The organism is Saccharopolyspora spinosa NRRL 18395 (genome assembly GCF_000194155.1).
GTDB lineage: Bacteria > Actinomycetota > Actinomycetes > Mycobacteriales > Pseudonocardiaceae > Saccharopolyspora > Saccharopolyspora spinosa.
The window spans coordinates 2,467,682-2,522,809 of the sequence record NZ_GL877878.1 but is presented as its reverse complement, the minus strand read 5'-3'; the positions used below and the strand labels follow the sequence as shown (position 1 = coordinate 2,522,809).

Annotated in this window: 58 protein-coding genes and 1 pseudogene (2 of these 59 only partly in view); 31 read left to right on the top strand and 28 right to left on the bottom strand. The window is 69.1% G+C overall.

Features of this window, described 5'->3' with window-relative positions; genetic code table 11:
* Positions 1-1,254 carry the final stretch of a vitamin B12-dependent ribonucleotide reductase gene (locus tag SSPN_RS0112665; protein WP_010695205.1) on the top strand. It extends 1,575 nt beyond the left edge of the window, so the window shows 1,254 of its 2,829 coding nt (coding positions 1,576-2,829); its start codon lies off the left edge, out of view; it ends in the stop codon at positions 1,252-1,254.
* 64 nt (positions 1,255-1,318) lie between these two features.
* On the opposite strand, the gene SSPN_RS59630 is transcribed toward SSPN_RS0112665, so the two are convergent.
* Positions 1,319-1,618: a hypothetical protein gene (locus SSPN_RS59630; RefSeq protein ID WP_143539513.1), complete on the bottom strand. Its 300-nt coding sequence runs from the start codon at positions 1,616-1,618 to the stop codon at positions 1,319-1,321.
* Positions 1,619-1,842: 224 nt separating this feature from the next.
* Positions 1,843-2,271 (bottom strand): hypothetical protein, encoded by a 429-nt coding sequence (locus SSPN_RS43610; protein WP_010695203.1) that lies wholly within the window; start codon positions 2,269-2,271, stop codon positions 1,843-1,845.
* A 465-nt stretch (positions 2,272-2,736) separates the two neighbouring features.
* Here SSPN_RS43610 and SSPN_RS0112650 point away from each other — a divergent pair, with 465 nt between their 5' ends.
* The 4 genes from SSPN_RS0112650 to SSPN_RS50895 all read left to right on the top strand — a co-directional run bounded on the left by SSPN_RS0112650 (position 2,737) and on the right by SSPN_RS50895 (position 5,195).
* A complete protein-coding gene (locus SSPN_RS0112650) occupies positions 2,737-3,873 on the top strand; it encodes a methyltransferase (RefSeq protein ID WP_010695202.1) in 1,137 nt (378 codons plus the stop codon).
* A 34-nt stretch (positions 3,874-3,907) separates the two neighbouring features.
* Entirely contained in the window at positions 3,908-4,186 is a 279-nt protein-coding gene (locus SSPN_RS0112645) for a hypothetical protein (RefSeq protein WP_083821882.1), read from the top strand.
* A gap of 62 nt (positions 4,187-4,248) precedes the next feature.
* Positions 4,249-5,010, top strand: a complete 762-nt coding sequence (locus SSPN_RS0112640) for an SDR family oxidoreductase (protein ID WP_010695197.1) — start codon at positions 4,249-4,251, stop codon at positions 5,008-5,010.
* Positions 5,010-5,195 carry a hypothetical protein gene (locus SSPN_RS50895; protein ID WP_049887592.1) on the top strand — a complete coding sequence of 62 codons (186 nt, stop codon included), beginning with the start codon at positions 5,010-5,012 and terminating at the stop codon, positions 5,193-5,195. The genes SSPN_RS0112640 and SSPN_RS50895 overlap by 1 nt, the downstream gene beginning before the upstream one ends.
* 174 nt (positions 5,196-5,369) lie before the next feature.
* Here the strand turns inward: SSPN_RS50895 and SSPN_RS0112630 are convergent, their stop codons facing one another.
* Positions 5,370-5,669, bottom strand: a complete 300-nt coding sequence (locus tag SSPN_RS0112630; RefSeq protein WP_010695191.1) for a hypothetical protein — start codon at positions 5,667-5,669, stop codon at positions 5,370-5,372.
* Positions 5,670-5,827: 158 nt separating this feature from the next.
* On the opposite strand from SSPN_RS0112630, the gene SSPN_RS0112625 reads away from it, so the two are divergent.
* Positions 5,828-7,609 carry a Xaa-Pro dipeptidyl-peptidase gene (locus SSPN_RS0112625; protein ID WP_010695188.1) on the top strand — a complete coding sequence of 594 codons (1,782 nt, stop codon included), beginning with the start codon at positions 5,828-5,830 and terminating at the stop codon, positions 7,607-7,609.
* Positions 7,610-7,932: 323 nt separating this feature from the next.
* Positions 7,933-9,036: a DUF4192 domain-containing protein gene (locus SSPN_RS0112620; protein ID WP_010695186.1), complete on the top strand. Its 1,104-nt coding sequence runs from the start codon at positions 7,933-7,935 to the stop codon at positions 9,034-9,036.
* Between the two features lie 44 nt (positions 9,037-9,080).
* On the opposite strand, the gene galE is transcribed toward SSPN_RS0112620, so the two are convergent.
* The 3 genes from galE to SSPN_RS0112605 form a co-directional block, all read right to left on the bottom strand.
* Positions 9,081-10,043 (bottom strand): UDP-glucose 4-epimerase GalE, encoded by a 963-nt coding sequence (gene galE, locus SSPN_RS0112615; protein ID WP_010695184.1) that lies wholly within the window; start codon positions 10,041-10,043, stop codon positions 9,081-9,083.
* A gap of 87 nt (positions 10,044-10,130) precedes the next feature.
* Positions 10,131-11,309, bottom strand: coding sequence for a galactokinase (galK, locus tag SSPN_RS0112610; RefSeq protein WP_010695182.1), 1,179 nt, complete (start codon positions 11,307-11,309; stop codon positions 10,131-10,133).
* Positions 11,306-12,001 carry an iron-dependent transcriptional repressor DtxR gene (locus tag SSPN_RS0112605; RefSeq protein ID WP_010695180.1) on the bottom strand — a complete coding sequence of 232 codons (696 nt, stop codon included), beginning with the start codon at positions 11,999-12,001 and terminating at the stop codon, positions 11,306-11,308. The genes galK and SSPN_RS0112605 overlap by 4 nt, the downstream gene beginning before the upstream one ends.
* Before the next feature lie 122 nt (positions 12,002-12,123).
* On the opposite strand from SSPN_RS0112605, the gene SSPN_RS0112600 reads away from it, so the two are divergent.
* From SSPN_RS0112600 to SSPN_RS57645, 5 genes are all read left to right on the top strand, one after another.
* Positions 12,124-12,975 (top strand): sulfurtransferase, encoded by an 852-nt coding sequence (locus SSPN_RS0112600; RefSeq protein WP_029535260.1) that lies wholly within the window; start codon positions 12,124-12,126, stop codon positions 12,973-12,975.
* Positions 12,976-13,050: 75 nt separating this feature from the next.
* A complete protein-coding gene (locus tag SSPN_RS0112595; RefSeq protein WP_010695177.1) occupies positions 13,051-14,226 on the top strand; it encodes an acetoin utilization protein AcuC in 1,176 nt (391 codons plus the stop codon).
* Entirely contained in the window at positions 14,195-16,921 is a 2,727-nt protein-coding gene (locus tag SSPN_RS0112590) for a bifunctional acetate--CoA ligase family protein/GNAT family N-acetyltransferase (RefSeq protein WP_010695175.1), read from the top strand. Before SSPN_RS0112595 ends, SSPN_RS0112590 begins: the two co-directional genes overlap by 32 nt.
* A 56-nt stretch (positions 16,922-16,977) precedes the next feature.
* Positions 16,978-17,895 carry an alpha/beta hydrolase family protein gene (locus SSPN_RS0112585; RefSeq protein ID WP_010695173.1) on the top strand — a complete coding sequence of 306 codons (918 nt, stop codon included), beginning with the start codon at positions 16,978-16,980 and terminating at the stop codon, positions 17,893-17,895.
* Between the two features lie 235 nt (positions 17,896-18,130).
* The gene (locus SSPN_RS57645) at positions 18,131-18,310 is read left to right on the top strand and encodes a cupin domain-containing protein (protein WP_063713920.1); all 180 of its coding nucleotides are present in this window, start codon (positions 18,131-18,133) and stop codon (positions 18,308-18,310) included.
* Positions 18,311-18,396: 86 nt separating this feature from the next.
* Here SSPN_RS57645 and SSPN_RS0112575 read toward each other — a convergent pair whose 3' ends face one another.
* The gene (locus SSPN_RS0112575) at positions 18,397-19,644 is read right to left on the bottom strand and encodes a YeeE/YedE family protein (RefSeq protein WP_010695169.1); all 1,248 of its coding nucleotides are present in this window, start codon (positions 19,642-19,644) and stop codon (positions 18,397-18,399) included.
* Positions 19,645-19,913: 269 nt separating this feature from the next.
* On the opposite strand from SSPN_RS0112575, the gene SSPN_RS0112570 reads away from it, so the two are divergent.
* Positions 19,914-20,249, top strand: a complete 336-nt coding sequence (locus SSPN_RS0112570) for a hypothetical protein (protein WP_010695167.1) — start codon at positions 19,914-19,916, stop codon at positions 20,247-20,249.
* Between the two features lie 96 nt (positions 20,250-20,345).
* On the opposite strand, the gene SSPN_RS0112565 is transcribed toward SSPN_RS0112570, so the two are convergent.
* A complete protein-coding gene (locus tag SSPN_RS0112565; RefSeq protein WP_010695165.1) occupies positions 20,346-21,998 on the bottom strand; it encodes a fumarate hydratase in 1,653 nt (550 codons plus the stop codon).
* 198 nt (positions 21,999-22,196) lie between these two features.
* Between SSPN_RS0112565 and SSPN_RS0112560 the strand changes: the two genes are divergently transcribed.
* Entirely contained in the window at positions 22,197-22,919 is a 723-nt protein-coding gene (locus SSPN_RS0112560) for a tyrosine-protein phosphatase (RefSeq protein WP_010695163.1), read from the top strand.
* 531 nt (positions 22,920-23,450) lie between these two features.
* On the opposite strand, the gene SSPN_RS0112555 is transcribed toward SSPN_RS0112560, so the two are convergent.
* The 3 genes from SSPN_RS0112555 to SSPN_RS0112545 form a co-directional block, all read right to left on the bottom strand.
* A complete protein-coding gene (locus SSPN_RS0112555; protein WP_010695161.1) occupies positions 23,451-24,413 on the bottom strand; it encodes a sigma-70 family RNA polymerase sigma factor in 963 nt (320 codons plus the stop codon).
* Positions 24,414-24,699: 286 nt separating this feature from the next.
* Positions 24,700-25,125: a D-aminoacyl-tRNA deacylase gene (gene dtd, locus SSPN_RS0112550; protein ID WP_010695155.1), complete on the bottom strand. Its 426-nt coding sequence runs from the start codon at positions 25,123-25,125 to the stop codon at positions 24,700-24,702.
* Positions 25,122-26,636 carry a DUF7782 domain-containing protein gene (locus SSPN_RS0112545; protein ID WP_010695153.1) on the bottom strand — a complete coding sequence of 505 codons (1,515 nt, stop codon included), beginning with the start codon at positions 26,634-26,636 and terminating at the stop codon, positions 25,122-25,124. The genes dtd and SSPN_RS0112545 overlap by 4 nt, the downstream gene beginning before the upstream one ends.
* Positions 26,637-26,743: 107 nt before the next feature.
* On the opposite strand from SSPN_RS0112545, the gene SSPN_RS0112540 reads away from it, so the two are divergent.
* The 3 genes from SSPN_RS0112540 to SSPN_RS0112525 all read left to right on the top strand — a co-directional run bounded on the left by SSPN_RS0112540 (position 26,744) and on the right by SSPN_RS0112525 (position 28,745).
* Positions 26,744-27,361 carry a hypothetical protein gene (locus SSPN_RS0112540; RefSeq protein ID WP_010695148.1) on the top strand — a complete coding sequence of 206 codons (618 nt, stop codon included), beginning with the start codon at positions 26,744-26,746 and terminating at the stop codon, positions 27,359-27,361.
* Positions 27,362-27,614: 253 nt separating this feature from the next.
* The gene (locus SSPN_RS0112530; RefSeq protein WP_010695049.1) at positions 27,615-28,196 is read left to right on the top strand and encodes an HhH-GPD-type base excision DNA repair protein; all 582 of its coding nucleotides are present in this window, start codon (positions 27,615-27,617) and stop codon (positions 28,194-28,196) included.
* Positions 28,197-28,202: 6 nt separating this feature from the next.
* Entirely contained in the window at positions 28,203-28,745 is a 543-nt protein-coding gene (locus tag SSPN_RS0112525; RefSeq protein WP_029535257.1) for an RNA 2'-phosphotransferase, read from the top strand.
* A 116-nt stretch (positions 28,746-28,861) separates the two neighbouring features.
* Here the strand turns inward: SSPN_RS0112525 and SSPN_RS43595 are convergent, their stop codons facing one another.
* The 3 genes from SSPN_RS43595 to SSPN_RS0112510 form a co-directional block, all read right to left on the bottom strand.
* Positions 28,862-29,044: a hypothetical protein gene (locus SSPN_RS43595; RefSeq protein WP_029535256.1), complete on the bottom strand. Its 183-nt coding sequence runs from the start codon at positions 29,042-29,044 to the stop codon at positions 28,862-28,864.
* A 183-nt stretch (positions 29,045-29,227) separates the two neighbouring features.
* The gene (locus SSPN_RS54625; protein ID WP_143539514.1) at positions 29,228-29,464 is read right to left on the bottom strand and encodes a hypothetical protein; all 237 of its coding nucleotides are present in this window, start codon (positions 29,462-29,464) and stop codon (positions 29,228-29,230) included.
* A gap of 44 nt (positions 29,465-29,508) precedes the next feature.
* Complete coding sequence (locus SSPN_RS0112510; RefSeq protein WP_010695043.1) at positions 29,509-30,183, bottom strand: lysophospholipid acyltransferase family protein; 675 nt, start codon at positions 30,181-30,183, stop codon at positions 29,509-29,511.
* A 148-nt stretch (positions 30,184-30,331) separates the two neighbouring features.
* On the opposite strand from SSPN_RS0112510, the gene SSPN_RS0112505 reads away from it, so the two are divergent.
* Both SSPN_RS0112505 and SSPN_RS0112500 read left to right on the top strand, forming a co-directional pair.
* Complete coding sequence (locus SSPN_RS0112505; protein WP_044572876.1) at positions 30,332-30,679, top strand: DUF3099 domain-containing protein; 348 nt, start codon at positions 30,332-30,334, stop codon at positions 30,677-30,679.
* A 57-nt stretch (positions 30,680-30,736) separates the two neighbouring features.
* Positions 30,737-30,985 carry a DUF3039 domain-containing protein gene (locus SSPN_RS0112500; protein WP_029535255.1) on the top strand — a complete coding sequence of 83 codons (249 nt, stop codon included), beginning with the start codon at positions 30,737-30,739 and terminating at the stop codon, positions 30,983-30,985.
* A gap of 25 nt (positions 30,986-31,010) precedes the next feature.
* On the opposite strand, the gene SSPN_RS43590 is transcribed toward SSPN_RS0112500, so the two are convergent.
* The gene (locus tag SSPN_RS43590; RefSeq protein WP_237710639.1) at positions 31,011-32,042 is read right to left on the bottom strand and encodes a YihY/virulence factor BrkB family protein; all 1,032 of its coding nucleotides are present in this window, start codon (positions 32,040-32,042) and stop codon (positions 31,011-31,013) included.
* Positions 32,043-32,383: 341 nt separating this feature from the next.
* Here SSPN_RS43590 and SSPN_RS0112490 point away from each other — a divergent pair, with 341 nt between their 5' ends.
* Together SSPN_RS0112490 and SSPN_RS0112485 are read left to right on the top strand one after the other, a co-directional pair.
* Positions 32,384-34,153, top strand: a complete 1,770-nt coding sequence (locus tag SSPN_RS0112490; RefSeq protein WP_010695039.1) for a DEAD/DEAH box helicase — start codon at positions 32,384-32,386, stop codon at positions 34,151-34,153.
* Positions 34,154-34,228: 75 nt separating this feature from the next.
* Complete coding sequence (locus tag SSPN_RS0112485; RefSeq protein WP_029535254.1) at positions 34,229-35,440, top strand: cysteine desulfurase-like protein; 1,212 nt, start codon at positions 34,229-34,231, stop codon at positions 35,438-35,440.
* A gap of 154 nt (positions 35,441-35,594) precedes the next feature.
* Here SSPN_RS0112485 and SSPN_RS0112480 read toward each other — a convergent pair whose 3' ends face one another.
* The 4 genes and pseudogenes from SSPN_RS0112480 to ppgK all read right to left on the bottom strand — a co-directional run bounded on the left by SSPN_RS0112480 (position 35,595) and on the right by ppgK (position 39,288).
* Positions 35,595-35,786 (bottom strand): DUF7455 domain-containing protein, encoded by a 192-nt coding sequence (locus SSPN_RS0112480; protein WP_010695037.1) that lies wholly within the window; start codon positions 35,784-35,786, stop codon positions 35,595-35,597.
* A 642-nt stretch (positions 35,787-36,428) separates the two neighbouring features.
* Positions 36,429-36,719: a hypothetical protein gene (locus SSPN_RS0112475; RefSeq protein WP_143539515.1), complete on the bottom strand. Its 291-nt coding sequence runs from the start codon at positions 36,717-36,719 to the stop codon at positions 36,429-36,431.
* A 167-nt stretch (positions 36,720-36,886) separates the two neighbouring features.
* Positions 36,887-38,301: pseudogene (locus SSPN_RS43585) on the bottom strand (RNA polymerase sigma factor).
* A 225-nt stretch (positions 38,302-38,526) separates the two neighbouring features.
* Positions 38,527-39,288, bottom strand: coding sequence for a polyphosphate--glucose phosphotransferase (ppgK, locus tag SSPN_RS0112465; RefSeq protein ID WP_010695035.1), 762 nt, complete (start codon positions 39,286-39,288; stop codon positions 38,527-38,529).
* A gap of 63 nt (positions 39,289-39,351) precedes the next feature.
* Between ppgK and SSPN_RS0112460 the strand changes: the two genes are divergently transcribed.
* On the top strand, positions 39,352-40,182 hold the full coding sequence (locus SSPN_RS0112460) for an inositol monophosphatase family protein (protein ID WP_029535253.1): 831 nt from the start codon (positions 39,352-39,354) through the stop codon (positions 40,180-40,182).
* Positions 40,183-40,269: 87 nt separating this feature from the next.
* Here the strand turns inward: SSPN_RS0112460 and cei are convergent, their stop codons facing one another.
* A complete protein-coding gene (gene cei, locus SSPN_RS0112455) occupies positions 40,270-40,962 on the bottom strand; it encodes an envelope integrity protein Cei (RefSeq protein ID WP_202798809.1) in 693 nt (230 codons plus the stop codon).
* Between the two features lie 479 nt (positions 40,963-41,441).
* On the opposite strand from cei, the gene SSPN_RS0112450 reads away from it, so the two are divergent.
* Complete coding sequence (locus tag SSPN_RS0112450; protein WP_010695032.1) at positions 41,442-41,741, top strand: DUF4193 domain-containing protein; 300 nt, start codon at positions 41,442-41,444, stop codon at positions 41,739-41,741.
* A 203-nt stretch (positions 41,742-41,944) separates the two neighbouring features.
* Here SSPN_RS0112450 and SSPN_RS0112445 read toward each other — a convergent pair whose 3' ends face one another.
* A complete protein-coding gene (locus SSPN_RS0112445; protein ID WP_010695031.1) occupies positions 41,945-42,451 on the bottom strand; it encodes a DUF3093 domain-containing protein in 507 nt (168 codons plus the stop codon).
* A 24-nt stretch (positions 42,452-42,475) separates the two neighbouring features.
* On the opposite strand from SSPN_RS0112445, the gene dut reads away from it, so the two are divergent.
* From dut to SSPN_RS0112425, 4 genes are all read left to right on the top strand, one after another.
* Entirely contained in the window at positions 42,476-42,967 is a 492-nt protein-coding gene (gene dut, locus SSPN_RS0112440) for a dUTP diphosphatase (protein WP_010695030.1), read from the top strand.
* A gap of 4 nt (positions 42,968-42,971) precedes the next feature.
* Entirely contained in the window at positions 42,972-43,610 is a 639-nt protein-coding gene (locus SSPN_RS0112435) for a DUF3710 domain-containing protein (RefSeq protein WP_010695029.1), read from the top strand.
* Between the two features lie 426 nt (positions 43,611-44,036).
* Positions 44,037-44,414 (top strand): OB-fold nucleic acid binding domain-containing protein, encoded by a 378-nt coding sequence (locus tag SSPN_RS0112430; RefSeq protein WP_010695028.1) that lies wholly within the window; start codon positions 44,037-44,039, stop codon positions 44,412-44,414.
* Positions 44,411-45,148: a DUF3159 domain-containing protein gene (locus SSPN_RS0112425; protein WP_010695027.1), complete on the top strand. Its 738-nt coding sequence runs from the start codon at positions 44,411-44,413 to the stop codon at positions 45,146-45,148. The genes SSPN_RS0112430 and SSPN_RS0112425 overlap by 4 nt, the downstream gene beginning before the upstream one ends.
* Positions 45,149-45,379: 231 nt before the next feature.
* On the opposite strand, the gene SSPN_RS61565 is transcribed toward SSPN_RS0112425, so the two are convergent.
* Complete coding sequence (locus SSPN_RS61565) at positions 45,380-45,505, bottom strand: hypothetical protein (RefSeq protein WP_010695026.1); 126 nt, start codon at positions 45,503-45,505, stop codon at positions 45,380-45,382.
* A gap of 264 nt (positions 45,506-45,769) precedes the next feature.
* Here SSPN_RS61565 and SSPN_RS0112415 point away from each other — a divergent pair, with 264 nt between their 5' ends.
* A complete protein-coding gene (locus tag SSPN_RS0112415; RefSeq protein ID WP_010695025.1) occupies positions 45,770-46,303 on the top strand; it encodes a hypothetical protein in 534 nt (177 codons plus the stop codon).
* Here the strand turns inward: SSPN_RS0112415 and cutA are convergent.
* The 3 genes from cutA to SSPN_RS0112400 form a co-directional block, all read right to left on the bottom strand.
* Complete coding sequence (cutA, locus tag SSPN_RS0112410) at positions 46,294-46,611, bottom strand: divalent-cation tolerance protein CutA (RefSeq protein ID WP_010695024.1); 318 nt, start codon at positions 46,609-46,611, stop codon at positions 46,294-46,296. The genes SSPN_RS0112415 and cutA overlap by 10 nt on opposite strands.
* A 293-nt stretch (positions 46,612-46,904) precedes the next feature.
* On the bottom strand, positions 46,905-47,576 hold the full coding sequence (locus tag SSPN_RS0112405) for a potassium channel family protein (protein WP_010695023.1): 672 nt from the start codon (positions 47,574-47,576) through the stop codon (positions 46,905-46,907).
* Positions 47,576-48,241, bottom strand: coding sequence for a potassium channel family protein (locus SSPN_RS0112400; protein ID WP_010695022.1), 666 nt, complete (start codon positions 48,239-48,241; stop codon positions 47,576-47,578). Before SSPN_RS0112400 ends, SSPN_RS0112405 begins: the two co-directional genes overlap by 1 nt.
* A 233-nt stretch (positions 48,242-48,474) precedes the next feature.
* Here SSPN_RS0112400 and SSPN_RS43580 point away from each other — a divergent pair, with 233 nt between their 5' ends.
* The 3 genes from SSPN_RS43580 to SSPN_RS0112385 all read left to right on the top strand — a co-directional run bounded on the left by SSPN_RS43580 (position 48,475) and on the right by SSPN_RS0112385 (position 53,062).
* Complete coding sequence (locus SSPN_RS43580; RefSeq protein ID WP_044572871.1) at positions 48,475-50,502, top strand: APC family permease; 2,028 nt, start codon at positions 48,475-48,477, stop codon at positions 50,500-50,502.
* Entirely contained in the window at positions 50,474-51,709 is a 1,236-nt protein-coding gene (locus tag SSPN_RS0112390) for a class I SAM-dependent RNA methyltransferase (protein WP_010695019.1), read from the top strand. The genes SSPN_RS43580 and SSPN_RS0112390 overlap by 29 nt, the downstream gene beginning before the upstream one ends.
* Before the next feature lie 210 nt (positions 51,710-51,919).
* Positions 51,920-53,062 carry a hypothetical protein gene (locus SSPN_RS0112385; RefSeq protein ID WP_010695018.1) on the top strand — a complete coding sequence of 381 codons (1,143 nt, stop codon included), beginning with the start codon at positions 51,920-51,922 and terminating at the stop codon, positions 53,060-53,062.
* Between the two features lie 147 nt (positions 53,063-53,209).
* On the opposite strand, the gene SSPN_RS48800 is transcribed toward SSPN_RS0112385, so the two are convergent.
* The 3 genes in view from SSPN_RS48800 to SSPN_RS43565 are tightly spaced (at most 15 nt apart) and all read right to left on the bottom strand, a layout consistent with a single transcriptional unit that may run on beyond the window.
* On the bottom strand, positions 53,210-54,376 hold the full coding sequence (locus tag SSPN_RS48800; protein WP_010695017.1) for a WXG100-like domain-containing protein: 1,167 nt from the start codon (positions 54,374-54,376) through the stop codon (positions 53,210-53,212).
* A 15-nt stretch (positions 54,377-54,391) separates the two neighbouring features.
* Complete coding sequence (locus SSPN_RS43570) at positions 54,392-54,694, bottom strand: WXG100 family type VII secretion target (protein WP_049887591.1); 303 nt, start codon at positions 54,692-54,694, stop codon at positions 54,392-54,394.
* Positions 54,691-55,128: the 3' portion of a YbaB/EbfC family nucleoid-associated protein gene (locus tag SSPN_RS43565; RefSeq protein ID WP_010695015.1), read on the bottom strand. Its footprint extends 66 nt past the window's final position; 438 of the gene's 504 nt are visible here — the last part of the coding sequence; its start codon lies off the right edge, out of view; its stop codon occupies positions 54,691-54,693. Before SSPN_RS43565 ends, SSPN_RS43570 begins: the two co-directional genes overlap by 4 nt.

Here is a 55,128-nt window from a genome sequence, read left to right as displayed (position 1 = left end):
AAGGTGTGGCAGGAAGGCCTGGAGATCGGTGCCCGCAACGGCTGGCGCAACGCGCAGGCTTCGGTGCTGGCCCCGACCGGGACCATCGGTCTGATGATGGACTGCGACACGACCGGCATCGAGCCGGACCTGGCGCTGGTCAAGTTCAAGAAGCTGGTCGGCGGCGGCTCCATGCAGATCGTCAACCAGACGGTGCCGCGCGCGCTGCATGCGCTGGGCTACCAGGAAGAGCAGATCGAGGCGATCGTCGAATACATCGCCGAGAACGGCCACGTGGTCGACGCACCTGGCCTGCGGCACGAGCACTACGAGGTCTTCGACTGCGCGATGGGCGATCGCTCGATCGCGCCGATGGGCCATGTGCGGATGATGGCTGCGGTGCAGTCGTTCATCTCAGGCGCGATCTCCAAGACGGTGAACATGCCGGAGTCGGCGACCGTCGAAGAGGTCGAGCAGCTCTACTTCGAGGGCTGGAAGCTGGGTCTGAAGGCGCTGGCGATCTACCGCGACAACTGCAAGGTCGGCCAGCCGCTGTCGGCGGGCAGGGGCGACAAGGGCGAGTCGGAGAAGGCGGTCGAGAAGCAGATCGAGTACCGCCCGGTCCGCAAGCGCCTGCCGAAGAAGCGGCCGAGCCAGACGGTGTCCTTCACCGTCGGTGGCGCGGAGGGCTACCTACACGCCGGTTCGTACCCGGACGACGGGCTGGGCGAGATCTTTGTCAAGCTGGGCAAGCAGGGTTCGACGCTGGCCGGTGTCATGGACGCCTTCTCGATGTCGATCTCGGTGGGTCTGCAGTACGGGATCCCGCTGGAGTTCTACGTCTCGAAGTTCCAGAACCTGCGCTTCGAACCGGCCGGGATGACCGATGACCCGGATATCCGGATGGCGAGCAGCGTGCTGGACTACCTGTTCCGCCGACTCGCACTGGACTACCTGCCCTACGAGAAGCGTGCCCAGCTGGGCGTCTTCACCGTCGACGAGCGGGAGGCGCAGGTCAACGGCACCGATGTGGTGCCGGCCGAGCAGAGCTCGGATGTCGACCTGGACACGATGCGTTCCACTGTGGACTACTCGAAGAAGTTCGAGCAGCCGAAGGCAGAGGAGCAGCGCGTGGGCAGCTCGACCGAGCTGCTGGAACTGCGCCTCGGCAAGGCCGCGGACGCGCCGCTGTGCATGACCTGCGGCACCAAGATGCGCCCGTCGGGTTCCTGCTACCTGTGCGAGGGCTGCGGCTCCACCTCTGGCTGCAGCTGATTCTCAGCGGAATTGCATCCGATGCAGCATTGAGCATGGTTCGCGCAAGCGGATGACCTGCACGTCAGAGTGGGGGTCGGCCTTCGGGTCGGCTCCCACTCTGCGTCTGCTGCCTTGGGAAGATTCCAGTGTCGATTGGACAGCGGGAGAAAGCCTCGTTCGCCAGCCATTCCACGCAGATCGCGCGGACGAACACCAGCCACGCGTGCAGCGCTGCCGACGCGACCTCGCTACGCAGACCGTCGAGTTCGGACGAATTGAGGATGCGCTGCCGGAGCTGTCCCATTTCGTCGGAGATGATCGCCTGGATCACCGGGTCGCACGACGACGTCCTGTTCGCGGCCAGCACGGTCTGCCGGTTCACGAACGAAGTAATCGATGTGCGCGTCCAGGCCCGCCGACACCGTTGCGACCATCGGCTCGGGGGATCGATCTTCGCCACCTCCGGCAGTTCGCCGGCCACGCGCGGGAGGATCGCGGCGAACACGTCGCGAGTTGTGCGCCGATTTCGAGCAGCTCGTTGCGATGGTGGTCCGGTGGCAGTCGTCGACGTGCTCCAGGAAGCGCGTTTCTAACGTACCCAGCGGTTCAGCGAAGATGTCCGTACTGCCGGTTCAGGTCTTCGGCCGCGTCCGGGCTTTCTTCGCTGTCGGTGAAGGCGGATGCCCACGGCATGGCGCAGGGAGAATTGTGGTCGGGGTCCGGGCAGATGACGCGGGTGAGCTCGTTGCGGAGGGTGTCCATCTGCGGCCGGGGGGTGAGCACGCCGACCCGGATCTGGTGGATGTCGCGGGATCCGGGGTCGGCTTCGGGATGCCCGTACCGCCACTGCTGGGGGAGGTCCGCGTAGAACTCGGCGAGCGGCATGGGTGCCGAGTTCTCCTGCCCCGCAACGGAGAGCTGGTACGGCACTGCGCGGCTGTCCAGCAGTTGGGTCCATTCCCCGGTGAGCCGCGTGACGTCTTCCTCGGTCGCGTAGAAGCCGATTTGGATTTCGAAGAGGCGTTCAGGCGGCACGGGTTCTCCAGTTCGGGTGGCGGATGGAGCAGCGGACCAGACGGTAGTCCCCGGCAAGGCGTGACCGCTGGTCTTTTTGCGGTTCGGGCTCTCCGGCGGCGCATCCGGGCACGCAGGCGGTGCTGCGACAATGGCTGGCTGTCGGCGACCCGGGCGGATCGCCGACGAGCTCCGGCGCAGCGCCGGAGCTGAGTCTCGCGGAAACGGCATAGCGCAGCGCCGTGAGCGGAAATGGCGACCGTTGCCGCTCACTGCGTCGATGGGCGGCGGAGCTAGACTTCGCGGCGTGATGACACCCGTTCATGCTGCTGTGGTCGGTTAGTCAAGGACTCCGGCCCCACCGGTTGATCAATGCTGCCCGCGACCATTTCTCCGGTTCGCCGGGCCGTTCGCCGTTTGCTGGGGCGCAGATCGTCCACTTCCCACCTTGCGCAGGTCGGCCCGGCTGCAGGAGCGGAGCGGTTCATGAACTTTTCCGACGACAATGCTGCCTGCCCGCAGCAAAAAGGTGTGCTTCGGTGGCTCTCAGCGAACGGTTCCCGGCCGCCGGCTCGTATCGTCGACGCGGATGACCGGATGTCCGCGAACGAGGCGTACGAGCTCGTATCGCGTGGAACCGGTTTGCTGTGGCGCGGAGATTTCCACAACGCGCGCCAACTGCTCAGCGCGGTTTCGCGCCGTATCCGGCGGACAAGGACACACGGCCTGTCCGTCTCCGAGGCGTTCCACGCGCATCGGCGGGAGCAATCGCGTCGAGCCCGCACGCTGGCACTGGTCCTGGTCCGCCTCGACCCCGGTCATGTGCTGCCGCTTCGGCGCGCACCTGACGTTCGGTTGGCGTGCCACGAGGTCTACGGGCAGGCCAACGTCCCGTACGTGGTTCCGTTGCGGGAACTGTTCGGCGTGATCGGCGCGCACGAATGGCGCAAGAAGGGCATCTCGATCCCGGCTCTCGGCGCGCGCATCCACGCCCACTACGGGGTTTTCGCCCCAACTCGAGGTGAGTACGTGGATCTGATCGCCGAAACCCCGCTGCCGTCGGTGGAACTCGCCTTCGACATCGGCACCGGGACCGGTGTGCTGGCGGCCGTTCTCACCCGGCGCGGCGTTGCGCGCGTCGTGGCCACCGACAGTTCGGCACGAGCGATCCGATGCGCCGAGGAAAACGTCCGGAACCTGGGGCTCGCCGGGCGGATCGACCTGGTGCAGGCTGATCTCTTCCCGTCTGGGCGCGCGCAACTGGTCGTGTGCAACCCGCCGTGGCTTCCGGCGCAGCCCCACTCGCTGCTGGACCACGCCGTCTACGACCCGGACAGCCGGATGCTCCGGGATTTCCTCGCCGGATTGCCCGAGCACCTCCGACCGGGTGGGGAGGCTTGGCTGATCCTGTCGGATCTCGCGGAGCGCCTCGGGCTGCGCAGCCGAACCGAACTGCTGGCCGCGATCAGCGGGGCCGGGCTCCGCGTCGTCGGGCGGTCGGACGTTCGGCCCAGCCATCCGAGAGCCTCGGACCCCACCGACCCGTTGCACACCGCCCGCTCCGCCGAGGTCACGTCCCTGTGGCGGCTCGCGTCGATCGGGGATCGCGCCACCCGGACGTAGCCTCGGGGAAGAAGTCGGAGGAGGCGGTGTGGTCATGCGCAGAACCACAGCTGCCGTCGGCAGCGCGGTGTTCTTCGTCCTGGGGCCGGGAACCGTCACGGTTCTCGTCCCCAGGCCGCTAACGGGATGGCAGTGGCGCCAGCTGCCGTACTGGCTGCCCGTCCGCGTGCTGGGCGCGCTGCTGATCATCCTCGTGCGGTGCCGGGAAGAACCGGTGCTCGTCTGCCGGTTCGGAGCGGAGTACGAACGGTACCGCCGCGCGGTGCCAGCGTGGGTGCCGCGACTGCGGCCGTGGCACCCGCCGGGTGAATGATCGTCACACCGGGCGGCTCCATCTCGTCCCGTCGACGACAAGACCGCAGGGAGGGCGAACGAATGCAGAAGCCGATCTTGGTGACAGGCGGGACAGGCACGTTGGGCAAGGCCGTGCTGCGCAGGTTGCTCGACGCCGGGCACGACGTGCGCGTGCTGAGCCGGCGCCCGCGGCCAGCGGACGTTCCGCACGGGTGGGCGACCGGGGATCTGCGCACGGGCGAGGGCATCGCTGCGGCGACGTCCGATGTGGACGCGATCGTGCATTGCGCCACCACGCTGGGGCGAAAGGACGTGGCGGCTACCCAATGCCTGATCGACGCCGCCCGACGCAACGGCGATCCGCACCTGGTCTACATCTCGATCGTGGGTGTGGACCAGGTGCCGCTGTTCTACTACCGCGCCAAATTCGCCGCAGAGCAGCGCGTGGCGGACTCCGGGTTGCCGTGGACGATCCTCCGGACGACGCAGTTTCACGACCTGGTCGCCCGCATGACCTCGGTGCAGCGGAGGTCCCCGGTGATCGGGGCCCTCGCCGGGGTGGATTTCCAGCCCATCGACGTCCGCGACGTCGCGGACCGCCTGGCCGGACTCGCGGTCGGAGAGCCGGCCGGTCGGATCCCGGACATGGGTGGGCCGGAGATCCGTAGCCATCGAGATCTGGCTCGCGCCTGTCTTGATTCGACCGGACACCGCAGAGTTCTGCTGCCGGTCCGGCTACCGGGTGCGGCGTTCGCCGGCTTCCGCCGCGGCGGCCACCTGGCTCCGGACCAGGCGGTCGGCCGGATCACGTTTGACGAGTTCCTGGCCGAGCGGAAGGCGTGATGATGCGCGCCGCCCTGCGCTCAGGGTTGTTCTTCCTGACGTTCGTGCACGTCGCGGTGGGTTCCTGGACGCTGTTCTTCCCACGTTCGTTCTACGGCGGAATTCCGACGGTGGACGACTATCCGCCGTTCAACGTAGAGCACCGCCAGCATGGCAAGGTTCATGGCACCGTAATCGTCGAATAGGTGCTCGCCGCGGTCTTCCTGGAACGAACCTTGGTCTACGTCGCGTTGACGTCGAACCCTGTTTGGGCGGTTCCGCACCTGTTTTCCACGCCGCGCACCCGCCGCGCACAGCGGCGTCGATGCTGGTGACGGCGCTGATCGTGACCGCGGCGATCCCGTTGGTGCTGCTGTTGCTCACCCGCGGCGCTTTGCCAACAGGTGAGCGGCGACAGCCGTCGCCCCGGTGACTGCGAACACCGACGGCCAGGCACCGATCTTCTTGGCCAGCGGGTGCGAGCCGGTCAGCGCCGCAGCATAGGTGGCACCCAGCGCGAGGGCCGGGGCAACACCCGTCCGGCGGCGGCATGCCTCCATCGCGCCGAGCCCGGCACCCGCGGCCACCACTCCGCCCCAGTGCCGGTGCTTGGTCGCGCGGGCGACCGCGAAGCCGCCGATCAATCCGGCCGAGGCCAGCAGGCTGGACGGAATGGACATGCTCGCTCCTCGCGGGTTCGATGCCGAATACCTGCTCCGACTCTACTGCGCGACGAGCGGAGATTTCTCGCGTAAACCCGCCGAAGCGGTGATTGACTTCGCGTTCCGCGCTAAGAAAAGTGCTGGTGTCGATTTCCCTTCGGCTTCAGGAGACGTGCATGCGTCGCGTTCGGTTGGGTTTGCTGGCGGCGGTTTGCGTCCTACCTCTCACCGGGTTGCCGGCGATCGCCGAATCACCGCGGGGCCCGGTGTTCCAGGACGGCGAGGCACAACCGGTGTTCGACCCGGCGCAGGTGGTGCGCGAGGACCTGTTCGTGACCGCGCCGGTGGACAGCGACCGGGATGGCCAGGACGACCTGGTGCACGTCCAGGTGTTGCGACCGAAGGAGACCGAGCAGGGTCTGCGGGTGCCGGTCGTCTACCAGGCCAGCCCTTACTTCTCCGGCGGGAACGATGTCCCCAACCACAACGTCGACACCGAACTGTACGTCCCCGAGCGGCCGGGCAACCGGACCATCCGCACCGCCCAGGGCGACGAGCTTATTTCGGCGGCCGCCGAAATAAGCTGGGCGTACGAGGAATACCTGCTGGCCAGGGGATACGCGGTGGTGTACGGCGAATCGCTGGGCACCGGTCAGTCCACCGGCTGCCCGACCACCGGGGCCGAGAACGAGGCGATCGGCGCCAAGTCGGTGGTGGACTGGCTGAACTCCCGCGCGCCCGGCCACGACGCGTCCGGCGCGCCGGTCGACGCGGGCTGGGCGACCGGCAAGGTCGGCATGATTGGGGTGTCCTACAACGGCACCCTTTCCAACGCGGTGGCCAGCACGGGAGTCGAAGGACTTGAGGCGATCGTGCCGATCGGGGCGATCTCGAACTGGTACGACTATTACCGCTCCGACGGGGCGGTCGTGGCGCCCGGCGGCTACCAGGGCGAAGACGCCGACGTGCTGGCCAAGTACGTGCACACCCGAGCGGATCGCGAGCCGTGCCGAGCGGTGATCGACCAGCTCACCGCGGACCAGGACCGGATCACCGGCGACTTCAGCAGGTTCTGGGACGAGCGGAACTACCTCAACGACGTCGACAAGGTCCACACCGCGGTGCTTTCCGTGCACGGGCTCAACGACTGGAACGTCAAGACCAGGCAGGCCGCGCAGTGGTATGCAGCGCTGCGGGAACACGACGTGCCGCACAAGATCTGGTGGCACCAGTGGGGGCACACCGATCCTCTCCGGCTGCGGGAGCAGGAATGGCTTCGCACGCTGAACCGGTGGTTCACCCGGTACCTGTACGACGTGCCCAACGGCGTCGAGGGCGAGCCGAGGGCCACCTTGCAGCGAGAGGACGGCAACTGGACCGAGGAAGCCGAGTGGCCGGCGCCGGAGGCGCGTGCGGTGACGTTGCGGCCCACAGCAGGCGGTGCAGAGCGGGGCGGGCTCACCGAAGCGCGGGTTTCCGGCCGGGTGGTGGAGGCGCTTCGCGACGACGCGGGCCAGTTGGCGGACGACCTTGCGGCGGCGCCGAGTTCGCCGAACCGGCTCGCCTACTTCAGCGACCCGCTGGCGGCTCCGGCCCGGGTCAGCGGGGCGGTTCGGGCTCAGTTGGCGCTGACCTTCGACCGACCTGCCGCCAACGTGACGGCGCTGCTGGTGGACCAGGCGCCGGACGGCGCGGTCTCGGTGATCACCCGGGGGTGGGCGGACCCGCAGAACCGGCACGCGATCGATCGGACGTCGTCGATCGAACCCGGAAAGAACTACTCGATCGACGTGGCGATGCAGCCGGATGACTTCGTGTTCGCGCCGGGGCACCGGCTCGGGATCGTCGTGCTGTCCAGCGATCACGACTTCACGGTGCGCCCGAAGCCGGGAACCGGGCTGGAACTCGATCTGTCCCGCACGCGGATCCAGCTGCCGCTTGTCGGGTCCATCGGGTGAGGACCGCTCGGAAAGCGGCTTGCATTGCAGCCCGCTGCGGGAATGCCCGAGTCCTGCAGCGAGTGCGAGCCGAGTGCCGCAAGCATACGGTTGTTGCCTCTTGAGAGGCCGGAATACTCCAGGGCAATTGCGACGAGGATTCGCATTGAGTCATGGAAACTGAGCGTAAGCGTCGACAGAGTGACGCAAATGACCCGGCTGATCGTCACTCCATAGTGGATTTTGCGGCCGTGCTCGGCTGAGTTGTCCACAGCGGACTGATCTGTCAACAGATTCCGGAAAAGGCCTTTCGCCGGGCCGTTTCGGCGTCGATCGTTTGCGGCATGACAACGCGACTCAACACCACCATTTCGCTCACCGAACCCGCCGACCTGCTCGCCGCCGTGCCGCACATGCTCGGGTTCCACCCGACGCACTCGCTCGTCGTGCTCACCCTGCACGATCTTGCGGCCACGCCGACATTCGGCGTCACGTTGCGCACCGACCTGCCCTGCCCGATGCGGGTCTGCGCCTTCGGTGAGCAACTTGTTGCCGGCCCGCTGGGCCGGCAACAAGCCGAAGCCATCATCCTGGTCGTCGTCGGCGAGAAACCGAACGTCGCTGCCTGCGGCGACGCCTGCGCCGGCCGCTGCCGAGATTCCTCCACCGCGGACGGTGGAGATACCGGACCACCGCACGTCGACCTGATCGAAGTGGTCTCCGACGCGTTCCACCGCGCCGGGGTCGTGACCGCCCACGCTTTGTGGGTGCCGGAGATCCGAGCCGGTGCCGAGTGGGCGTGCTACGCGGACCCGGACTGCTCCGGCGTGGTCGCCGACCCGAAGGGCTCGACGGTCGCTGCGGCAATGGCCGCGGCGGGGGCGGTGACCTTCGGCAGTCGGGAGGAGCTGCGGGCGCTCGTCGCACCCGAGTCGGCCGAGACCGTGTCGCGCTGGTCGGCGAAGCTCGACCTGCTGACCGAGGAACGCGATGACGGCTACGACCCGGGAAAGGTAGCCCGCGACCTGCGGGCCGTGTTCGCCGCCATTCAACGCGTCGGCACCGGCGCCGCGTTGACCGAGGACGACCTTCTGCGCGTACTGCTCGCGGTGTCCGACACCAGGGTGCGCGACATTGCCCTGGGCACCGCCTTGGGCGATACGGCCAGGGCAGCCGAAGAACTCTGGCTGACCCTGGTCCGCAAGGCTCCCGACCCGGAAATGCCCGAGGTCGCCGCGCTGCTGGCGTTCTCCGCTTACCTGCGGGGCGAAGGGGCGCTGGCCGGTGCCGCGCTGGAGCGGATCGAGCGCGCCCGCCCCGACCACCGGCTCGGGCTCCTGCTCCAACAAGCCATCGAAGCCGGCATCTCACCGGCCGACCTTGCGGTCATCGCCCGCGATGCCGCCGAAGACGCCCGGATCATGCTCGAAGAGGACGGAGCCTGGTGATGAATCACGACGAGACGAGCGAGAACGAAATGCCTTGGCGGCGTTCAGGATTCCTGGCGCAGCCGGGTGAACTCCCAAGCGTCCCGAACGATCACTTCGAGGTCGGCGCGCTGCGGAGTCCAGCCCAGTTCCTCCCGCGCGCGCAGGCTCGACGCCACCAGCGTCGCCGGGTCACCGGCCCGGCGCGGCGCCACCTTCGCCGGGATCGGGTGGCCGGTCACCTTGCGGCAGGTGTCGATCACCTGCTTGACCGAGAATCCCGTGCCGTTGCCGAGGTTGTAGATCCGGTGCTGGCCCGGGGCAGCGCTTTCCAGCGCCAGCAGGTGGGCGTCGGCGAGGTCGGTGACGTGGATGTAGTCGCGGATGCAGGTGCCGTCGGTGGTGGGCCAGTCCTCGCCGAAGATCTGCACCTGCGCCCGTTGGCCGAGGGCGACTTGCAGAACGATCGGGATCAGGTGCGTCTCGACCGTGTGCCGCTCGCCGAATGCCCCGTGTGCGCCGGCGACGTTGAAGTACCGCAGGCTGACCGCGCCGATGCCGTGGGCGTCGGCGTACGAGGTGATCGCGTGGTCGATCGCCAGCTTCGTCGCGCCGTAGGTGTTCGTCGGGCGGGTCGCGGTGTCCTCCGTGATCGGTGCGACCTCCGGCTCGCCGTAGGTCGCGGCGGTGGAGGAGAACACGAGCCGCGGCGTGCCGTGCTCGCGCATCGCGTCCAGCAGCCGCAGCGAGGTGACCACGTTGCCCTGCCAGTACTTCTGCGGATCCTGCATGGATTCGCCGACCAGCGACTTGGCCGCGAAGTGCAGCACACCGTCGAACGGCTCCGTGAGCAGCTCGCTCGCCGCCGTCGCGATGTCGGCCTCGACGAACTTGCAGCCGACCGGGACGGCGTCGGCGTGCCCGGTGGACAGGTCGTCGACCACGACGACCTCGTGGCCGACTTCCACCAGGCGTGCTGCGCACACGCTTCCGACGTAGCCTGCACCGCCTGTGACGAGGAGCTTCACCTGCGAACTGCCTTCCGTGGGAGATCTTCTTCGGGGGTCGTCAACCGCCCGTCGGCAGCGGGTGCCCGGTGTTCGGTGACCCGGTGGTCACCGATCCCGCCCCGCACCCGCGGAGGGTACCGCTGTGAAGGAACGAGGTGCCGCGAGGTGCCGACGGTCGAATGCGTTCCGGATGGCGCCCTCGATTCCGGGCCGGTCGTCGACCGGCACGAGGGCGATCGCGGAGCCCCCGAAGCCGCCGCCGATCATCCGGGCGCCCAGTGCGCCGGCTGCCAGCGCGCTGTCCACCGCGAGGTCCAGTTCGGGGCTGGAAACCCGGTAGTCGTCGCGGAGGCTGGCGTGCGAAGCGTTCAGCAACGGGCCAATCTCGGCGTACCGCCCGGCGCGGAGTTCGTCCACAGTGGTCAGCACACGGTCGTTCTCGGTGACCACGTGCCGCAAAAGTGGCCGGAGTTCTTCCGGAAGCTTCGGCAGGGTCGCCGCGAGATCGCCGATGGCCACGTCGCGAAGTGCTTTGAGCTCCAGCAGCTCCGCCGCGCGCTCGCAGCCCTGCCGCCGCTGTCCGTAACCGGACTCGCCGTGCGAGTGCTTCACGCGGGTGTCGATCACCAAAAGCTCCAGTCCCACACCGCGGGGGTCGAACGGGATCTGCTCGGAGTCGCCGGACCGGACGTCGAAGAACAGCGCGTGCTCCGCGGTGCAGGCCAGCGACGCGGTCTGGTCGAGCAAGCCGGTCGGCGCCCCGGCGAAGTCGTTCTCCGCCCGCTGTACCAGGCGCGCGATGTCGCTCAGGCTCGGCGCGTTTGGCTCGCCCGGCGCTTGGTGCGCGGTGTCGAGCAGTGCCAGCGCCACCGCGCATTCCAGGGCGTGGGAGGACGACAGGCCGGCGCCGGTCGGCACTTCGCCGACGACGACCAGTTCGGCGCCTTCGAGCGGGAACCCGGCATCGCGCAGGGCCCACGCGACACCGGCCGGGTAGGCGACCCAACCGGTTGGATTGCCGGGCCGCAGCTCGTCGATAGCTACGGCGGATGCGCGGTGCAGCCGGCCGTCGCTGCCGAGGGTGGCGACGGACAGGAGCCGGTCGGGACGGGGACGGACCGCGACGGCCGTGCGATGCGGCAGGGCGAAGGGGAGCACGAACCCGTCGTTGTAGTCGGTGTGTTCCCCAATCAGGTTCACCCGGCCAGGGGCGGACCAGACCGCGCTCGGCGCGCCGCCGTGCTCGTCGGCGAACAACGCCGCCGCGCGGTCCGCCGGGTTCACTTGGCGCGCACCATGACCGCGTGCGCGATGCTGACCGGCAGCTCGGTGCTGCCGTTCTCGCCGCGGACCTCGATAGGCTTGTTCGGCCCGACCACGGACAAGATCTCGACCTCGTTGCCCGGCACGACGCCGACTTCCTTCAACTCGGTCATCAGGTCGGGGTCGAGCTGGACGTGCTCAGCGATGCGGCGGATGACGGCGCGCCCCCCGCCGTTGCGGGCAATCTCGTCGACCCGTTGCAGGTCGCCGTCGGCCGGCGCCTGGATCTGGTCGACGCCGAGCTCGTCGAGACCCGGGATCGGGTTGCCGTAGGGCGAGGTCGTGGGACCACCGAGCAGCTTGACGAGCTTGCGCTCGACGGCTTCGCTCATAACGTGCTCCCAGCGGCACGCTTCATTGTGGACGTGCTCCCATTCGAGGCCGATCACGTCGACGAGAAGCCGTTCGGCGAGGCGGTGCTTGCGCATCACGCTGATCGCGCGGGCGCGACCGGCCTTGGTGAGCTCGAGGTGCCGGTCCTCGGCGACGGTCAGTAACCCGTCGCGTTCCATGCGGGCGACCGTCTGGCTCACCGTGGGGCCGCTCTGCTCCAACCGTTCGGCGATTCGGGCCCGGAGCGGAACCACGCCCTCTTCTTCGAGGTCGTAGATGGTGCGGAGGTACATCTCAGTGGTATCGATGAGATCGTTCACGTCGGCTCCCCATTCAGTCCCAACCACGATGCTAGTCGCACCGGGCGACAACGGTCAGTGGTCGGGGAGTTGACTTCCAGGATTTCCGACAGACCTCGTCGCCGGGCTACGAAAGGGCCGTCATGCATCCTTTGATCAGTACCGATGATCTCATGGTCGAGTTGCACCGGGAGTCGCCCCCGACCCTCCTTGATGTCCGGTGGTCGCTGCAGGGGCCGCCGGGGCGGGAGTCCTACGACGCGGGCCATCTGCCGGGTGCGGTTTTCGTCGATCTGGACACCGAACTGGCCGCCGAACCGGGTCCGGCGGGCCGTCATCCGCTGCCCGATCCGGGCGACCTGGAGACGGCGTTGCGCCGGGCAGGTGTCGACGGCGACCGGCCGGTGGTCGTCTACGACGCGGACAACGGTTCGGTTGCGGCCCGTGCTTGGTGGCTGCTGCGCTGGGCCGGGCACGAGTCGGTGGCGGTGCTCGACGGCGGCTACGCGGCCTGGGGGGAGGAGGGGCGGACCACCACCACGGACGTGCCGCACCCCGCAGAGGGCAGTTTCCGAGTCCGTCCGGGCTCGATGCCGGTGGTGGACGCGGACGCTGCGGCCCGGCTCGCCCAGGAGGGCACCCTGCTGGATGCTCGCGCGCCGGAACGCTACCGGGGCGACGTCGAGCCGGTTGATCCGCGCGCCGGTCACATCCCGGGCGCGCGGAACGCGCCGTTCGCCGCGCACACGGGGCAGTCCGGTCGGTGGCGTTCACCGGAGGAGCTGGCGAAGCATTTCGCGGACCTCGGGGTCGATACCGAGGGTCTGGTCGGGGCGTACTGCGGGTCGGGCGTGACTGCCTGCTCGGTCCTGCTCGCGCTGGAACACGCGGGCGTTTCCGATCCCGGGCGACCGGCAGTGCTGTACGCGGGTTCGTGGTCGAACTGGTCCGCGGATCCGGCCAGACCGGCCGCGACCGGATCGGAGGCCGGATGAAAGATCAAACCGCCTGGACGGGCGGGTGATCCGGGCCGCTGTGTTCGGCAACACAGTGCAGGTAGCGTCCGGGGCATGGGTTCTCAGTGCGCGGTCGTGTGGGACGAGTCCGTGCTCGGCTACGACCTGGGTGGACACCACCCGCTGCATCCGATCCGGCTGGAGCTGACCATGCGGTTGGCCCGTTCGCTCGGGGTCCTCGAAGGCGTCGAGATGATCAAGCCGGAGCCGGCCACCGATGCCGACCTGGAGCGGGTGCACACCGCCGAGTACATGGCGGCGGTGCGCTCCGCGCCGCTCGCGGGTTGGGAGGTCGGCCACGGCCTGGGCACCGACGACAACCCGATCTTCGACCGGATGCACGAGGCGTCCGCGTTGATCGCGGGTGCCTCGATCCGGGCGGCCGAGCAGATCGTGTTGGGCAAGGCCGACCGGGCGGTCAACATCGCGGGTGGGCTGCACCACGCGATGGCTGATCGCGCGGCGGGATTCTGCGTCTACAACGACTGCTCGGTGGCCATCGCGTGGATGCTGGAACAGGGTGTGGAACGCATCGCCTACCTCGACATCGACGTGCACCACGGGGACGGGGTGCAGGCGGCGTTCTACGACGACTCGCGGGTCATGACCATCTCGTTGCACCAGCACCCGCTGACGCTGTGGCCCGGCACCGGGTTCTCCACAGAGGTGGGCTCCGGCGCGGCCGACGGCACTGCCGTCAACATCCCGCTGCCGCCGGGGACGGGGGACGCCGACTGGCGGCGCGCCTTCCATGCGGTGGTGCCGTCGGTGCTCGAGGCGTTCCGGCCGCAGGTGCTGGTGACGCAGTGCGGTGCGGACGCGCACCGGGAGGATCCGCTGGCGGACCTGTCGATGACCGTCGATGGGCAGCGCGCGACCTATCAGAACCTGCGGGAGCTCGCGGACAGCTGCGCGGGCGGCAAGTGGCTGGCGCTCGGAGGTGGCGGCTACTCGCTGTTCCGGGTGGTGCCTCGGGCTTGGACGCACCTGTTGGCGACGTTGTTGAACCGGGACGTCGACCCGGCGACGACCATCCCGGAGGACTGGATCGCGCATGCGGTGCGGCTGGCGGACAACGTGCCGCTGCCGACTTCGATGACCGATGGGGCCGACCCGGCCTTCCAGCCGTGGTCGGGGGTCACCGCGTCCGCAGTGGACACCTCGATTCGCGACACGCGGCACGCGGTGTTTCCGTTGCATGGTCTGGATCCGGCCGACAGCCGGGACTGAGGAGTCCGAAGTGGACGGAGCAGTGCGGCGGCAGGAGGAAATCCGCCAGGAGCAGGACTACCCACGGCGGTGGGAGGCGGACGTGGTGCTGTCCGACGGCGGCACCGTGCACCTGCGGCCGATCGTCGAAGCCGATGCCGACAAGCTGGTGGCCTTCCACGGGCGGCTGAGCGACCGGACGAGGTACTACCGCTACTTCGGTCCCTACCCGCGGATGCCTCAGCGCGACGTGGAGCGCTTCACCCGCGTCGACTACGTCGACCGCGTGGCCCTGGTGGCGCTGCTCGGCGACGACATCGTGGCGGTGGGCCGCTACGACCGGCTCGGTGAGCACCAGTCCGCCGAGGTCGCGTTCGTGGTGCAGGACCAGCACCAGGGGCGCGGCCTGGGATCGATCTTGCTGGAGCACCTGGCCGCCGCAGCGCGCGAACGCGGGCTGCGGCGTTTCGTGGCCGAGGTGCTCGCCGAGAACTCGACCATGGTTCGGGTGTTCCGCGACGCCGGGTATCAGGTGAGCCGGGCCATGCAAGAGGGCGTGGTGCACCTGGAGTTCGACATCGACCCCACCGAGGAGTCGGTGGCTGTGGCCCGCGCCCGCGAGCAGGCCGCCGAGGCGCGCAGCGTGCACAACCTGCTGCGGCCCCGGTCGGTGGCGGTGATCGGTGCGTCCACCGATCACGCCAAGATCGGCCACGCGGTGCTGACCAACCTGCTCACCGCCGACTTCACCGGCCCGGTCTACCCGGTCAACCCGGAGCACCGCTCGGTGCGAGGGGTGCGCGCCTACGCCTCGGTGCTCGACATCCCCGACGAGGTCGATCTGGCGGTGGTGGCGATCCCGGCCGCCAGCGTGACCGGAGTGCTCGATGACTGCCTGGCCAAGGGCGTGAAAACCCTGGTCATCGTCAGCTCCGGGTTCAGCGAGACCGGCCCGGACGGTCGCGAGGTGGAACGCGAGATGGTGCAGGCGGCCCGCGTGCACGGTATGCGGGTGGTCGGTCCCAACGCACTGGGCGTGGTCAACACCGATCCGGAGTTCAGGTTGAACGCGAGCCTGGCGCCGCAGCTGCCCGGCCGCGGCCGCACCGGCTTCTTCTGCCAGTCCGGTGCGCTCGGGGTGGCGATCCTGGCCACCGCCACCGAGCGGGGGCTGGGGCTGTCGACGTTCGTCTCGGCGGGCAACCGCGCCGACGTGTCCGGCAACGACCTGCTGCAGTACTGGCAGACCGACCCGGCCACCGACGTCGTGCTGCTCTACCTGGAGTCCTTCGGCAACCCGCGCAAGTTCGGCCGGTTGGCGCGGCGGCTGACCCGCAGCAAACCGGTCGTGGTGGTGAAATCGGGCCGCAACGCGGTGCGCCTCGGCCTGGCGGCCACCTCGGTGCAGATCGATGAGGCCAGCGTGCAGGCGTTGTTCGAGCAGTCCGGTGTGATCCGAGTGGAGTCGGTTGCCCAGATGTTCGACGCCGCGCTGCTGCTGGCGCACCAGCCGCTGCCGCAGGGCGACCGGGTCGCGATCGTGGGCAACTCGTCGGCGCTGGGCATGATCGCCGCCGACGTGGCGCAGGCGCAGCAGCTGACGCTGGCCTGCGATCCGGTCGACGTGGGTGCGTCGGCGGGGCCGGAGGAATTCGCCGCCGCGGTGCGCGACGTCGCCTTGCGTTCGGATGTCGACGCGTTGGTGACGGTGTTCGCCCCGCCGGTCGCGGTTCCCGGCACCGCGTACGCCCGCGCCTTGCGCGAGGCGTTGCAGGAGGCCGGCGTCGCGCGTTCGAAGCCGGTGGTGACCACGTTCCTGGCAGCCGAAGGCGTACCGGACGAGCTCGTCGTTCCCGGCCCGGACGGCACGACCGGCAAGGGATCGGTGCCGTCCTACCCGAGCCCGGAGCGGTCGGTGTTGGCGCTCGCGCGGGTGACCCGGTACGCGAAATGGCGCGCCGCGCCGCAAGGCCACTTCGTGCGAGCACCGGAGATCGACGAGGACCGGGCGCGGTCGCTGGTCGATGGCTGGCTGGCCGCGGGAGTCACCGCGCTCAGCGACGACGAGGCAGTGCAGCTGCTCGGCTGCTACGGCATCCACGTTGTGTCGTTCCGGCTGGTCAGCGGGGTTGAAGCAGCCGCCGCGGCAGCCGAGGAGCTGGGTTATCCGGTGGCGCTGAAGTCGGCGAGCGACCAACTTCGGCACCGCAACGACCTGGTCGGCGTCCGCCTCGATCTAAGCAACGCCCACGCCGTGCGGGCGGCGTACGCCGACATCCAGCAAGTCTCGGGGCTAGACGAGGTTTACGTGCAGCGGATGGCACCGCGCGGGATCTCGTGCGTCATCGATCTGACGGACGACCCATCCTTCGGGACGCTGGTCTCGTTCGGGCTTTCCGGGGTGGCCAGCGAATTGCTCGGCGACAAGGCGTACCGCGCCCTCCCGCTGTCCGATGTGGACGTGTCCGCGCTGGTGCGCGCGCCGCGTACCGCACCGCTGCTCGCCGGGTACCGGGGCACCGAGCCGGCGGATCTCGCCGCTCTGGAGGACTTGGTCCTGCGGGTGGCGACGTTGGCCGAGGACTTGCCGGAGGTGCGCGACCTGGCGTTGCAGCCGGTGCTCGCCTCGCCGACGGGTGCGGTGGTCGCCGGTGCCAGGGTGGGTCTCGGGGCGTCGCCCGCGGCGTTGGACGCCGGGCCGCGTCGGCTTCGCTGACCACTCGACGAAGCCACGCGCTGTCCGAAACTGGCCGGTTCCATTAAGCTGGCGGCGTGGATCAGGACACCACCAAGGACAACGTTCAGAACGGTTCGGGTGACCGGGCCTCCTATGTGCTCGGGCACGTTTCGGCTGGTACTCACCGGATCACGGTGCGTGCCGTCCGGCAGGAAGATCCCGGTAGCCCGTTGGTGGTCCTGCTCCCCGCGATGGGAGTGCCGGCTCGGTACTACCGGCCTTTCATCGCCGATCTCCACCGGCAGGGCCTGGCGGTGGTGCTCTTCGACCTGCGAGGTCAGGGCGAGAGCAGGCCTCGGGCCGCCCGTGGCGTGCGGTTCGGCTACCAGAGCCTGATCGACGACGTGGACGCCGTGCTCGACCTCGTGGAGTCGGCCCTCCCGGAGGCACCGAGGTTCCTGCTCGGGCACAGCCTCGGTGGCCAAATCGCGTTGCTGCACACTGCGCGCCATCCCAACCGGGTACACGGGGTGGCGCTGGTGGCCTCCGGTTCGGTGTGGTTCCGGAGCTTTCCCGGGGTGCACAAGTTCCGCACGCTGTTCGTGACGCAGGCGGTGGCGACGGTGTCGGCGCTGCTCGGCTACTGGCCCGGCGAGCGGTTCGGCTTCGGTGGCCGTCAGGCGACGGACCTGATGCACGACTGGGCCCGGCAGGCCCGCACCGGCCGCTACCGGCTGAACGGTTCGACGACTGACTACGAGGCGGCGCTGCGGGAGCTGCGCCAACCGCTGCTGACCGTCAGCGTCGCAGGCGACGGGCTCGCACCGCAGTCCTCGGTGGACCACCTGGCCGCGAAGGCCCGGCGAGCACGACGCACCGCCAAGCACTACACCCGGTCCGCATCCGGTGCGGAGAACCTCGGCCACTTCGAATGGGTGCGCAACGGCGGCGAACTGTCCCGCTGGATCTCGGACTGGATCGCCAGCGCTCACGATTCCTCGGTCCACGCCTGACGCGCTGCTCCCGACCGCGCTTAAAAGCTCCACATGGGGGCCAATTCTGCCGAGTTGGTCCTGGGAGTTCTTCCATCGAGCCCCGACGATGGACCGCATGGCAAAGGAAACGACTGCGAAACCGCACGAGCGGTGTCGATCAATGAGGCGGCTGCGGCCCTGCCCGGCTCTTCCAACGGCACGAGCTGGCGGCCGTCAACGATGCGGTGGTCCGCCTCGCGCAGCTCGCGGGCGAGTGCCCCTGGACCCCGTGGACTACCACGGCGAGGACGAGTTCTTCCTGTGCTGGGACGGCACGTTACGCATCGAACTGAACGGGCGGGAATCCGTCGTGCTCAACGCAGGCGGCATCTTCGTGGCGCCGCGGGGCTTGATGCAGCGCCCGGTGTGCGACGGAACCGCCCACGCCTCCTGACCGAGCGCCCCGAGACCAAGCAGTACGGAAACTGCCGTCCAGAACGCCTTGGCGAGCAGTGGCGCGCCAAGGCAGTTCAGGCAGTATCAGCAGACGGAGTCGGTGGGCTTGGGGACGCCGAGCCCGAACAGCGGCCGCAACTTCAGGCCGATCCAGGTGCCGACCAGAGCCAGCAGACCCCAGGCCCAGCCGTGCAACGAGAACGAGGCGATTCCTGAGAAGTAGGCGCCGATGTTGCAGCCGTAGGCCAAGCGCGCGCCGTAACCCATCAGCAAACCACCGATCACGGCCGCCAGCACCACCTTCGCGGGCAGGCGCTTGGCGAGCACGAAGGCGCCGGACGCAGCCGATGCCATGAGTGCGCCGACGATGATCCCGAAGTTCAGCACGGAGGTGGAGTCGGCCAGCACCGGGCCGGCCAGGGACGCCGCCCGTTCCCCTTGCCAGCACGGCCAACTCGCCACGTCCGCACCCAGGGCCCGCAAGGCCTTCGAACCCCACAGCACGAACGCCGAGGTGATGCCCCACGGGCTGCCGCGGGTCAGCAGCACGGCGGCGTTGAGTACTGCGAGCAGCAACGCTCCGACCCACAGGGGCCACGAACCCCGCAGCACGCGCCACAGCCCGCGAGATTTCGGCGGTCGCCCGGCCGGAGGCGCGTTGTGCCGCCGTGCCCAACGCGTTGCGACGAAACCGATCGCGCCCAGGACGGCGAGTTGCACCACCAGCGCGCCGAAGTAGCCGAGACCGGTGTCCTCCGCGAGGGAGAACGAACCGAGGGTGATCGCATCGGACGTCCACATTGGAAGGTGCAAGGCGCCGAGCACCGAACCGCAGATGAAGAAGAAGAGCGTGACCACGAGCAGGGTGTTACCGCCACCGACCGCGAACAGCGTGCCCGATGCGCAAGCGCCCCCCAGCTGCATCCCGATGCCGAACAGAACCGCGTCGACGACGAGCCCGAGCCCGATCGGTGAGACGTTCCCCTCCGGCTCGGCGCCGAAGAACGTCACGCCGCCGGCCAGGATCGGAGCGAACAGGATCGACGTCGCGCCGAGCATCAGCAGGTGTGCCCGCACACCAGACGTCTGTCCAACTGAGACGAGTTGTCGCCAGGCGGAGGTGAAACCGAAGCGGGAGTGGAACAACGTCAGCCCGAGCGCGAGGCCCAGCCCCGCCAGCAATGCGGATTTCCCGCCGACCTCCGCAGCCGCAGCGACCACAAGCGCCACTGCCGCGATCGTCCCGACGGTCAGCGGAACCCACTGCGGCTCGTCCTGCGGCGCTTCTGGTGGTGCGGCAGCCGATGTGGCAGATGTGGCGGTGGTGGACATTCCTCACTCCCGGGGTAAGAAGGGATCCTGACGACGAAACCACGTGCCGGGAACCGATCACCAATGGTTCCGAAATGTGGGAAAGATGTGGATTCAATCCGGTGCCGATTCCGCGCAACCGCTCGCTCCGGTGCTTCCGTCCTTAGGGCATGAGACGCCTACACACCGCAGTGGGCGCAGGGGCTCTGCTCCTAGCGTTGGCAGCCTGCGCCCAACAGCCAGCCAATGAAGTGGGTTTCGGCGGTCAGCCCCCGGCTCCGCCCGGACCGGTGCAGCCGAAGCCGGAACAGGAGCGCGCGCCGGTCGCTGAGACGGCGGTCGACGTTTCGTCGCTGCCCAAGGGATATCCGAAGAAGGTATGGACACAGGACGATGGCACGGTCATCGTGGCGACCGGCCAGGAAGGCGGCTGCAGCAAGGTGCACGCCGAACTGGCCGAGCAGACCGCAGACCACGTGAAGGTGGTGCTGGTCGAGGAAACCCCGGAACCGCCGGGAATCTGCACTATGGATCTGCGCTACCCGCCGGTGGCGGTGCAGCTTGATGCGCCGCTGGACGCGCGAAAGGTCGTGCTGGAACAACGAGATGTCAAGGTTCCCCGCTGATCGGTGACCACGCGGTACCTGCCCATCGCGCCGATCGGTTGAGCTGAAACCGGTACTCCCGCAGGAGGTGGGGCTCCTGCGGGAGTACCGGCGTTGTCAGCGGCCGAAGGAGATCTGCAGGGTCGGCTTGGTGGAGTTGGCGAAGAAGTCGTTGCCCTTGTCGTCGACCACGACGAACGCGGGGAAGTCTTCGACCTCGATGCGCCACACCGCTTCCATACCGAGTTCGGGGTACTCCAGCACCTCGACCTTGCGGATGCAGTCCTGGGCCAGGCGCGCGGCGGGGCCGCCGATGGAACCGAGGTAGAAGCCACCGTGGGTGTGGCAGGACTCGGTCACCTTCGCCGACCGGTTGCCCTTGGCGAGCATGACCAGCGAGCCGCCCGCGGCCTGGAACTGCTCGACGTAGGCGTCCATGCGACCGGCGGTGGTGGGGCCGAACGAGCCGGAGGCGTAGCCCTCCGGAGTCTTGGCCGGGCCCGCGTAGTACACCGGGTGGTCGCGCAGGTAGTCGGGCATCGGCTCGCCGGCTTCCAGCCGCTCGGCGATCTTGGCGTGCGCGATGTCGCGCGCCACCACCAGCGGGCCGGTCAGCGACACCCGGGTCTTGACCGGCAGCTTGGACAGCTCCGCGCGGATCTCCGCCATCGGCTGGTTCAGGTCGATCTTGACGACCTCGTCGGAGAGCTGCTCGTCGACCACGTCCGGTAGGTAGCGGGCCGGGTCGCGTTCGAGCTGCTCCAGGAACACGCCCTCCGGGGTGATCTTGGCCTTGGCCTGGCGGTCCGCCGAGCAGGACACCGCGACACCAACCGGCAGTGAGGCGCCGTGCCGTGGCAGGCGGATCACCCGCACGTCGTGGCAGAAGTATTTGCCGCCGAACTGCGCGCCGATGCCGAACTGCCGGGTCATCTCCAGCACCTGCTGCTCCATCTCGACGTCGCGCAGGGCGTGCCCGGACGCCGAGCCCTCCTGCGGAAGTTCGTCGAGGTAGCGGGCGGAGGCGAGCTTGGCGACCTTGAGGTTGAACTCGGCGGACATGCCGCCGACGACGATCGCCAGGTGGTACGGCGGGCAGGCCGCGGTACCCAGCGAGCGCAGCTTCTCCTCCAGGAACCGGCCGAGCCGCGCCGGGTTCAGCAGCGCCTTGGTCTCCTGGTAAAGGAAGGTCTTGTTCGCGCTGCCGCCGCCCTTGGCCATGAACAGGAACTCGTAGGCGGGGTCGGTGCCGGGCTTGTTGTACAGCTCGATCTGCGCGGGCAGGTTGCTGCCGGTGTTGCGCTCGTCCCAGAAGTTCAGCGGCGCCATCTGGGAGTACCTCAGGTTGAGGTCCTGGTAGGCGTCGAAGACGCCCCGGGCCAGCGCCTCTTCGTCGCGGCCGCCGGTAAGGACGGTTTCGGTGCGCTTGCCGATGACGATGGCGGTGCCGGTGTCCTGGCACATCGGCAGCACGCCCCCAGCGGACACGCACGCGTTGCGCAGCAGGTCGGTGGCCACGAACCGGTCGTTGGGGCTGGCCTCCGGGTCCTCGACGATCGCGCGCAGCTGCGCCAGATGGGATGGGCGCAGCAGGTGCTGGATGTCCTTGATCGCCTCGGTTGCCAGGGCGGTGAGCGTGGTCGGCTCGACTTCGAGGAATCGTCGCCCGGCCGCCTCGACGACTCGGATCCCGTCCGTGGTTACCAGGCGGTAGTCGGTGTTATCGGGGCCGAGGGGGAGCACCTCGGTGAAATCGAACGTGGTGGTCACGTCGCGGCTCCTTTGCGCGCGTTCGGGTTACGCGATAACCAATAAAACCGCGCGGTCGATCTGCGCGTCCACGGGGGTGGCCCAGGTGTGACGGAGCGCCCGCCGAACGAGGCCCTGGCAGCGCGGCGGCGCACCTGCGAGGCTGTCCCGAGCATCGTCGCCGCACTCGGACGCGGTACCTGAGCAACGGAGGTTGCCTTGTCGACGACAGATCCCCTCGACGCGCTGGTAAACCTGCGTGACCTGGGCGGGCAGCCCACCGGCGACGGTGTGGCGACCCAGGCGGGCGTGGTGTACCGCAGCGACGCTCCGCACGCCGGCGACCGGGATCCGGTGGACTTGTCGCCGTGGCCGCCGAAGGTCGTGGTGGACCTCCGCGATTCGGTGGAGACGGGTGACGAGGAACACCCGCTGGCGGCGGTGGCCACGGTGCACAGCGTGCCGTTGCTGGAGGAGGCACGGAACGGGGATGTGGAACTCGACGAAGCCGCCCACGAGCTGACGGCGCTGTACCAGTCGATCGTCCAGGGCGCGCCGAAGAAGCTGGTCGAGGTGTTTCGCATCGTCCTGGACGCCGACGGTCCGGTGCTGATTCACTGCGCGGCGGGCAAAGACCGCACGGGGGTGGTCTCGGCGATGTTGCTGAGCGCGGTGGGGGTTCGCCGCGATGCGATCGTGGCTGACTACGTGCGCACCGACCGGAACATGCTCCGAGTTCTGCAACGCTTGGACGCGGTGCCGGCCTTGCCGCCGGGGGTGGACGAGGAGATGGTCCGCGAGCTCCTGTCGACGCCGACGGAGGCGATCGAGAGCGTCCTGAACACCTTCGCCGAACACGAAGGCGGAGCGAGGGGCTGGCTCCGAGCCCACGGGGCCTCGAACGAAGAACTGGACCGCTGGCAGACCAAGTTCACCGACTGACGGCTCCGAGACCAGCGACTTCAACCAGCGTTGTGGCAGGGGGACGAAAAGGTCGGGAGGCCGGACCCGCCCGAATGACGAGTCCGCCCTCCCGGGGTAAGCGGCGGAATCCGCAAAAGACCAAGAAAACCGACCGGAAAAGGGGGTGAAGAACGATGTTCCCGCCCCAACCCGACAAGGTCAAAGAGCCATCCGGGTGTACCAGTTCCCCGAACCAACAACACCAACGAGAAGAAGTGCCGAGACACCCGCCAAAACCGACAAGGAGCCAGGCCCCAAGTCCGGACCGCCGAACCCGAATCCACCGAGCCACGAAGGTTCCGGAAATCTGAAGCTCCGGCCCCCTGACCCTCGAAGGTTCGGAACTAGGGCTGCTCGGTGAGCAGACCGGAAACGCTCACGGACGTTAGGAGCCGTTCCGAGGCGACCACCGCACCGTAGGGGTCTGCGCGGGGTTGGCCCCCGCAAAATCATCCTGACCGCGCCGTGGTCCGCGCTTTGTGCGGACACACGGCGCCCCAAAACGCGTGGTCAGCTCGCGTACGCGCGCAACCGGTCGGCGCGGTCGCCCTGGCGCAGCTTGGCCATGACTTCCCGCTCGATCTGCCGGACCCGCTCGCGGGACAGCCCGAACGCCTTGCCGATCTGGTCCAGGGTGCGCGGCTGGCCGTCGTCGAGGCCGTAGCGCATCCGGATCACCGCCTGCTCGCGCTCTTCCAGCGTGGCCAGCACGCGGCGGAGGTCGTCCTGCAGGAACCCGGAGATCACCGCGTTCTCGGCATCGGCGGATTCGGAGTCCTCGATGAAGTCGCCGAGCGGCGCGTCCTCCTCGGCCCCGACCGGCATGTCCAGGCTGACCGGGTCACGTGAGTGGTCCATCAGGTCGAGGATCTTCTCCACCGGGATGCCGGCTTCTGCGGAGAGCTCTTCGTCCGTGGCTTCGCGGCCGAGCTTCTGGTGCAGGTCGCGCTTGATCCGGGCCAGCTTGTTGACCTGCTCGACCAGGTGGACGGGCAACCGGATGGTGCGGCTCTGGTCGGCCATGCCGCGGGTGATGGCCTGCCGGATCCACCAGGTCGCGTACGTGGAGAACTTGTAACCCTTGGTGTAGTCGAACTTCTCCACCGCGCGGATGAGGCCGAGGTTGCCCTCCTGGATGAGGTCCAGACCGCGGCCGGTGTAGCGCTTGGCCAGGCTCACGACCAGGCGGAGGTTCGCCTCCATGAGGTGGTTCTTCGCCCGGCGGCCGTCGCGGACCACGGCGCCGAGGTCGGAGCGCCGCTCAGGGGAGAGGTTCTTGCTGGTCTCGAGCAGGTGCTTGGCGAAGACCCCGGCCTCGATCCGCTTGGCGAGGTCGACCTCTTCCTGTGCGGTGAGCAGCGCGGTGCGCCCGATGCCGTTGAGGTAGACGCGCACCAGGTCGGCCGATGGGCCCTGGGTGTCCAGGTCTTCGGCGACGGCGACGTCTGGCTTGGTGGTCTGCGGGACGGTCATGAGCTCCCTCCCTGACGGGCTGGCTTGGCGGGCGCGAATCACACCTGCGCGCCGTTGCGCGGTGTGGAAGACGCGTACGCTCGGTTGTACGAGCCCCGCGTCGACGTCTTCTCCGGTGCTGCCGATCGGTGCGTTGGTCACCTGTCGGCATGGCCGTCGAAGCTGCGTTACCTGGAAAACGACCGGCGTGCCGAATTCGTTCCCGAAGTTGTCGTTGGTGAGACGTCATGGCGGTCACATCCGTTGCGCCGCCAGCCTGAGGATTTGCTGAGAGCTCTCGTTACGTTTAGGCCTCAACCAAAAGGGTGAACGGCCCGTCGTTCGCGCTCTCCACCGACATCATCGCGCCGAACACCCCGGTGGCGACCTTCGCGCCCCGCTCGCGCAGCTCGGCCACGACCGCCGTTACCAGCGGTTCCGCCTGTTCGGGCCGGGCCGCCTCGGTCCAGGACGGGCGGCGGCCCTTCTTGGTCGAGCCGTAGAGCGTGAACTGGCTGACGACGAGCAGCGGTGCCCCGGTCGTGGCGCAGGACTCCTCGTCGCGCAGCGCCCGGATCTCGTGCAGTTTACGGGCCATTTTTACGACTTCCTGATGCCCGTCGGAATGCGTCACGCCCAGTAGCACCAACAGCCCGGGTTCTTCGATCTTGCCGACCACGACGCCGTCGACAGTTACCGAGGCGCGAGTGACCCGGGTGACGATTGCTCTCATTGTTCACCGCCCGCCCATTCCGCCGGCAGCAGCATTCCGTGCCGGACGAGTTCGCGCACCATCGGGATCGCGGCCCGGGTCAGTTCCTCGGAGTCTTCGCCGTAGCCGATCGCGAGCAGTTCTAGGAGTTCGCCGAGTGGCAGCGCCCCTCGGCACCCGGCGAGCAGCCGCACGCCCAGCTCGTCGATCTCGTGCTGCCAGCCCGGCCCGTCGGTGCGGTGCAGCCGGTGCACCAGCGGGTGCCAGCCTTCGTCACCTGGTTCGGAGACGGCTTCCAGCACGGTGCTGTCCGCGGTGACCAGGCGGGCGGTCAGCAGCGCCTCGGCGGAGTCGTGCGCGCGCAGCCAGTCGACCCGGCGCAGCCACTGGTCCGATTCCGGGCCTAGCGGATCGTCGAAGGCGTGCCGGAGGTCCTCGCACACGACCTCGCCACGCGCGTCGGTGCGGCGGAGGGTGACGAACCCGAAGCCGATCCCGATCACCTCGTTCACCTCGAACCAGTCCAGCCACTCGGCGGCTTTCTGCAGGCCTTGCGGCGAGCGCAGGTCGTATCCGGCGTCGCGCAGCCAGGTGCCCACATAGAGGGCGGGGTCGGCGACGTCGCGCTGCACGAACCAGGCGTCCACGCCGGCGCCCGGCGGCAGCCAGCGGGATACCCGGTCCTGCCAGTCCTCGCCGTCCCGGTGCAGCCAGGAGGCCAGCAGCTGGCCGGTGCCGCTCTCGGCGAGGAAGCCGGGGAGTTGGCGCACGACGAGCGCGCTCGCATCGTCACCGGCCAGCCCCGAGTCGCGGTAGGTGAAGTCGGTGCGCGGCGGGCCGACCACGAACGGTGGGTTGCACACGACCTGGTCGAACTTGCGGCCCCGCACCGGGTCGAACCACTCGCCTTCGGAGAGTTCGGCGTCGATGCGATTGAGCCGGAACGTCGCCTCGGCCAGCGCCAACGCCCGCTTGGACACGTCTGTCGCGGTGATCCGCTGTGCGTGCGTGCTCGCGTGCAGGGCCTGCACACCACAACCCGTGCCGAGGTCGAGCACGGAGCCCACCGGCCGCCGAGAGGTCGCCCGGACCAGGCTCAGCGACGCGTGCCCAACGCCGAGCACGTGGTCGGCCTCCACAGGACGCCCGCCGCGCAGGTCCGAGTCCAGGTCCGAGACCACCCACCACGACTCGTCGTTGACGCCGTGCGGACGGACGTCGAGCCCTGCGCGCAGCCCGTCGCCGTCGTCGACGAGCAGCCCGGCGGCCGTTGCCTCGGAAAGCGGCAGCGGAGCCAGCGCGGCTTCAACGGCGGCCGGCGACTCGGCCTGGCCGAGCAGGAACAACCGCACGAGGGTGCCGAGCGCGCCAGCGTCGGTGGTCGCGCGCAGCGCGGGAACGGGCTCGCCGCGGCCCAGCGCGGCATGCGCCTCGGGACCGAGGAGTTCCACGACGCCGTCGGCGTCGTACCCGGCGGACTGGAAGGCGTCGCGAAGTCGATCGATGCGGTCAGGGGAGAGGTCTGGAATCACGCCCCGATCCTCACACGACCACCCGTTCGTGCGGCTGGGAGCACCCGCCCCGCGGAGCTCGGGAAATTCGATCGCGCCCGTCTCCTCTTCTGCGCGACCATGACTGGATGAGACCTGCGGTCGGCGCCGCGCTCGTGCGGTGCGGTGAATGCGGTGGCCATGAGTACAGCGGCGCACCCGATTGCGGCCGGTGCCGGGCGCTGGTCGACGACATCGTCGAGGACGAGTGGCGGCGCTTCCGCGCCGACTGGGGGGACGAATCGGAGACCGAGGTCGCCGGACTGGTGGTGGCCGAGCCCGACCGGCACGACTGGCGGGTGGTGGACGCCGCGCTCGACCGGATCACCTGCGATGAGTGTGGACAACGGCTCAGCAGCGGGCCGGTGGACTGCGCCGCGTGCAACCTGGCCCACGGTTTTCGGTACGCCGCCATCGAGACCGACCGGCCAGGTGTTCAGCCGCTCAACGAGCACGCGGTCCGCGTGAACGTGTCGGTCGTCCGCCGGCCGCAGGTGACGTCGGCGAAGGAACTGCTGGCCCGGCGCCTGATGCTCCCGGTGGTGCTGGTCGGCTTCCTACCGACGACAGCGGAGGCCCAGCGGATGAGCGCGCTGATCAAGGGAGGAGCCGCGCCGGGTCGGGTAGTCGAACTGATCGACGGCTGGCTCGGAACGCAGGGCCCGGGAAAGCCAGCCTCCGACGCCACCCGCGCACCACTGGGGTAGACCAGCCAGCCCCGGTCTCGTGCTTTACGGACCCCGTTCCAGACTCAGGGGCGGCGACCGGAGCTGCTGCGAGTGCATCTCGCCGCCCAGCGACTTCGCGTAGAACCCGGCCAATGCATCCGCGTCGTGGCAGTCGATCGCGAGAACCACTCGACGGGCGCGGCGGCACGACGTTGGCTCAGACGCAGCGACGAAGTGTAGGCAGTCAACACACGTCCTGACGGTGTTTTCGAGTGCGTGCGACGATGTGCCCATGCCGAAAACGCTGCACCTCACCGGCGATGCCGAAGCGGACAAGCTCCTGTCCGATGACTCGTTCGCCCTGCTGGTCGGGATGATGCTTGATCAGCAGATCGCCATGGAAATCGCGTTCGCGGGGCCGAAGAAGATCGCCGACCGGATGGGCGGGTTCAGCGTCGCCAAGATCGCGGAGTCCGACCTCGACGACTTCGTCGAGCTGTGCGTGCAGAAGCCCGCGATCCACCGCTACGGCGGGTCGATGGGGCGGCGGGTGCACGCATTGGCTCAGTACATCCTCGAGAACTACGACGGCCGCACCGACGCCATCTGGACCGAGGGCGATCCGGACGGTAGGGAGGTCCTGAAGCGGCTCAAGGCGCTGCCCGGGTTCGGCGACCAGAAGGCGCGGATCTTCCTCGCCCTGCTGGGCAAGCAGCGCGGCGTCGAGCCGACCGGGTGGCGCGAGGCAGCCGGTGCCTACGGTGACGCGGACGCCCGCCGCTCGATCGCCGACGTCGTCGACGATCAGTCTCTCGCAGAGGTGCGCGCCTGGAAGAAGGAGCAGAAGGCCGCGGCCAAGGCAGCCAAGGGCTAGGCGTCGATGGACGAGCGCAGGTTGGTGCGGATCTCGAAGTACTTGGCCAAGCACCTGCGGCACCAGCCCGAGCGGATCGGGCTCGAGCTGGACGAGCACGGCTGGGTGGCTGTCGACGTGCTGCTCGCGGCGGCCGCCTCGCACAGGTTCCCGATCTCGCGTGCGGAGCTGGTACAGGTCGTCGATGCCAACGACAAGCAGCGGTACGCCATCGAGGGCGACCGGATCAGGGCCAGCCAGGGACATTCGGTCGCGGTGGACCTCGACCTACCGGTGACCGAACCACCTGCGCTGCTGTTCCACGGCACGATCTCGCGCAACCTGGCGGGCATCCGCACCGAGGGGTTGCGGCCGATGAACCGGCATCACGTCCACCTCTCGGTCGATCGCGAGACCGCGAAGCATGTCGGCGCGCGGCGGGGGCGGCCGGTTGTGTTGACCGTGGACGCCGCCGGGATGCACGCGAGCGGGCACGAGTTCCGGGTCAGTGCGAACGGCGTCTGGCTGGTGGATCACGTCCTGCCCGAGTTCATCCGCTATCCGGACTGACACGGCGGCGGCACTACGGGCGGTAACCGGATAACGCCCGGCAACGTCAACGCGGAACCCATGACAGGGCCAGTGACCGCACCGGCCCTTCGCACTGGGGGATCGCCTATGACTCGCTACGCCGTCGTCGCCGCATTGCCGGGCCTGATGTTCGCGATAGGCGCCTGCAGCACCGCACCGCCGAAGTTGCTACCGCCGCCCGTCGCGCCGTTGGTGAGCCCGTTGCCGAGGAAGATGTCGTCTTTGGTGCCGCTCCCGTCGCCGGTAGCCGACCGCAGGCCGAACCCGGTCGGCCTCACTTGCGAGCCAGATGCCGCGCCGCGATTCGACGACCCGGACAACCCGAACGCCATCACGAACAAGGCCTGCGGCTATGTCAGCGGGAACGGCAATGCGCGCTCGAGCGATCCGTGGATCGACGACCAACTGCAGGCCACGCGGGGCGAGCCGGCGTTCGGGGCGGATCCCTGCGCCGGGCTGACCTACGAGCAGTGCCACGGCATCCAGGACCCGCCGGTGGGTTCCACGCCGGCGGAGCTGGCCAGCCCGCCCGCCACGTTGACCACGACACCGACGGCACCGACGGGGACCAGCGTCCCCACCAGCTCGCCGCCCGCGGAGACGACTTCGGGATCGCCGACCGACTCCAGGTCGCCTACAACGACTGGATCGCCCACGACGTCCGATGCGCCGACCACCTCTGGTTCAGGGCCCACCACGACAGGTCGTCCAACCACTGGCTGAACGCCGGATTCGCCCGGGATCAGGCCGCCGCGGCGGCGCCGGGGCTCTGGTAACGGTCGACGTACTCCTGGCCGGAAAGCTCGGCGATGGCGTACATGATCTCGTCGGTGATCGAGCGCAGCACCGGCAATGAACCCTCCATTCCGGCATAGCGGGCGAAATCCAGCGGGTCGCCGAAGCGGACGGTCACCGGGTGCAGCCGGGGCAGCTTCTTGCCCCGCGGCTGGAGTTTGTCCGTTCCGGTCAACGCGACGGGCACCACCGGAGCGCCGGTGCTCAGCGTTAGCCGTGCCACGCCGGTCCGCCCCCGGTACAGCCGCCCGTCGGGCGAGCGGGTGCCCTCCGGGTGGATGCCGAACGCGCCGCCGTCGCGGAGCACCTGCTCCGCAGCTTCGAGGGCCTCCTTCGCCGCGCGGCCGCGCCCGCGCTCCACCGGGATCGCGCCGAGTGAGCCGAACAGCCACTTGGTCAGCGAGCCCTTGAAGCCGGTGCCCTCGAAGTACTCGGCCTTGGCCAGGAACGCCACCGGGCGCGGCAGCACCAGCGGCACGATGAAGCTGTCGAGCACGGCGAGGTGGTTCGGGGCCAGGATCACCGGTCCAGTCGTGGGCACCTTGTCGGCGTCGATCACGGTCGGCCGGTAGATCGTCCGTGTCACCGCACCCACGACCCGCTTGCTCACCGCGTACAGCATTCGTCCTCCCGCGCCGTTGATCCCGATCGAATCTAACCCGGCGAGGTTTCGGCGTTGCGTCCTACCGGTCAACCTCTGGGGCAGGCCGATCGCTGGCGTGGCGGTGATCGCGAACCCGGGGTATCGGCGGAGGCGATCGGGTGGGAGCATGAAACGCGGAGGTAGCGTCGTGAACAGCTCACATCGTGACGACACCCCGGTGCTGATCACCGAGGCACAGCCGTCCTACGACGATCAGCAGGCGAAGCGTCGCCGCAGGTACGCGATTATGATGGCCAGCCGCATCCCGTGTCTGGTCATCGCCGCAGTGGTGTTCCAGTTGTGGCAGTTGTGGTGGTTGTCACTGATCATCCTGGCGATTTCCATCCCGTTGCCGTGGATGGCGGTGCTCATCGCCAACGACCGCCCGGCGAAGAAGCGCGAGCACGTGAACCGGTTCCGCCGCTCGCGGCACTCGATCGAATCCCGCAGCCACCAGGTCATCGACGGCGCCTGAGAGCCGCGCCCGGCCGGTCGGCGACATGCAGCGGTGCCGTGCGGCATCATTGGGGGCATGAGCACGATGACGATGCCGGAGACCGATACCCGGACCGAGACCACTGATCAGACCAGTGACGACCGGCCGGAGATGTTCCACTACGTGCAGAAGGACAAGATCGCCGAGAGTGCGGTCATGGGCACGATGGTGGTCGCGCTGTGCGGAGAGGTCTTCCCCGTCACGAAGTCGCCGAAGCCGGGCTCGCCGGTCTGCCCGGACTGCAAGGAGATCTTCGAGTCCCTGCCTCCGGGCGGCAAGGACTGAACCAAGGACCATCGCGCGGCGGCGCTCAGCCGCCGTGCGGTTCGGCCTGCTTGTCGTTCGGTTGCTTCGGCAGCGGGACGCCGTTCCGCGGCGGCTCCGCGGTAGGTTTCGGCTTCTCGTCGCCCTCTTCGGCCTGGCCGTTGCGCCACGCGCGGTAGCCCTCTTCGGTGTGCATCCGCTGCGCGAGTCGCTTCATCTCCAGGCGCCGCCACCGCCGGCGCTCCCGGCGGGTCATCTTCGCCGGCCACATCTCCTGGATCGCGTTGTTGAACTGCGCGCCCATGATGATCGCCAGCCCGATGAAGAACGCGAACAGCAGGAACGCGATCGGGGTGGCCAGCGCGCCGTAGGTGTAGCCGGTGCTGGTCACCCACGTGATGTAGAGCCGCAGACCAATGCTGGCGCACAGGAAGATCGCCATCGCCAGCAGCGCGCCGGGCAGGCCGCGGTGCCACGGCAGCTTCCGCGGTAGCGCCACCTTGTACAGCGTCGCGAGCGCGACCACGAGGCCGACGGCGGTCGCCGGGTAGTAGAACGCCTGGACCAGCCAGGCTATGTCGTCCTGGAGGTCCTGCGGGAAGATCGTCGGCAGCCAGTCCGGGCCCAGCGCGACCACCGGCAGCCCGACCACCGCGACGACCAGGCACACCAGGTACAGCAGCAGCGCGAAGATCCGCTGCCACACGCTGTTGCGCACCAGGTACTGGTCGTAGGCGAGGGTGATCGAGTCGACCAGCGACGCCAGCGCCGAAGAACCCGCCCACAGCGAGATCACGAAGCCGACCGAGACTATCTCGCTGCGACCCTTGGTCAGGATGTCGGCGACCGTGGGGCCGATGATCTGGTCCACCACGTTCGCCGTGAAGACGCTGCGGGAGAAGGCGAGGATCTTGTCGTGCACGGCGTCGACGATCGTGGGACCGAACCAGTCGCCGACGAAGCCGAGGCTGCCCAGCAGCCCGAGCAGCAGTGGTGGCATGGACAGCGTCTGCCAGAACGCGGCGGCCGCCGATTCCGAGAAGATGTTGTCCCACCACGCCTTGTCGAGCGTGCGCATGACCAGACGCAGTGGCCCACGCCGCACCGGGACTTCCCGTGGCGCGACGGTCGCACTGCGTCCCCGGTGGTCTTGTGGACTCGGCTGACGCATGGCACCCATAAGGATGCTTCATCGGCTGCGGCTGCGGGCGTCGGCCCGCCAAAACCACCGGGACCACGGAGTGTTGTGCAGGTCTCCTCCGGCCAATCCCGTATTGCCCGGACTCGAAAGGTAAGCTGCACGACGGCCCGCTTCGAGTTGATCGACGCCCATCGCGCGTGCGGGCGGCCGCGGGGCTGTGCAGTGGCGCGCCCTCGCCATTCAGCAGGGGAGACAGAAGGAAGGAGCGGCGAGCCGGCGTGTCCGAAGCGCAACTCGACTATTCCGTTCGATCCGTGCTCAGCGACCCCTCACAGGCTCCTTCCCGGCCACTGCGCGCCTGGCAGCGGCGAGCCCTCACCAAGTACCTGTCGAGCAAGCCGCAGGACTTCCTGGCGGTCGCGACGCCGGGCGCGGGCAAGACGACTTTCGGGCTGCGGGTCGCCGCGGAGCTCCTGGCCGACCGCACGGTCGAAGCGGTGACCGTGGTGGCTCCCACCGAGCACCTCAAGCACCAGTGGGCGTTGGCCGCTGGCGGCGCGGGCATCCCGCTGGACTCCAACTTCCGCAACAGCGACGGCATCACCTCCAGCGACTACCGCGGCGTCGTGGTGACCTACGCGCAGGTCGCGGCGCATTCGACGCTGCACCGGGTGCGCACCGAACGTCGCAAGACGCTGGTGATCCTCGATGAGGTGCACCACGCGGGCGACGCGAAGTCCTGGGGCGATGCGATCCGGGAGGCGTTCACCCCGGCCGTGCGGCGCCTGTCGTTGACCGGTACCCCGTTCCGCAGCGACGACTCGCCCATCCCGTTCATCGGCTACGAACCCGACGCCGACGGCTCGCTGCGCAGCCGCCCGGACCACTCCTACGGCTACTCCGACGCCCTCAACGACGGCGTCGTCCGGCCGGTGCTGTTCCTGGCGTACTCCGGCGAGGCCCGGTGGCGCACCAACGCAGGCGACGAGTTCAGCGCCCGCCTGGGCGAGCCGCTGACCGCCGAGCAGACCGCGCGGGCCTGGCGGACCGCCCTGGACCCGGCGGGGGAGTGGATCCCGACGGTGCTGCAGGCTGCCGACACCCGGTTGACGCAGCTGCGCAAGGGCGGCATCCCGGACGCCGGTGGCCTGGTGATCGCCACTGACCACGTCACGGCCAAGGCCTACGCGAAGACCCTGCACAGGCTTACCGGGCACGACCCGGTGGTGGTGCTCTCCGACGACCCGCAGGCGTCCGGGCGCATTGCCGGGTTCGCCGAGTCCGAGGACCGCTGGATGGTCGCGGTCCGCATGGTCAGCGAAGGCGTTGACGTGCCGCGGCTGGCGGTCGGCGTCTACGCCACGAGCGCCTCGACGCCGCTGTACTTCGCGCAGGCAGTGGGCCGGTTCGTGCGGTCCCGGCGGCCGGGCGAGACGGCGAGCATCTTCCTGCCGAGCGTCCCCGTGCTGCTTGAGCTGGCCAGCCAGCTGGAAGCGCAGCGGGACCACGTGCTCGGCAAGCCGCACCGGGAGAAGGACGGCTGGGACGACGAGCTGCTGGCCGCGGCCAACAGCAAGCGCGACGAGCCCGGCGAGGACGAGAAGGCGTTCACCTCGCTGGGCGCCGAGGCCGAGCTGGACCAGGTGATCTACGACGGGTCGTCGTTCGGCACGGCCGCGTTCAGCACCAGCGAGGAGGAGCAGGACTACCTCGGGCTGCCCGGCCTGCTGGAACCCGACCAGGTGCGTGCGCTGCTGCGGCAGCGCCAAGAGCAGCAGTTGGAGGACGTCGGCAAGCGCGAGGCGGTGGCGAAGGCGGCGAAGGCCGCTGAGCAGGCCGAGCAGCGCGTGCGGCCGCAGACCGTGCAGGAGCGGTTGCAGAAGCTCCGCAAGGAGCTGAACACGCTCGTGTCGCTGCACCACCACCGTACCCGGAAGCCGCACGGCAAGATCTACAACGAGCTGCAGAAGACCTGCGGCGGACCACCCACCGCGATGGCCACGGTCGAACAGCTCGAAGAGCGCATCGCCACCCTGCGTTCCTGGTGACCGCTCGGGCAGTGGACCCGAATGGTGCAGCGGTGATCTGTTCGGTCACCGACTTTGGTCTCATAGGGTCGGGGCATGGCTTTTGACGTGGAGAAGATCCGGGCGCAGTATCCGGCGTTGGCGGACGGTCGGGCGTGGCTGGACGGCGCTGCGGGCACCCAGGTCCCGCAGCCGGTGATCGACGCGGTCAGCGACGCTTACCGGGTCGGGATGTCCAACGTGGGCGGCCCGTACGAGTCCAGCCGCCGCGCCGGCGGGATCGTCGCGGAGGCGCGGGCGTCAGTCGCCGACCTGGTGGGTGCCTCGGACCCCGCGTGCGTGGTATTCGGCCCGAGCATGACCGCCCTGACTTACCGGTTCGCCGCCGTGCTGGCCGCCGCTTGGCGGCCCGGCGACGAGATCGTGGTGACGCAGCTGGACCACGACGCCAACGTGCGCCCCTGGGTACAGCACGCGCAGCGGGCGGGTGCGGCCGTGCGGATGGCGGAGCTGGACCCCGCGACGGGCGAGCTGCCCGCCGACCACGTCACCAGCCTCATCGGCGAGCGCACCAAACTGGTCGCCGTCACGGCGGCCTCGAATGTGCTGGGCACCATGCCTGACCTGCAAGCGATCACCGACCGGGCCCGGCAGGTCGGCGCCCTGTCCTACGTCGACGGGGTCCAGCACTGCCCGCACGCCCATGTGCGCCTGGCCGACCTGGGCGCCGACTTCTACGCGACCAGTGCCTACAAGTGGGCGGGGCCGCACCTGGCTGCCGTGGTCGCCGCCGACCCGTGGTCGCTGGAGAACCTGCACCCGGACAAGCTCACGCCCTCGCCGGACACCTCGCCGGAGCGGTTCGAGCTCGGCACCAACCCGTTCGCCGCGTTGGCCGGGGTGGTGGCCGCCGTGGAGCACCTGGCGGGGCTGGATTCCGACGCCGACGGCAGCCGGACCGAGCGGCTGGCGGTCTCCCGCCGCTCAGTGCAGGCCCACGAGGACGAACTGGCCCGGGCGCTGTTCGACGGGCTCGCCGCGCTGGACGGGGTGGTTCGCTACGGCGCTCCGGAGGGCGCATGCACTCCCACGGCGTTCTTCGGGCTCCCGGGGAAGGAACCTGCGGCCGTCGCGGAGCAGCTCGCCGAGCGCGGTCTGAACGTCTCCTTCGGGCATTCGTACGCCTGGGAGGCGGTGCACGCGCTCGGCATCGGCCCGAAGGGCGGCGTGCGGGCCAGCCTGTCGCACTACACGAGCCGGTCGGAGGTGCAACGACTGCTCGACGCGCTGGCCGAAATCGCCGGCTGAGAACGAGCGTTTCCGCAAGTAGTCGATCGCGAGTGCTGCTGGGCACGATGGCACCGGAAAGCGCTCGCGTGGCCTGACCATGCGGAACCCCTGCAAGTACGACCGGGCCCCCGCAGGGAACCTGCGGGGGCCCGGTGTTCGGTCTGACGGGTTCTTACTGCTCGTCCTGCTGGAGGTCGGCCTGCACCTCGCGCAGCCCGGCCTCGTACGCACGGGCGTGATGCCCGCAGAACAGAAGCTCGCCACCGGATGGCAATACGGCGCGAAGCTTCGCAGCGGCCCCGCAGCGGTCGCAGCGGTCGGCGGCGGTCAGCTCGGGGCGGGTGAGCGTTCCCGGCATCGTCATCTCCCTCCGTCCCGGCGTCGGAATCACCCGACGCCCTCGATCCTGCTACGACCACCGTTGGCCCACTGGTTGTGGGAGCGGTGCTCGTTTGCTCCACTCTTCCAGACGCTTCAGCCCCAGTCAGTGTTCCCGCGCCGGGTGGCGACGGTCGTCACCATGAAGTACCCGGTTGTAGCAGCACCGCTCGCGGAGCGTGATCAACATCGCGGGGAGCCTTGTGACATGCGGAAATAACGCCTGGTGGGGCCGGTTTTCGGAAGTCGATGCCGATCAGGAACCGGAAATTTGGTGTTTCAGATCACATATCGGACGCTGGTCTGCGGCCGCCGGTTCCGCTGGAAGCGAACAGGAAATCCCACCAGGCGGACGGTTTTTCGACGCGGAAGTGCCCCCGACGGCCCTCTCCGGTGTCTCCAGCGACAGTTCGGGCACCCCGCGCGACGGCGCGATCAAGCGATGTGCCGCGCCTGGTAGCTCTCGGTCGTGCGCCGCGGCCCACCGCCGGGCGGTCGGGCCGTGCTGGACAGCGGCGCCCAGCGCAGATCATCCAACCGGGATCGAATCCGCGCCGACGGCATGCTGCACTTCGTGATCAGATCGCACGGTCCCGACGAGGCTGTCCGAGCTGGCGCGGAGGTCGGCTCAGCGGGCCCCGGGCCAGTCGAGGATGACGGTCTGCCCCGGGTCTCTGACGGTCCCGGCCGTCGAGCCCGAGGTGCCGATTCCGGCGCTGCCAGAGGTCCCCGGCGTGCCGGTGGTGCCGGACGGGGCGGAGCGGAGCTCGAGCGGCTTCACCTGGTCGGTCAGCACGGGCGGCGAAGCCGGTGGTTCCGCTGCGGTGGGCACCCGTGCGGGGAGCGCGGCGCCGGCCCCCAGCAGCACGGCCAGCGCTGCAAATGAGGTGAGCGCGAGGACGAGGAACCGAACGGACATGATGCGCACCCCCTCGTGCGGCTGCCTCTTGAGGTTCGGTTTCCCCAGGATGGGCTCCCGCGCCCGGATGGACGCGGGCAGAACGTCCCGAGCTGATTCGGGCACCCCAAACGACCGATGCCGCCGACCGCGAGATCGCGGGTCGACGGCATCGGCCGAGATGAAGCTCAGTCCAGGTAGTCGCGCAGCACCTGGGACCGGGACGGGTGGCGCAGCTTCGACATCGTCTTGGACTCGATCTGCCGGATCCGCTCCCGGGTCACCCCGTAGACCTGGCCGATCTCGTCCAGCGTCCGCGGCTGGCCGTCGGTCAGCCCGAACCGCAGCCGGACCACGCCGGCCTCCCGCTCGGACAGCGTCGCCAGCACCGACTGCAGTTGGTCCTGCAGCAGCGTGAACGACACCGCGTCGACCGCGACGACCGCCTCGGAGTCCTCGATGAAGTCACCGAGCTGGCTGTCGCCCTCGTCGCCGATGGTCTGGTCCAGGGAGATGGGTTCCCGGGCGTACTGCTGGATCTCCAGCACCTTCTCCGGGGTGATGTCCATTTCCTTGGCGAGCTCTTCGGGCGTGGGCTCGCGGCCCAGGTCCTGCAGCAGCTCGCGCTGGATCCGGCCGAGCTTGTTGATCACCTCGACCATGTGCACCGGGATGCGGATGGTGCGGGCCTGGTCGGCCATAGCGCGGGTGATGGCCTGCCGGATCCACCAGGTCGCGTACGTGGAGAACTTGTAACCCTTGGTGTAGTCGAACTTCTCCACCGCGCGGATGAGGCCGAGGTTGCCCTCCTGGATGAGGTCCAGATGCCGCGGCCGGTGTAGCGCTTGGCCAGGCTCACGACCAGGCGGAGGTTCGCCTCCAGCAGGTGGTTCTTCGCCCGCTCGCCGTCGCGCACGATCCAGCGCAGATCGCGGCGCATCTGGGTGGTCAGCTGCTCGCCGGCCTCCTCGACCTGCCGCAGCCGCTCCGCGCCGTAGAGACCGGCCTCGATGCGCTTGGCCAGCTCCACCTCTTCCTCGGCGTTGAGCAGCGCGACCTTGCCGATCTGCTTCAGGTAGGCGCGCACCGAGTCGGCGGAGGCCGTCAGTTCGGCGTCCTTGCGCGCCTGCCGGAGCGCCTCGGACTCCTCTTCGTCCCAGACGAAGTCGCCGGATTCCTTGGTTTCCTCCTCCGGAACCGGCTCTTCCGGAATTTCCACCTCGACGTCGGCGAGGTCGCCGACGTCCGGGGACGTCAGGTCGGTCTCGATCGGTTCGTCGATCTCCATGCCCTCGCCGCTGCCCTTGGCGGAAGCCGACTTGGTCGACTTCTTAGCCGGGGCCTTGGCACCCTTCTTGGCCCCCGCCGACTTCGCGGCGGTGGTCTTGCGGGCCGTCGACTTCGCACCCGTCGAGCTCTTGGGAGTGCTCTTGCGCGCGGCGGTGGAGTTCGTCTGCTCGGTGTCAGACGAAGCAGCCGCCTCCGAAGCTGGGGTGGCCTGGGACTGGCCCGACTGGGACTGGGCACCGCCGGTTGCTGCAGCGGAGCGTCGGGTTGCGGTTTCTGCGGCTGCCACGTACGCCCTTTCGCGACGGTCGATCAGGGCAGGCCGGAGGGCGCGAAACCTCGGCCGCCGAAGGTCGGGGGAACAACCCACTGGATTCAGTCCTGCTGCTGTTGAGGAAACACCCGGTGCCTGCCTCGGTGTTCTCCTCGACGAGGACTTCGAATCAAGTGGGCTGTGTTCCATTGTAACCGCGATGCGGGGGTGCGGTTCCGCTGCAAGGCGGAGTCCGCGCGTCCCGACATGTGCTACGTGGTCGGCGCATCAGGCGTTGTGCCTGGTCGCGGCTGCCGTCGCGGCCCCGACGATTCCTGCGTCGTTGCGCAGCGCCGCGGCCACCACGGGCGTGCGGGTCTCCAGCAGCGGAATCCACTTGTGACCCTTTTTGCTGACCCCGCCGCCGAGAATGATCAGATCGGGCCAGATGAACTTCTCGAGCGCCTGGATGTAGTGGCTGACCCGCGGCGCCCACTGCTCGTAGGTCAGCTCTAGGTCGTCCTTCACCGAGGCCGCGGCCTGCTTCTCCGCGTCGTGGCCGTCCACCTCGATGTGCCCGAACTCGGTGTTGGGCACCAGCTTGCCGTCAACGAACATGGCGCTGCCGATGCCGGTGCCGAAGGTCAGCACCACCACGAGGCCGCGGTGACCGGCGCCGGCTCCGCTGCGAATCTCGGCGGTGCCGGCGGCGTCGGCGTCGTTGAGTACCAGCACGTCGTCGCGGGTGCGGCCGAGCCGCTCGGCGAACAGCTCCTGGGCGTCCGTGCCGATCCAGCCCTTGTCGATGTTCGCCGCGGTGAGCGCGGTGCCGTCCTTGATCACGCAGGGCAGCGTGATGCCGACCGGACCGGTCCAGGAGAACTTCTCGACGATCTCCGCCACGGCATCCGCCACAGCGGACGGGGTCGAGGGCTGCGGGGTGGGGATCCGCATCCGCTCCTCGGCCAGCACGCCACCGTCGATGTCGACCGGGCAGCCCTTGATGCCAGACCCGCCGATATCAACGCCGAAACCGCGGGCAGTCGCCATGACTGATCCTTCCTACTCGATTCAGATGAGGGTGTGCAGACCTTAACCGGGTTGTGTTGCGATATGAATGTGGGATTGGCAGCAGAAGTAGACGCAAAAGCCTTGTGCCAGGTAGCGGTACGGGTCGCCCGAGAGGCCGCAGATCTGGCCCGTACTGTGCGTGACCAGTCGGTCACCGATGGTGCGGTTAATACGAAGAGTACCGAGACCGATGTCGTCACGGCAGGTGATCGAGCGGTGGAGCGGCTCGTGCGGGAGCGGCTGGCGCAGCTGCGGCCCGGTGAGTCGGTGCTGGGGGAGGAGGAAGGCGGCGACGGCGCGCTCGAAGGGCTGCGCTGGGTGGTCGACCCGATCGACGGCACCGTCAACTACCTGTACGGCTTCCCCTGGTACTCCGTTTCGCTCGCCGCGCAGCTCGACGGGTGTTCGGTGGCCGGTGCGGTGGTGGAGCCGGTTTCCGGCCGGGTGTGGAGCGCCGCCGCCGGGCACGGCGCCTTCCTGGACGGCCGCCGCCTGCGGGTCTCGAACGCCGACCGGCTCGACCTGTCGCTGATCGGCACCGGGTTCGCCTACTCCGTGGCGCGCCGCACGGCGCAGGCCCAGGTGCTCGGTCGGCTGCTGGGCCAGGTGCGCGACATCCGGCGGGCCGGGGTGGCGTCGCTGGATCTGTGCGCTGTCGGCGCGGGCTGGTTGGACGGCATGTACGAGGTCGGCCTCAACCGGTGGGACTGGGCGGCTGGTGCGCTGATCGTCGCCGAGGCCGGTGCGGAACTGCGGCTGCCGCAGCCGGGGTCGACCGACGGACTGGGCGACGGGATGATCGTCTGCGCTGCGCCGGGGATCGCGGGGGAGTTGACCGACGCGCTGCTCCGCGCCGATGCCGGACGCGTCTGACCACTGACGGATGACAGGTGGAGGGCGCCTCTGCTCGCTGCCTTCTGGGGCAGCAGGTGGAGGCGCCCTTCGCTCGGAACTGTTGCGTCAGCAGTGCACATCGCGGGCCTTGTTGAGCAGCTCGCTATCGATCTGAGGCGGTGTCACTTCTTGGTGGGCCCCGCCCTGCTGGTCCCGTTGCGGCACCCAGTTCTCCAACTCCTGGAGCGCCTGCTTGGCCTCCGAGGTGGTCTTGATGTCGTCGAAGGAAGACCCCAGCGCGAAGTCGATGCTGGCGTCGCGGCGGTCGTCGCGCACCAGTTGGGCGCACGGCGCGATGAGGCTCAGCGTCCGCGCCCCGCTCACCCCGGCAACGCCGAAGCGGATCTGGCCGTGGCACTTCAGGTCGTAGTTGACGTAGACCGGGTCGTTGTCCGCGCCACCCTTGGCGAAGCCGAGGTTGGCGAGCTCGTCGCTGACCAGCGACGCCTGCCGGGTCTCGCCGTTGCCGTTGAGCACCCGCACCTGCACGTCCTGTGGTGGGATCGGGTTGGTCGAATCGAGCGCGTCGCGCGGCAGCATCTGACCGAGCGGCACCGGCTCGGTGGTTTCCCCGCCGTGAGGTGCGGCGGTCGGAATCCCGGGCGGGTTGCAGGTGGTCGCGGCTTCGATGTCCTTGACCGAATCGAAGACTCGGGTCCACAGCAATCCGGACAGCACCACGAGCCCGACCAGCACCACCAGAGCGGGCAGTGGTCGACGCCGCCGGTAACGGGTTCGTCGCCCCGACCTTGTACTCACGGCTGACACGTCCCGCCCCTCCCTGGATGTCCCGACCAGCGTGTGCCCGTCTTCACTAGATCAGCCTATGCGTACGGCTCGCGTCGTGCGGCGCTGGACGTCGCCACCGTGTCGCGGACGCCGGGCGCGGGCCGCTGAATCGATGCCGACGAGTGAACTGCCTGGACACCGCATCACGAGGTGCATTGCTGGGCAACCGAAGAAGGCGACCGGGCGGCGCCGGAGGATTGATCTTCGACAGCCCGCGGATGCAGCGAACACCACACCTATGGGTGACCTGATGCGTGCGCGGACTCGTCATGAGCTACCCTCTCGGCGCCTCACGGAGTGCCGGATGAGGCAAGTCGCTCATAACGGGGGAACTGAAGGCGTTGCAGGGCGAGACCACGGTCACTGTGCCAGCGGGCACAAATCCGGGTCCTGGAACGTTTACCAGCGGCACACCATTGCAGTCTCCACTAACGCAGGGGTGAATCACGATGGCGACCGACTACGACGCTCCGCGCCGAGAGTCCGAAGACTTGGCTGAGGACTCGTTGGAGGAGCTGAAGGCGCGACGCAACGATGCGCAATCCGGCGTCGTCGACGAGGACGAAGGGGCGATCGCGGAGAACTTCGAACTGCCGGGCGCGGACCTGTCCGGCGAGGAGATGACCGTCAAGGTGCTCCCGAAGCAGGCTGACGAGTTCACCTGCTCGAGCTGCTTCCTCGTCCACCACCGCAGCCGGCTGGCCGAGAACCGTAATGGCCAGCCCGTTTGCCGCGACTGCGCCGCCTGATCCAGGCGGCCGGGCGTCGACGAGACCGGGAAGTGGCTGGGCACACGCTGACGGCGTGTGCCCAGTTGTTTTGCGGACCGATCCCGCACGGTCGTGCGTCGTCGTTCGACGAACGCGCGGCGGTGCCGGTTCGCGAGGGCCGAGCCGAGTCGCTGCGTCGTTTCGAAGGTGATTTCGGGACGGTCAGCGCTCGCCCGCCGCATTCACGCCTTCTTCAGGGCGGCGATGAGTTCTTCGGGACGCCGGGTGCTGACCACCCAGTACGGGGTGGGGTCGTCCGGGTCGTTCAACCAGATCCGCACGGAGGTGCGGATCCACGAGCGGTGCACCATGAACGCGGCCGGGTCCAGGTCCGGGCCGAGCGCCTGCCGCTGCTCGGCAGGGGTGATGACCTCGACCTCGTCTATGAACCGCAGCGGCAGGTGGGCGTCGCCGACCCACAGCTCACCCCCGGTGACCTCGACCTTGATCCGGCCCAGCCAGATCGGGATCGCGATGGCCAGCGTGATGAGCACGACGTAGGGCAACCACGCGCGCACGCCCGGGTAGCCCATGTGCACTGTGGCGGCCATGATCGCGGCACCGATCACCGGCAACGGCCACGTCCACCAGGACGCGTACAACCGTTCGCGGAACACCGGACGTCCCTCCGCATTCGCCTGACCGGGGGTGTCCCCGGCGACGCTGACCGCTTCTGCGCTTTCCGACACGGCTTCAGGGTAGTCTCGCCGCCCGTGTCGAACCTGAAGGTCCTGCTGACCCGACTTGACCCCGATGTGCCGCTACCCGCGTACGCGAAACCAGGCGACGCCGGTGCGGATCTGGTTACCACCAGCGACTTGGTGCTCGAACCCGGCGAACGAGCCGTGGTGGGTACGGGTATCGCGGTGGCGCTGCCGGAGGGCTACGCGGCTTTCGTGCACCCGCGTTCGGGCCTGGCCGCCAAGGCGGGGTTGAGCGTGGTCAACGCACCGGGCACCGTTGATTCCGGGTACCGCGGTGAGATCAAGGTCTGCCTGATCAACCATGATCGTGAGGTACCGCTGTCGCTGCGGCGCGGCGACCGGATCGCCCAGCTCGTCGTGCAGAAGGTCGAGCAGGCGGTGTTCCAGGAGGTCGCCGAGCTGCCGGCGTCGCAGCGAGGTGCCGGGGGCTATGGGTCCACCGGCGGGCACGAGGTGCTGGCGGTCTCGGGGGCCGAGGCCAGCCACAGGACGGAGGGCTGAGGGGATGTTCGGATGGGGCCGCGGGCGCGGCAAACGCGCCGATGACGCCGCTGCGGACGCGGAGCTGAGCGCCGAGGAGCAGGACTTCGCGGAAGGTGGTCCGTTCGACGAGAGCGAGGCGCCCGACGACCAGGTGGAGCGGCTCGACCTCGGTTCGGTGCGGCTGCCTGTGCCGGAAGGCGGCCAGCTGCAGGTGGAGGTCGACCCGGCAGGCCCGGTGCGCGCCGTGCACCTGGTCACGGAGGTCGGCCGGTTGACGGTCAGCGCGTTCGCGGCGCCGCGCAGCAGCGGGCTGTGGGCGGAGGTCAGCGCGGAACTCGCTGACCAGCTGCGCAAGGACGGTGCCCAGGTGCATGCCGAGCGGGGCGACTGGGGAATCGAGCTGGTGGCCGACTCGCCGAAGGCGGCACTGCGGTTCGTCGGGGTGGACGGCCCGCGGTGGCTGCTGCGCGGCGTCGCGGCCGGACCGGCGGAGCACGCCGAGGAGTGCACGAAACTGCTGTACGCGGTCCTCGACGAGACCATCGTGGTGCGCGGTGCCGAACCGATGCCGGTGCGCACGCCGCTGCCGATCCAGCTGCCGGAGGCGATCCTGCGCCACATCCAGCAGGCCCAGGCCCAGAACAACGGCCAACCGGGCTGAAACCGGTTCGACCGGGCACGAAGCGACCTGGACGTGAGTCGGGGATCCAGGAGTCGAGGAGGCGTCTGAGGTTCCGCCATTCGCACCGCCACGACTCGCGCGATGATGGCGTTCGTGCTGGTCTCCGACCTGCTGGTGGCGTCCTGCGCGGGCCCGTTCGGTGTGCGTGGCCCGGAACCCGCGTCAGTGGCGGCGCCAGCAGGTCGCCAGGGGCACCACGTTGATCGGCCTCGGCGGGGCGCTGGCGCTCGCCCAGAACCAGGAAACGGGAAAACCCCCTGTTCTTCCCGTTCGCGCGTTTCGAAATAGCCGATCGGGCGGGTCAAGTTCGTAATGCCGCAGGGCCCGCGACGACGCCGTTGCGGACGGCTAGGCTGGGGGTGCACGGGCTGCGAGTCGAGCCCCGGAAGCGCACGGGAGCGCTAGATGAGCAAGACCGACGGCGGCTACTGGCGTCGCCTCGTACGCCGCCTGACCAGCGACGTTGCGGAGCTTGACGCCGACGACCTCTCGCAGCGGTCCCAAGCCGGTGGAGCCCAGCGCGCCAGCGACTGCCAGTGCGGTCAGGAGGCCGTGGTGCTCGGCCGGGTGCGCAGCGTGGGCCTGTGCCCGAAGGCATCGGCACCGACGCTGGAGGCCGAGCTGTACGACGGCACCGAGGATGTGACCTTGGTCTGGCTGGGGCGCCGCCGGATCGCCGGGATCGAACCGGGACGCATCATCAAGGCCCGGGGCCGGATCGCGGTCCGCGACGGGCGCAAGGTGCTTTACAACCCCTACTACGAGTTGCAGAACACCGCATGAGCGAACGCGACGCATCCGCCGCCGGGCTGCCCGCCCAGGACGCGGCCGACCACCAGCCGGACCAGACCGCGCAGCGGGCCGCCGAACCCGAGAAGACCCTGCTCGAACAGATGGGCGGCGTCGGGGGGCTGGCCTACTCGGCGGTCCCGATCGTGGTCTTCGTACTGGTCAGCTCCTTCACCTCGCTGATGCCGGCGATCTGGTCGGCGATCGGCGTGGCGATCGCGATCGCGATCTTCCGGATGGTGCGCAAGGAACCGCTGCAGCCAGCCATCTCCGGGGTGCTCGGGGTCGCGGTGTGCTCGTTCATCGCCTACCGCTCCGGCGACGCCAAGGGCTTCTTCCTGCTGGGCATCTGGACGAGCCTGATCTACGGCGGGGTGTTCTTGGTGTCGGTGCTGGCCCGCTGGCCGCTCGTCGGCGTGGCCTGGTCGGCGCTGAACGGGTTGGGCTTCTCCTGGCGCAAGCAGCGCCGAGCGCTGCGCGGCTACGACCTGGCGACGCTGGCCTGGACTGTGGTGTTCGCGGCGAAGTACGTGGTGCAGCAGTGGCTGTATGACTCGGATCAGACCGGCTGGCTGGCGTTCGCCCGGATCGCGATGGGCTACCCGCTGACCGGCCTGGCGCTGATCGTCACGGTCTGGGCGATCCGCCGCGCCGCGAAGGTCGCCGAGCAGGAGAAGGCCGAGGCCCGGGAGGCCGGAACCCTCGACTCCAAGCCCTCCAGCGGCTGACCCGGCCGCTCTGACGGAAACGCCCCCCCGCCTGCACCCCGGTTGTGTGCCTGCAACCGGGGTGCGGGCGGGGGCGTTTCCGTCATGTTCGGGGGCAGGCCGTCGACCCGCGGCTCGTCACGCTGTGCTTGCGCCAGCCAGCGCGGAACGTGACGGGCGTCGAGCGGGTCACCCCGGCGTTGCACCTGGTGAAGGGTGTACTGGCGCGCAGGTGCTCGGTCGACTGCGACGTCAGGCTTTCAGGTCCACTATGGATCGTTGCGAGATGTTGCTGTAGACGTGGTGGTCGTCGCCGAACTCGTTGGCGAGCGCCCGCATTTCAGTTTCCTCGTGCTTGTTTTCCTCGACCACGATCACGGGCAATCGTAGTTGCAGCCGAGGTTGAGTTCTTAGGACGCGCGAGCGTAGCCGTAGGGCGAGGGCTGCCGGACGAGCACCGCCTCGCCTGTCCAGCGCTCGCTCAGGTCAAGCCCCCACGACTGGTGGCAGCGTCGACCAGCCACGAGGGGCACGGCTGGTCGACGCTCGTCTGCTGCAGTTCCCGGTACCTGCGCGTCGGAATCTTGAACCCCTGCTGTTTGCCCGGCCGCAACAGAAGGTTGGTGATCTAGAAATGGCGATGTGATCAAGTCGTGCACAGCGATCCTCCGAGTTGTCCACTACGGACTTTCAGATTCGGCGCGGCAAGCGGAAGAGGCCGCCCGGATCGGCGACGGCGAAACGGCCGAACGTGCGCTCGAACGTGCTTTCACCGCGTTCGACTACGCCCGCCCGCATCACGAGCGCTCGTGGACGAGCTTCTTCGGTGCGAGCAGGCTCGGCAGCCTCGCCGTTTCGTCGTACGGGCGATTGGGGCACCGCGAGACCGACTCTCTCGCCGGGTCGCTGCTCTCCGTGCTATCGCCGACTGAGACCAAGGTTCGAGCGCTGGTGGTCGCGGACCTCGCCCTTTCGGCTGCAACACGGTCGGACGTCGACCGGGCTGACGAGCTGGCGGCCGAAGCTTTGCCGCTCGCCGTCCGAACCGAGGCAAGCCTCGCGCAAGATCGTCTGTGGGAACTAACCGAGGTGCTGCCGCAAGACAGCGGACGAGGTACGGCCGAGGCCCTGCGGCAGCGGGTTACGTCGGGGCTGCTCGCGAGCTTTCAGGCTTGAGTTTCCTCGTCGACCCACGACAGGTAGGCAGCACTGCCGCTGGTGATCGGCGTTGCGATGATCTCGGGCACGTCGTAGGTGTGGTGCTCGTTGATGTGCTTGATCAGCTCGTCGAGCCGCCCGGCCGACGTCTTGATCTGAAGCTGCCATTCCGGGTCATCCTGAACGGCGTTCTCCCACCGGTAGAAGCTGCGGATCGGCACCACCTGCACACAGGCGCCGCCCTTCGCTTCCACGATGCTCCGCGCCAAGGTGGCTGCCGCTTCTTCCGAGTCCGTCGTGGTCACAACCTGCACGTAGTCAGCCATGTGATCAGGGTATCGAGTAGAGCGCCCGAGCAGACCGGGCGGCGCCTTGGCTGAGCGCTCCGCTGCCGCCCGGTTCGCGGCGCAGGTGCGGGTGCCAGCCGGGCCCGCGACTGTGTGTGCAAGGTGTGTGTGCAAGGTGTGGGCGCAGGGGTGCGCGAGGTGGCCGGTAAGGGGGGTGTCAGTGCGACTCAGTGATAATTTAGTGCTATCCGTAACGCCTGTTGAGGGCGCTACGAGCTTTCACCTAGTCGCCACCCACATCATCACTGCGCGAAATCGCCACGCCTCGTCCGTCAGTCGGTGGGTTGGCGGTCGTGGACGATCGCCCGGATCTGCTGCTCGACGTCGGCGGTGGCCACGAACAGCATTTCGTCGCCCGCCTCCAGCGGGTCGTCGGCCTGCGGGACGATCACCCGGCCGCCGCGCAGGATGGTGACCAGCGCCGCGTCGGAGGGCAGCTTCAGGTCGCGGACCCGGCGCCCGGCCAGCGGGGTGGTGTCCGGCAGCGTCACCTCGACCAGGTTGGCCTGACCCTGGCGCAGCGTCATCAGCCGCACGAGGTCGCCGACGTTGACGGCCTCCTCGACCATCGCGGCCAGCATCCGGGGCGTGGACACCGCGACGTCGACCCCCCACGCCTCGGTGAACAGCCACTCGTTGAGCGGGTCGTTGACGCGGGCCACCACACGGTTCACCGCGAACTCCGTCTTCGACAGCAGCGACACCACCAGGTTGACCTTGTCGTCGCCGGTGGCCGCGATGACCACGTCGCAGGACTCCAGCCCGGCTTCCTCCAGCGACGCCAGCTCGCAGGCGTCGGCGAGCATCCACTCCGCGCCGCGGATGTTCTGCGGGTGGTAGTTCTGTACGCTTCGCTCGATCAGCAGGACCTCGTGGTCGCCTTCGAGCAGCTCCCGCGCGATGGACTGGCCGACCGCGCCGGCGCCCGCGATCGCGATGCGCATTACTCGCTCTCCTCGGGTGTGCGGCGGGCCGCCGCCGTGACGTCGGTGACGGTGCCGGACAGCGCCGCCACGTAAACCGTGTCGTCGGCCTGGATGACGGTCTTGGAGTCCGGGAGCACCCCGTTGCCGAACCGCATTATGAACGCGACCCGGGCGCCGGTGGTGGCCTCCAGCTCGCCAACCCGGCGGCCGATCCAGCCGTCGTCGAGCGGCAGCTGCAGGACCGCGACGGTGCCGGAGGGCTCCCGCCACGCCGTGGCGACGCCGTCGGGCAGCAGCATGCGCAGGAACCGGTCGGTCGTCCACGGCACCGTGGCCACCGTGGGGATGCCCAGCCGCTGGTAGACCTCGGCGCGCTTCGGGTCGTAGATCCGCGCCACGACGTGCTCGACGCCGAAGTTCTCACGGGCCACCCGGGCCGAGACGATGTTGGAGTTGTCCCCGTTGGACACCGCGGCGAAGGCGGTCGCCTGCTCGATCCCCGCTTCGACCAGGATGTCCCGGTCGAAGCCGTTGCCGGTGACCTGCTGGCCGCGGAAGTCCTTGCCCAGGCGGTGGAACGCCTGCGGGTTCTTGTCCACCACGGCCACGGTGTGATCGAGCCGTTGCAGGGCCGCGGCCAGGGAGGCCCCGACCCGGCCGCAACCCATGATCACCACGTGCACGACGCTGTCTCCTCGCTGCGGGATGCGGGTTCTGGCGACGACCTCGCGATCGTCTGCCGACCGTACCTTCACGGACGTGGGTCCGGTCCGGTTCGTGCCCGTCGGTTCCGGGCTGCTGCACCGTACCGGGTGAGGCGTCCATGTGGGCAGGGCGGAGGCCCGGATGTGACCTGAGAGGAATTCCGGTGGCCGGGGTCGCCTGCCGACCCACCTTTGCGCTTACGCTCTGTGCCGTGTCCAAGCTCGCAACCGCGGCGAAACGGTTGATCGTCGGTCGCCCGTTCCGCAGCGATCGCCTCGCGCACACGCTGCTGCCCAAGCGTATCGCCCTGCCGGTGTTCTCCTCCGACGCCATGTCCAGCGTCGCCTACGCGCCCGAAGAGATCCTCCTGGTGCTCTCGGTGGCCGGCGTGTCCGCCTTCGCGATGAGCCCGTGGATCGGGATCTTGGTCGCGCTCGTGATGGTCACAGTGGTCGCCTCCTACCGGCAGAACGTGCGCGCCTACACTTCCGGCGGCGGCGACTACGAGGTGGCCTCCGTCAACCACGGCCCCCGGTGGGGGCTGGTGGTGGCCAGCGCCCTGCTGGTCGACTACATCCTCACGGTCGCGGTGTCGATCTCCTCGGCCGCCGCGAACATCGGCTCGGTCATCCCGTTCGTCGCGCAGCACAAGGTGCTGTTCGCCGTCGGTGCGATCGCGCTGCTGACCGCGATGAACCTGCGCGGCGTCCGCGAGTCCGGCTCGCTGTTCGCGATCCCGACGTACGCCTTCGTGATCGGCATCATCGGCATGATCGGCTGGGGCTTCTTCCGCACCTTCGTGCTCGGCCAGGAGATGCCGGCCGAGAGCGCGCACTTCCAGATCTTGCCGGACGAAACCCAGATGGCCGGGGTGGCGTTCGTGTTCCTGGTGCTGCGGGCGTTCTCCTCCGGCAGCGCGGCGCTGACCGGCGTCGAGGCGATCAGCAACGGGGTGCCGGCCTTCCGCAAGCCGAAGTCCCGCAACGCGGCCACCACGCTGGCGCTGATGGGTGGCCTCGCGGTCACGATGTTCATGGGACTGCTGATGCTGGCCCAGATCACCGGCGCGGTGATCGCCGAGGACCCGGCACGCCAGCTGATCGGCGCGCCGCCCGGTTATGAGCAGAAGACGCTGGTCGCGCAGCTGGCGAGCGCGGTGTTCGCGGGCTTCCCGCCCGGCGTCTGGTACCTGGTCGTCTTCACCGGCCTGATCCTGGTGCTGGCCGCCAACACGGCGTTCAACGGTTTCCCGGTGCTGGGTTCGATCCTGGCGCAGGACCGGTTCCTGCCTCGCCAGCTGCACACCCGCGGCGACCGGCTGGCGTTCTCCAACGGCATTTTGTTCCTGGCCGCCGGGGCGATCATCCTGGTGTTCGCCTTCGAGGCCGAGGTCACCCGGCTGATCCAGCTCTACATCGTCGGCGTGTTCATGTCGTTCGTGCTCAGCCAGAGCGGCATGATCCGGCACTGGAACCGGCTGCTGGGCAAGGAGACCGATCCGCTGGCGCGGCGGCGGATGCGGCGCGCACAGATGATCAACACCTTCGGTCTGTTCATGACGGCCAGCGTGCTGGTGATCGTGCTGATCACCAAGTTCACCCACGGAGCCTGGATCGCGATCGCCGCGATGGCCGCGATCTACGTGCTGATGACGGCGATCCATCGGCACTACGACCGGGTTGCCGAGGAGCTCAAGCAGCAGGAGGCGGACGCGGTGCTGCCGTCAAGCAACCACGCGCTGATCCTGGTCTCCAAGCTGCACCTGCCGACCATGCGGGCGATCGCCTACGCGCGCGCCACCCGGCCGGACGTGCTCGAAGGCGTCACGGTCAACGTCGACGACGAGGACACCCGCGAGCTGACGAAGCGGTGGGAGGCGGAGAATCTCCCGGTGCCGTTGAAAGTGCTCGAGTCGCCGTACCGGGAGATCACCCGGCCGGTGCTGGAATATGTCAAGCGGATCCGGCGGGACAGCCCACGCGACGTGGTGACCGTGTTCATCCCCGAATACGTCGTCGGCCACTGGTGGGAGCAACTGCTGCACAACCAGAGCGCGCTGCGGCTGAAGAGCCGACTGCTGTTCCAGCCGGGCGTGATGGTCACCAGCGTGCCGTGGCAGCTGGAGTCGTCCACGCGGGTCCGCCAGAAGCAGCTCACCTCGATGCCGGGCGCGACCCGGCGCGGGCTGGGTACGAACGGGAAGGTGAGCAGTGACCGAAAGGCCAGACTGGACCGGTAGGCGGCTGGAGGTCGAGATCGGGCCGGTTGCGCACGGCGGCCATTGCGTGGCCCGGTACGAGGGCCGGGTGGTGTTCGTCCGCCACGCGTTGCCCGGCGAGGTCGTCGCCGCCGAGGTCACCGAGGACGCCGGTGGCGGCTTCTGCCGGGCCGATGCGGTCGAGGTACTGACCGCGGCGGAGGGCCGGGTTAGCCCGCCGTGCCCGCTGGCGGACATGGCGCTCGGTCGCGACCGGTGCGGCGGCTGCGACTGGCAGCACGCCGCCGGCGAGACGCAGCGGGAGCTCAAGGCCGCGGTGATCGCCGAGCAGCTGCAACGCATCGCCGGGATCGACTGGCCGGTGCGGGTGCGGGAACTGCCCGGCGGGCTGCTGCGTTGGCGGAGCCGCGCTCGGCTGGCCGTGGACCGCAAGGGACGGGCGGGATTCCGTGCGCACCGCAGCCACCGGGTGATCCCGGTCGAGGACTGCCCGATCACCGTCGAGGGCGCGCTGAGCGAGGTCACGAACCGCCGGTGGCGCCCGGGTGCGGAGCTGACGGTGGCGGCCGATGCCGCGGGCGAGGTGCACGTGACCGCCGTGGACAACAAGCCGCAGCGGCGTCACGCGCGCGCCGTCGCCAGGCAGGTGCAGGGCAGCGGGGTGGCTCGCGAATCCGCGGGCGGGCGGCCGTTCGACGTTGCCGTGCAGGGCTTCTGGCAGGTGCACAAGGGCGCGCCGGACACCTTCACCGAGGTGGTTTCGCGTCTGGCGGCAGCGCCGGAGGGTGGCGTGGCCTGGGATCTCTACGGCGGGGTGGGCCTGTTCGCGGCGCCGCTCGCGGAGCAGGTCGGCCCGGCGGGTTCGGTGGTGTTGGTCGAGTCGTCGAGGCGTGCGGTGGAGGACGCGGTGGCGAACCTGCGGGACCTGCCGCAGGTGTCGTTCCGCGCGGGCACGGTGGAGGACGTGGCCACCGACGAGGACCTGCCGGCCCCGGATGTCGTGGTGCTGGACCCGCCGCGCAAGGGCGCCGGTCGGGACGTGGTGGACGCGCTGACGGCGCGTCGCCCGGCGCGGATCGTGCACGTCGCGTGCGATCCGGCGGCGCTGGCCCGGGACGTGGGGTTGTTCGCGGAGCGCGGCTACCGGATGACCGAGCTGGAGGCCTTCGACGCCTTCCCGATGACGCATCACATCGAGTGCATCGCTTTGCTGGAGCCGGTCGGCTGAGCGCCGTTTCCCGGCTCGCGCTGTTCCGCTCGACGGCGAGCTGTCGTCGCGGGGCGACGTGCGGGTGGTTGACTTTGCGCAGCGGGCCGCACAAGCGATCGGGGGGCCGCAGTTCCGACCGGAACTGCGGCCCAGCCGGTGGGGCGCGGTTGAGATTGCCGCGCACCAGGTGCCGGCGGACGCCCGGTCCCAGAAACGGGAGTTCTTGAGATGACCCAACGCGAACACCTGCCGGAAGTCCTCCCGGCCCCGCCCGAGTCCGGAGCCGAGGTGCGGCCCGTCGCCGGGCGGGGAACATCCGCGCCGGACGCCGTGCCGGGACGCCGGGTGATCGCTTTTCTATTGGCAGCGTTGGGAATCGTGCTGCTCCCCGCGGGCCTGCTGGCGCTCGGTTTGTCCACTGTGCCCGGTTATTTCACCGGCTGGGCCGTGGGGTGGATCGGGCTCGCGGCGGTGGTGTGGCTGGTGGACTCCCGCACACCGCGACGCTGGCCGGGCTGGGCGCTGCTCGCCGCGGTGCCGCAGGCGTTCGTGAACGTCCTGTTCGCCGCGCCGACAGGCCTGATCTCGCTGGTCGCCGTGGCCGCTTCGCCCGCCTTGGCGACGTTGGCGTGCCGGCGGTTCGCGCAGCCGGCGAAGGATCTCGCCGAACTGGATGTGGAGATCGCGGTGCCGCTCGACGCGCTCGGTAGCGGGCGCCTGCTGATCGGCCGGGACCGGATCGTGCTCGCCCAGACCGCGCGCGGCAGCGGCGGGCGGGTCCGGCAAGCGCTGCCGCTGGCCGAGCTGGTCCTCGCGCAGCCCGGCGAGATCGGCGGTGGCGAGGACGGCTGGTGGCCGCTGCCGGGAGGCGCTGGCATCCGCCTGCGCCGTGGACCGGCGCTCCGCTTGGTCGCCGGGATGCAGCAGTGGATCGTGCACGTGGCCGACCCGCAACTGGTCGCCTCGATCGTCCGGCGGCGCGCCACCGCGGCTTGGCCGCTGCGCACGGGCCCGCAGGACTCCGCCGCCTGGCACCGGCTGCGCACCTGGGCCGTCGCTCGCATGACGACGGTGCGTCGCGGCCGCCAAGCACAGGCCTATCCGGGATTCCGGGTCCTGCTCGGCAGCGCGCTGGCGGTGTTCGGCTCGATGCTGCTGACCACCGCGATTGGCCGTGGCGTCGGAGATCCGGTGCTGTGGATCGTGGCGGTCGTCGTGCTGGGCTTGGGAGTGCTCCTGGCCGTCGGCTGGCTGCGGGTGCGCCGCCGCCTCGACCAGGCGGAACTGCACCAGCTCCCGCCGGGGAGCCCGTCGTGGGGGGACCTCCGCCCGGACCATGCCCCGATCCCGAACTGGCGCCCGTTCATGTGAAGCGTGCGGGGCGCCCTTGGCCGGGCAACTGGGCGAAGGGCGCTCTCACCTCGAAAAAACCCTCGCACGGATGAAGAGTGAAGGGCGTCTTTGGGCGACGGAGTTGTTCGAAGGCACCCTGCGCCCGGCGAAATTCGCTCGTCCGGGTTACTTGTTGGGCCCGTCGGGGAGGTCCAGCTTCTCCGGGGTCGACGGGAGTTGTGCCGATCCGTCCGAATAGGACGGTCTGCCGTCGTCGTACGGGTTGTTGTTTACGTTGTTCGGGCCGCCGTCGCCGGGGATGTGCTGGCCGTGGGTGGAATTGAAGCCGCGGTTGTAGGGACTGTCCACATTGGCCCCGTGCAAGGCGCCCTCCGATGACTCGAACCGCCAGCCCTGGTTGTTCTCGCCCGACACCCAGCCGTTGCCGCGGCCGTTGCCCTCCCACGTCGCGTTCAGGCCCTCGTGCCGGCTCTGCATGCCGCCGGTCGCCCCGGCCACGCCGCCGGAGATCGCTCCCGAGGTGAGATCTCCCCAGCCCGGCATTTCGCGGTGCAGGGCCTTGTTGATCGTGTTGCCCAGCATGCCGGACAGTGCGCCCTTGCCGGCCCCGTAGGCCGCGGCTTCGGTGAAGCTGCGGGTCGCCGGCTCCACCAGGTTCTTGCCGAGCTTGTTGCCGAGCGCGCCCGCCGCGCCGTCGACGAGACCGCCCGCGACCCCAGCCGCGATGCCGGAGATCCCGGCCTCCAGGGTGTTGGAGAGGTCCCAGCTCTTTCGGTCGCCCTTCGCGAACTGGATGCCCTGGATCGCGCCGTCGACACCGAGGTTGATCGCCAGGTTGATGGCGATCTGCTTGAGCAGGTTCATGAAGATGGTGCGCACGGTGATCTGCGTCGCCGCCTGGGCGATTGGAATGCCCGCCGTGCTCGCGCCGAAGGTGGCGACCGCGGAAGCGATCATCGCGGCGATCTGTGCCGCCAGGATGATCAACGCCGCGATGATGCTCATCTTGGTGTACTCGATCTCCAGCGCGGCGCCGTCGGCGCCTTCGCCGAGCGACTCGCAGAGCTTCTTCAGCTCCGGCAGGTAACCGGCGTCGCCGTTCACGAAGTCCTTCACGAACTGCTCGAACGCGTCGTGCGTCTGGCCCTGCATGGTGCCCAGCGACGCTTGGACCGCCGCCTCGGTCTGCGCGATGACGTCGTCGACGTCCTGACCGGCCGTCGTCCACGCCTCGGCGACCCGGCGCAGCGCGGTCTCGTCACCTTCCGGCCAGCTGGCACCCACGACGATCGGCGTCAGCCACTTCACCGCATCCGGAATCTCGATCCCCATGTGGATTCTCCGTGTTCAGCGGAAGCTGTCCGCGTTGTTGGTGTCGTCGGTTTCCCAGGTCTTCGCGGTGTTGTCGAGCTCGCCCCGGATTTGGTGCAGGGCGCCGGTCAGTCCGGTGAAGGCATCGGTGGCCGACTGCGAGCCGGGCTTGTAGTCCTTGGCGAACTCCTGCCCGGCCTCGTCGTTGCCCCAGCACTCGCCTTCCGCCTGGAGCACCCCGTTGAGCTTGTCCAGCGCCGCCTGCAGCTTGTCCGCCGCGCCGTCGAATTGCGGGGAGGCGCCGCGCAACGCCTCGGGGCGCACGTCGAATCCGGTCACCACGGGTCCTTTCGGAAACCGGACCGGGGTTCGAAGTCGTCCCAGTCGTCGTTCTCGGGCGGGTTGGGCGAAACCGGCGGGGTCGTCGGTTCCGGCGGAGCGGGGACCAGGTCCTTCAGCGACGGGGCGCCTGGGAAGAAGTCGGGCAGGTCGGGCACGTCCTCCTGCAACGGGGCCATCGCGTCGTCGGCCTTGGCGCGCGCGTCCTGTGCCGCCGCCTGCGCGGCCTGCAGGAAGCTCCGGGCCAGTTTCTCCGGCGTGCTGGACTTGAACGCCGATGGCGAGATCTGGACGTCGGTGACAATGCCCACAGCGTTGACGTGCACGGTCGCCAGCCCGTCCGAGGAGGTCGCCTCGCCGGTCGCCGCCATCGCCGCCGCCTGCGCCTCCTGCAACTGCGAGGTCTGCCGCTGCAAGCCTTCCAGCAGCGACGA

What these genes read in the sequence shown, in the direction of transcription:
- SSPN_RS0112650 (WP_010695202.1), top strand. Translation starts at nt 2,737, where the DNA reads ATGAACTTTTCCGACGACAATGCTGCCTGCCCGCAGCAAAAAGGTGTG.
- SSPN_RS0112645 (WP_083821882.1), top strand. Translation starts at nt 3,908, where the DNA reads ATGCGCAGAACCACAGCTGCCGTCGGCAGCGCGGTGTTCTTCGTCCTG.
- SSPN_RS0112640 (WP_010695197.1), top strand. Translation starts at nt 4,249, where the DNA reads ATGCAGAAGCCGATCTTGGTGACAGGCGGGACAGGCACGTTGGGCAAG.
- SSPN_RS50895 (WP_049887592.1), top strand. Translation starts at nt 5,010, where the DNA reads ATGATGCGCGCCGCCCTGCGCTCAGGGTTGTTCTTCCTGACGTTCGTG.
- SSPN_RS0112630 (WP_010695191.1), bottom strand. Translation starts at nt 5,669, where the DNA reads ATGTCCATTCCGTCCAGCCTGCTGGCCTCGGCCGGATTGATCGGCGGC.
- SSPN_RS0112625 (WP_010695188.1), top strand. Translation starts at nt 5,828, where the DNA reads ATGCGTCGCGTTCGGTTGGGTTTGCTGGCGGCGGTTTGCGTCCTACCT.
- SSPN_RS0112620 (WP_010695186.1), top strand. Translation starts at nt 7,933, where the DNA reads ATGACAACGCGACTCAACACCACCATTTCGCTCACCGAACCCGCCGAC.
- SSPN_RS0112600 (WP_029535260.1), top strand. Translation starts at nt 12,124, where the DNA reads ATGCATCCTTTGATCAGTACCGATGATCTCATGGTCGAGTTGCACCGG.
- SSPN_RS0112595 (WP_010695177.1), top strand. Translation starts at nt 13,051, where the DNA reads ATGGGTTCTCAGTGCGCGGTCGTGTGGGACGAGTCCGTGCTCGGCTAC.
- SSPN_RS0112590 (WP_010695175.1), top strand. Translation starts at nt 14,195, where the DNA reads ATGGTCTGGATCCGGCCGACAGCCGGGACTGAGGAGTCCGAAGTGGAC.
- SSPN_RS0112575 (WP_010695169.1), bottom strand. Translation starts at nt 19,644, where the DNA reads ATGTCCACCACCGCCACATCTGCCACATCGGCTGCCGCACCACCAGAA.
- SSPN_RS0112555 (WP_010695161.1), bottom strand. Translation starts at nt 24,413, where the DNA reads ATGACCGTCCCGCAGACCACCAAGCCAGACGTCGCCGTCGCCGAAGAC.
- dtd (WP_010695155.1), bottom strand. Translation starts at nt 25,125, where the DNA reads ATGAGAGCAATCGTCACCCGGGTCACTCGCGCCTCGGTAACTGTCGAC.
- SSPN_RS0112540 (WP_010695148.1), top strand. Translation starts at nt 26,744, where the DNA reads ATGAGACCTGCGGTCGGCGCCGCGCTCGTGCGGTGCGGTGAATGCGGT.
- SSPN_RS0112530 (WP_010695049.1), top strand. Translation starts at nt 27,615, where the DNA reads ATGCCGAAAACGCTGCACCTCACCGGCGATGCCGAAGCGGACAAGCTC.
- SSPN_RS0112525 (WP_029535257.1), top strand. Translation starts at nt 28,203, where the DNA reads ATGGACGAGCGCAGGTTGGTGCGGATCTCGAAGTACTTGGCCAAGCAC.
- SSPN_RS0112510 (WP_010695043.1), bottom strand. Translation starts at nt 30,183, where the DNA reads ATGCTGTACGCGGTGAGCAAGCGGGTCGTGGGTGCGGTGACACGGACG.
- SSPN_RS0112505 (WP_044572876.1), top strand. Translation starts at nt 30,332, where the DNA reads ATGAAACGCGGAGGTAGCGTCGTGAACAGCTCACATCGTGACGACACC.
- SSPN_RS0112500 (WP_029535255.1), top strand. Translation starts at nt 30,737, where the DNA reads ATGAGCACGATGACGATGCCGGAGACCGATACCCGGACCGAGACCACT.
- SSPN_RS43590 (WP_237710639.1), bottom strand. Translation starts at nt 32,042, where the DNA reads ATGCGCACGCTCGACAAGGCGTGGTGGGACAACATCTTCTCGGAATCG.
- SSPN_RS0112485 (WP_029535254.1), top strand. Translation starts at nt 34,229, where the DNA reads ATGGCTTTTGACGTGGAGAAGATCCGGGCGCAGTATCCGGCGTTGGCG.
- SSPN_RS0112480 (WP_010695037.1), bottom strand. Translation starts at nt 35,786, where the DNA reads ATGACGATGCCGGGAACGCTCACCCGCCCCGAGCTGACCGCCGCCGAC.
- SSPN_RS0112475 (WP_143539515.1), bottom strand. Translation starts at nt 36,719, where the DNA reads ATGTCCGTTCGGTTCCTCGTCCTCGCGCTCACCTCATTTGCAGCGCTG.
- ppgK (WP_010695035.1), bottom strand. Translation starts at nt 39,288, where the DNA reads ATGGCGACTGCCCGCGGTTTCGGCGTTGATATCGGCGGGTCTGGCATC.
- SSPN_RS0112460 (WP_029535253.1), top strand. Translation starts at nt 39,352, where the DNA reads ATGAATGTGGGATTGGCAGCAGAAGTAGACGCAAAAGCCTTGTGCCAG.
- SSPN_RS0112450 (WP_010695032.1), top strand. Translation starts at nt 41,442, where the DNA reads ATGGCGACCGACTACGACGCTCCGCGCCGAGAGTCCGAAGACTTGGCT.
- SSPN_RS0112435 (WP_010695029.1), top strand. Translation starts at nt 42,972, where the DNA reads ATGTTCGGATGGGGCCGCGGGCGCGGCAAACGCGCCGATGACGCCGCT.
- SSPN_RS0112430 (WP_010695028.1), top strand. Translation starts at nt 44,037, where the DNA reads ATGAGCAAGACCGACGGCGGCTACTGGCGTCGCCTCGTACGCCGCCTG.
- SSPN_RS0112425 (WP_010695027.1), top strand. Translation starts at nt 44,411, where the DNA reads ATGAGCGAACGCGACGCATCCGCCGCCGGGCTGCCCGCCCAGGACGCG.
- cutA (WP_010695024.1), bottom strand. Translation starts at nt 46,611, where the DNA reads ATGGCTGACTACGTGCAGGTTGTGACCACGACGGACTCGGAAGAAGCG.
- SSPN_RS0112405 (WP_010695023.1), bottom strand. Translation starts at nt 47,576, where the DNA reads ATGCGCATCGCGATCGCGGGCGCCGGCGCGGTCGGCCAGTCCATCGCG.
- SSPN_RS0112385 (WP_010695018.1), top strand. Translation starts at nt 51,920, where the DNA reads ATGACCCAACGCGAACACCTGCCGGAAGTCCTCCCGGCCCCGCCCGAG.
- SSPN_RS48800 (WP_010695017.1), bottom strand. Translation starts at nt 54,376, where the DNA reads ATGGGGATCGAGATTCCGGATGCGGTGAAGTGGCTGACGCCGATCGTC.